This is a genomic window from Streptomyces sp. NPDC016459 (genome assembly GCF_040632845.1).
In the GTDB taxonomy this organism is placed as follows: domain Bacteria; phylum Actinomycetota; class Actinomycetes; order Streptomycetales; family Streptomycetaceae; genus Streptomyces.
In genome coordinates, this window is the sequence record NZ_JBEYCR010000013.1 from 78766 (window position 1) to 135247 (window position 56482).

Genomic DNA, 56482 nt, shown 5'->3' on the forward strand with positions numbered 1-56482 from the left:
CGGCCGTGCCGTCCTGGCCATGAGGCCGGCCACCATGGCTACGGACCAGCCGTCCTGGGCGTGCCGCCGGACACCGCGACTACAGGCCGTGCCGTCCTGGCCATGAGGCCGGCCACCATGGCTACGGACCAGCCGTCCTGGGCGTGCCGCCGGACACCGCGACTACAGGCCGTGCCGTCGTGGCCGCCAGGCCGGCCACCGCAACTACGAGCCCCGCCAGTCCTGACCGTGAGGCCGGCCCGGCGGGCCCGTCGGCCCGGTCGTCCGGGCTTTCGGATCGGCAGTCGGGCCTGTCGTACCCGCCTCCGGGTACGACTGAGCGCCGGACGGGTGGGGACACGTCCGGCGGTGGCGCAGTCGGAGTCGTACGGGCGACCGGGCGGCAGCGGGCGGGACCTCGGGGTGCGCGGCCCGGCACCCGACTCCTAGCGGCGCGTCCCGAAGAGGGAGCGGCGCAGTCGGCGGAGCGGGGCGAAGAGCGAGACCCGCGCACTGCGGCTGCGGTGACCGTGCACCGGCGCCTCGTGCGTACGCGTCGTCAGCTCCCGCATCAGCAGCGTCGCCTCGGCCGCCTCGCGCTGGGGCACGGCGGGACCGCCGAGCACCGCGAGATGACGGTCGAGCCGCGAACTCGTCGCGCCGCTCCCGCAGGTGATGGCAGGCACTCGCGGCCTGCTGCGCATTGCTATCTGTTCCATGTCACTCCCCACCCGTACAAGGGCACCCGACCCAGGGCAGGTTAACCCTATCGCCCCACTCTCACACCCGTGAATCCCGCCGACTGTCACCACGGCACTCGTACGAGGGTTGACGATCACTGTGCGAATACATCCGATTCCAGGGCGAGTTGGACAGCACTCGAACACCTGCCGAACCGTCACGAACCATCCTGCACTCCGGACCGCTCCCCGTCGGCATCCGGACCGGTGTGATCTCCGCCACCAAGATCGTCACACCGGTTCCGGTGACGGACCGGGGCCGGGACGACACCCCTCGGTTACCGTGGATCCATGACGGTGATCGCGGGTCGTTACCGGCTTCTGGACGTCCTCGCCGAGAGGGCGTCGGGCACCGTCTGGCGTGCCCTGGACGAGAAGGAGCGCCACGAGGTGGCCCTCAAGGAGTCCCGGGCCCCGGCGGGGCTCGGGGCCGACGAGGTGCCCCTCCTGCACGCGCGACGCGAGCGCGAGGCGCGGGCGGCCGCCCGGATCTCCCATCCCGCTGTCGTACGGGTCCTCGGAGTGGTCACCGAGGACGGCCGACCCTGGGTCGTGACGGAAATCGTCCGCGGCCTCACCCTCGCCGAGACGCTGGAGGCCGCCGGTCCGCTCCCCCCGCGCGAGGCCGCGCGCGTCGGCGCCGAGGTCCTCTCCGCGCTGCGGGCGGCACGGGAGGCGGGCGCCCCCCACCGGGGTGTGGAGCCGAGACACGTCCTGCTCGCGAACGACGGGCGCGTCCTGGTGACCGGCTTCGGTGCGGCGCCGGGGGACGACCCGGGGCAGGAGGCGGAGCTGAGGTCCCTGGGGGCGCTCCTCCACGCGGCGGCTTCGGCGCTGCCGTCGGCGGACGATCCGACCGGGGCGCTCCGCACCCTGATCGAGGGCCTTTGCCACCCGGACCCCGCCCACCCCCTGACGGTGACGCGGGCCGAGGAGGAGCTGCGGCGGTCGGCCGCGAGCGGGAGGCGACTCCCGCCGGCGGGGCTTTCCGTGCCGGCGGGCGGTGAGCCGGGCGGCGGAGGCGGGGAGGGAAGGGTGAGGGGAAAGGACGAGGAGGGCGGCGACGGGCGGAGCCGGGCGGGGCGTTCCGCCTCACCGCCGCGCGGGACCCACCTGCCGCACCGCACGGCAACGCCCTCCGGGGTACGTCCACCCCAGCCCACGGCGGCGACCCGGCGGCGCCACGTCATCCTCGCGGGGGCGGTCGGCGCCCTGCTGATCGCGGGAGCGCTGACGTATCACGCCGTACGGGACGACGGAGGAGGCACCGGGCCCGGTCCCGGCGGTGTCACGAGCACCGCTCCGACCGGTCCCGGCGCCACGGACGGCGCGGTGGGCGGCCGGGTTACACCGCGTTCCTGAAACTGGGCAGGTAACCGCCGGACTGGCCGGCCGCGGTCGGGTGGTAGGACTCCCCGATGTTGACCCAGTTGACGCTGTGCAGCCAGGCGGAGCCGGAGCAGATCTCGTGCCCGGTGAAGGCGGAGACGACGCTGGAGAACGAGTAGCCGTGGTCGGCGGCCCGCTTGGCGAGTGCGGCGTTGAGATGGTCGGAGGCTCCGTTGATGGCCCGGCGCTCGTTCTCGCTCAGGCCGGCGATGCAGTTGCCGCCGATCTGGTAGAAGCGCGGGTAGCCGAGGACGACGACGCGGGCGGCGGGGGCCTTGTTCCTGATGGCCGTGTAGACGGAGTCGAGCTTGCCGGGGAGGGTGGAGTCCACGTAGCTCTTGGCCTGATTCACGCGGTTGATGCAGGTGGCTTCGGACTGCAGCACACAGGTCGTCATGACGTCGGCGAAACCGGCGTCATTTCCCCCGATCGTGACGGAGACCAGGTCCGTGGCGGCGGAGAGGGGTCCGAGCTGATTGGCGGTCACATCACCCGTTCGGGCACCCGAGCAGGCGGTGAACGCGAAGGAGGACGGGGCGTTCGCGTTCTTCCACAGCACCGGATAGGCCTTCGTGGAGCGCTTGCAGTCGCCGCTCGCGCCGTCATAGCTCCCGGCGCCCACGCCGGAGGAGTACGAGTCCCCGAGCGCCACGTAGTCGAGTGCGGCGGTCTCGGCCGCCTGGGCCGCTCCCGCGCCGGTGAGAGCGAGTACGGCGCCGAGGAGGAGAGAGGACGAAAGGGCGGTGAATCGGGACAGTCTCATGGAACCTCCCTGTAGCAGGATCTCTGCGCTACCAGGTAGTAGCATCGGATCCGCCGCGCCGGAAGTGTTCATGTCAAAACTGGGGGTGAACATCATCCGATCCTCCGTCAGCGACCGTCGGGATTCAGCCAGGGTGGAACCGGAGCCTCCGGTCCCACCGAGCGAACACACGTGATCGAACGTGACCGCGACACGTTCACACAGCAATGCACAAAAGTGTGATCCTGTCTCAGGATTCCCTGCTTCCCCTTGGATTGATCGAATCCGATCGGGACGGTGGCGCTTCTGACCGGCGAAGCTTCGCCAAACTGCGGAAAAGCGGGCCGCAGATCCGGGACTTGCCATACAGTCCCATTCATCAATACCGTCGTACATCTCACCCGCACCGGTCCATCAAGCACAGCGGCTCAGGGGAGGGCTCTAGCGTCGCGACGGATCCGGAGTGGGGCGCGGTAGGGGGGTGCCGTGCTCGGTGTTCGAACGTGCGCCGAGTCGCGGGTACCGCGCGGCCAGACATGCCAACTCACCGATCTCGTACAGAGATCGTTTCTGTGCGGGCGAGGTGAGAACCCCCCTTTCGAACCGGACACACCATCGGACCGCCCAAGGGGTGGGCGGCCCACCGGACGAGAGGGAGACCAGAGCCATGAGCTCGTTCCTGCGCCCATCCATCACGGGCCACGAATTGACCGAGCCGCGTCGAATAGCCGCCGAGTACCGGGCCATCACCTCACATTTGGCGATCACTCCGCCGGTGAGTGTGGTCATTCCCGCGATGAACGAAGCCGAAAATCTTCCGTACGTCTTCAAGACGCTGCCGGAATGGATACACGAGGTCGTCCTCGTCGACGGAAACTCCACCGACAGAACGGTCGATGTCGCCCGTGAACTCTGGCCGGACGTCAAAGTCGTCAAGCAGGTCGGCAAGGGCAAGGGCGACGCCCTGATCAGCGGTTTCGCAGCCTGCACCGGCGACATCATCGTGATGGTCGACGCGGACGGCTCGGCCGACGGCCAGGAGATCGTCTCCTATGTCTCCGCCCTCGTCGGCGGCGCCGACTTCGCCAAGGGTTCCCGTTTCGCCAACGGCGGCGGCACGGACGACATGACGACCATTCGCAGACTCGGCAACTGGGCCCTCTGCAGCCTCGTCAACCGCAAGTTCGGCGCCCGGTACACCGACCTCTGCTACGGCTACAACGCCTTCTGGCGCCACTGCCTCGACAAGATCACCCTCGACTGCACCGGATTCGAGATCGAGACCCTGATCAACATCCGGGTCGTCAAGGCCGGTCTCAAGGTGCAGGAGGTGCCGAGTCACGAATACAACCGCATTCACGGCGTCAGCAACCTCAACGCCGTGCGCGACGGGATCCGCGTCCTGAAGGTCATCCTCAAGGAGAAGTCCCTCGCCAAGGCGGCCCGCCGCAGGCCCGCCCCCTTCTCGGTCAACATCCCCCGTGGAGAGGTGTCTTGAGCGACCGCACGTCCCCGCACGGCTTCTCGGTGGTGATCTGCGTCTACACGGAGGAGCGGTGGGAGGACATCCTCGCCGCCGTCGACTCCGTACGGAAGCAGTCGCAGCCGGCGCTGGAGACGCTGCTCGTGGTCGACCACAACGAGCGGCTCCTCTCCCGGCTGACCGAGGAGTACGCGGACCAGCGGCTCCACGAGGAAGTGCGGGTGCTCGCCAACGCGGGCCCCCGCGGCCTCTCCGCGGGCCGCAACACCGGAATCGCCGCCGCCAGGGGCGAGTTCGTGGCCTTTCTCGACGACGACGCGGTCGCCGAGCGGGACTGGCTCCACCACTTCGCCGCCGCCTACGACGACCCGCGCGTCATGGCCGTCGGCGGCCGGACCCTGCCCGCCTGGGCGTCCGGCCACCGCCCGGCCTGGTTCCCGGAGGAGTTCGACTGGGTCGTCGGCTGTACGTACCGGGGCCTGCCCCCGGGCCGGGTCCCCGTGCGCAACGTGCTCGGCGGCAACGCCTCCTTCCGCCGCACCGCCTTCGACGCGTCGGGCGGTTTCGCCACCGGTATCGGCCGCGACGGCGACCGCAGGCCCCTCGGGGGCGAGGAGACCGAGCTGTGCATCCGGCTCGCCAAGGCCCTGCCCGGGGCGATCCTCCTCATCGACGACCGGGCCGTCATCCACCACAAGGTGCCGGCCGTCCGCGAACGCTTCGCCTACTTCCGTACCCGGGTCTACGCCGAGGGGCTCTCCAAGGCACTCGTCGCGCGGAGCGTCGGTGCGCAGAAGGGCCTGGAGTCCGAGCGCCGTTACACGACGCGGGTGTTGCCCTCCGGGGTCCTGCGCGGACTGCGTGACGCGCTGTACGGCCGCTCCGGCGGCGCGGGCCGGGCCTGCGCGATCGTGACGGGCGTGGCCGTGGCGGCCGGGGGCTACGCCCTCGGCTCCCTCCGCGCGCGCAGGGGCGGGACGACCTTCTCGTGGGGACCGATCGAGGGGACCGGGGCTCCCGGCGCCGCACGCGCCGAGGCCGGCGCATCCGAAGGAGCGGCCTCGTGAACGACCCCACCGCCGTGCCGCACATCGGGAACGAATCCGCCGCCGTGCCGGTCGCCGTGAGCGGATCCGCCACCAGGCCGGACCTCGTGAACGACACCGCCGCCGTGCCGGTCCTCATGTACCACGCCGTCGACCCGGACCCCGCTCCCGCGACCCTGGGGCTCTCCGTCACCCCCGAGGCGTTCGCGGCGCAGATGGAGGTGGTCGCCGAGCGGGGGTTCACCCCGCTGACCACCGCCGGGCTCGCCACCGCCTGGCGCACCGGCGGTCCGCTGCCCGCCCGGCCGCTGCTCGTCACGTTCGACGACGGGTACGAGGGCGTGCACCGGTACGCATTGCCGGTGCTCGCCGAGCACTCCTTCGTGAGCACCGTCTTCGTCTCCACCGGCTGGCTGCCCGGCAGGCACACGACCGGGGGCGCGCTCGACGCCATGCTCGACTGGGCGCAGGTGCGGGAACTCGCCGACGCGGGAACGGAGATCGGCGGACACAGCCACACCCACCCGCAGCTGGACCAGCTCGACGCGCGGCGGCTCCGGTTCGAGACGCTGCGCTGCCGGGAGATCGTCGCCGAGGAACTCGGTTCCGCTCCGGTGTCGTTCGCCTACCCGTACGGCTACTCCAGCCGCCGGGTCCGCCGTACGGTCCGGGAGGCGGGTTTCACGCAGGCGCTCGCCGTCGGCAACGCCCTGGCACGGCGCCGGCAGGGGCCGTACGCGCTGGAGCGGGTCACCGTGCGCAGGTCGACGGACGTCGCGGAGTTCACCCGGCTCGTCGAGGGCCGGGCGATCGCCCGGAACTTCGCGGCCGACCGGGCCATGACGAAGGGGTACGCGCTGGCGCGGCGCGCCCGTGGCGCCGTGCGGGGCCACTGGATCTGACGTACCGCGGGCCGTCGCCCGGAGGGGTCGTCCTGGCCCGGATCGAGGTGGGGCCGCTGACCCGCGCGGAGTCGGTGGCCTGGCTCGGGCGCGAGGAGGACGTGCCGCGCGAGGGCGCGACGCTCGCGGAGCTGTTCGCCCTGCGCCGCGGCACGCCCCCGGCGGAGCTCCCGGAACCCCGCAACGCGGGGGCGGGCCTGTACCTGTAGGTCCTTCGTCTCGGTGTCAGCTGTCGTACGCGGCCCGGAGGGCCTCGCTCAGCGCCGCCTCCGCCGCCTCGCGGCTGAGGCCGAGGCGGCGCGCCTCCTCGGCGTACCGGGCGGCGGCGGTGGCGGCCAGGCGGGTCGCGGCGTCGCCCGCCGCGGCGACGAAGGTCCCGTGGCGACCGCGTGTCTCGATGACCCCGTCCGCCTCGAGCGCCTTGTACGCCTTGGCGACCGTGTTGGCGGCGAGGCCCAGCTGCTCCGCGAGCCCTCGTACCGTCGGCAGCTTGTATCCGACCGGCAGCCGGCCCGACCGGGCCCGTTCCGAGATCTGGGCACGCAGTTGTTCGTAGGGAGCGGTGGTGGATTCGTGGTCCACGACGATGGTGAGTGTCACGCCGCCGATTCTGCCCCCACCCCACCGGAAAAGGGGAGGCGGCGGTGAGCCCCCGACCCGTAGCGTGCGACCCCATGACAACGATCGTGCGTGATGTGCGGGCCGAGGACGCCGAGGGTTTCGCCCGGGTCCGGCGGGCCGCGCTCCCCTTCATGCTCGCGACCGCCGAGCAGCTCGTGTTCGACTGGGCGCGCGCCCACCCCGACAGCCACTACCGTCCGCTGGTCGCGGTGACCGAAGACGGCGGGATCGTCGGCACCGCGCAGGTGGGGATCGCCCACGAGGCGGCCGAGCCGGGCATCGGCTTCGTCAACGTGTACGTGGACCCGGCGCACCTCGGGCGCGGCGCGGGGACGCTGCTGCTGCGGGCCGCCGAGGAGCACCTGGCCGAGCGGGGCGCGCTCACCCTGTACAGCTGGGTCCTGGACGAGCCGGCGCACCGCGCGTGGGCCGTGCGGCGCGGCTACGCGCCGAGCCGTTCCGCGCACTTCCTGCGCCTCGACCTGGCCAGGGTCGAGCTGCCGCCGCTCCAGGCGCCGCCGGCCGGTGTCGAGCTGCTCACCGCCGAGGCCTTCGCGGCCGATCCGCGGCCGCTGTTCGAGCTGGACGCGGTGACGACGGCCGACGAACCGGGCGATGTGGGGACGCGGCTCGACGACTACGCGCACTGGCGGGCGACCACCTGGGAGCATCCTCTCTTCGACAGGGCGCTGACGACGGTCGCGGTGGTGGACGGCGTGCCGGCGGCGTTCAGCGCGGGCCAGACGGACGGTCTCGGCCGGTACGCCACGGGGATGACCGGTACGGCCCCGGCGTTTCGCGGGCGGGGGTTCGCCAAGCTCGCGAAGAACGCCTCGCTGCACCGGGCCCGCGCCGCCGGCTGCACGGAGGCGTTCACAGGGAACGACGCCGACAACGGGCCGATGCTGGCGATCAACAAGTGGTTCGGGTACGAGATCAGGGCGACGGAGGTACGGCATGTCCGGACGATCGGTTGAGGTCACCCTGACGAAGGCGGGCCGGACGAAGATCCGCTATCCGGCGGAGGTGCTCGCGGAGGACGGGGGCCGGCTCTCGGTGCGTGCTCCGTGGGCGGCGGAGGGCGTACGGGACTTCGGGTTCGTGCGGTTCGAGCCGGGCGATGTCTTCGTGGAGCACTACTGGCGGGACCGCTGGTTCACCGTCAAGGAGGTGTGGTCCGCCGACGGGGTCCTCAAGGGCTGGTACTGCGACATCACCCGGCCGGCCGTGATCGACGGTTCCGGGGTGGTGGTGGAGGACCTGGACCTGGACCTGTGGGTGTCGGCGGACGGCAGCGAGGTGCTGCGGCTCGACGAGGACGAGTTCGCGGCGAGCGGGCTCGCCGCCTCCGACCCGGAGGCGGCGGCGCGTGCCGTCGTCGCCCTGGACGAGCTGGAGGTGCTCGGCCGCGAGGGCCTGGTCGAGCTGCTGGGCCGGAGGTCTTCGTTCGGATCGGCCCGGCCGGATCCGCACGAGAGGTCCTAGTCACCCCTGGCGCATCACCGCAGTTCGACGGCCGATGTCGTGACGGCGAGGAAGTCGGGTGCGGGGAGGCCCGCCTTGCCGGTCGTCAGCTGCATGAGGGTGGCCTGTACCCGGGCCGCGCCGGGCCGGTAGGCGGGGTCCTTCACGACGGCGGTGTGGATCCACTCGTGGAGGTGCCCGTCACAGACGGCCCGGGTGCCGCCGATGCCGGCGGAGCTGTCGCCCTGGAAGAGGGTGGAGCCGACGAAGACGGGGCCGGCGGTGTCGTCGAGGCAGCGGTAGCTGCCGGAGAGGGTCACCGTGCTGTCGCCGCCGACGGTTCCGTAGCCGTGGACGGAGACGTCGTCGGTGCCTTCGGCGTGGGCGAGGGAGGCGGCGGCGGAGGCCAGCAGGACGCCTGTGGCGAGGGCGAGTCGGACGCGCATGAGCGGGGTCCTTTCGGGGTGGGGGGATGGTGCTGCCCGCCAGGGATACCCGATCCGGCCGCCGCCTGTCCGAAACTCACCCCATCGGCGGCGAGTTGAGGAGCTTTCGGCGGTGCATACGATCGTACGGTCCGCCCGCGCGGCGCTCCACGACGCCGCACCTCGGCCAAGCCGAGTTCCCCGGCGTTCCTGAGGCGGCTCTTTGCTCCGCCTTAATGCGGTCCTAAGAATCGTCCTCCTGCCTTCTCCACCGGCTTTTTCGCGGTCGGCGGCGGCTAGCTTGCTGGGCAACCCCCCACGCCCCACCCTCGTGAAGGAGCTGTCCCCCCATGACCTCTCGCCGCACCGCCGCAGCCGTCACCGCCGGCACCGTACTGGCCCTGTCCGGGCTCGCCGCCGGCCCCGCGTCCGCGCACGGGTCGATGACCGATCCGGTGAGCCGGGTCTCGGCCTGTTACGCGGAAGGGCCCGAGTCCCCGAGGTCGGAGGCGTGCAAGGCGGCGGTGGCGGCGAGCGGGGCGCAGGCGTTCTACGACTGGAACGCGGTGAACATCGCGAACGCCGCCGGGAAGCACCGGGAGCTGATCCCGGACGGCAAGCTGTGCAGCGCGGGCAACGACAAGTACCGGGGGCTCGACCTGGCGCGGGCCGACTGGCCGGCGAGCGGCATGAAGTCCGGTGCGCACAGCTTCCGTTACAAGGGCACCGCGCCGCACCGGGGCTCGTTCGAGCTGTACGTGACGAAGGACGGGTACGACCCGTCGAAGCCGCTGACGTGGTCGGACCTGGAGGAGCGGCCGTTCGCGACGGTGACGAACCCGCGGATGGAGAGCGGCGACTACGTCTTCGAGGGCACGGTGCCGAACAGGTCCGGCCGGCACCTGATCTACTCGATCTGGCAGCGCTCCGACTCCCCCGAGGCGTTCTACACCTGCTCGGACGTCGTGTTCGGGCAGGACAACGGGGGTACGGCCCCGGCGCCGACCGCCTCCGCGCCGAGTGACGAGCAGATCGAGGCGGGCCAGGACGAGTCCTCGGTCGAGCACGGCGGGCACGGGGACGCCGACCCCGCTACGGGCGCGGAGGAGACGGCGGCGGCACCGGCCGCGGGCGGCTCGGCCACGACGGCTCCCGCGCAGGGATCGGCGCAGGGATCCACGGAGGGGTCCACGGGCGGGGCGGCGCAGGAGTCCACGGAGGCGCCGGCGCAGGAGCCCGACGGGCCCGCCCCCGCCGCCGGTTCGGGCTCCGGTGAGCGGTTGGCCGAGACCGGTGGCGACGCCGCCACCCCGTATCTCGCGATCGGCGGCGCCGCCGTGCTCGCCGTGGGCGCGGCCGTCCTCTTCGGGACGACCCACCGTCGCCGGGCCTGAGGACCTGCCGGTCCGACGCGCGTCCGGAGCGGGCGCGCGTCCGCCCGGGCGGCACGAGGCTGCCCGGGCGGAGGTGCCTGCGGTGGGCCTCAGGTACTGTCCGCCGCGCCTGCCATCCTCGTATGACGGACCACCGCCGCGCCGGTCAGGAGGACCACGGCCACGGCGCTCAGCAGCGCCAGGGCCTTCGCCCAGGCGAAGGTGGTGCCGAGACTGCTGCTCAGCAGGTCGACGGTGCGGGCGCTCGCGACTCCGTGGAGCGCGATGACGACGATGGCGAGCCCCGCGACGGCGGCCCAGACGAGCAGGGTGTCCCGGGCGGCGAGCCACACCGCGCCCACCAGGCAGAGCACGGTGACGACCACGGACACGGTCTCCGCGTCGCCGCCGCCGGAGCGCAGACCCGCGAGGTCCGTCGGCACGTGGAGGAGGCCGCAGACGAACAGCGCGACCGCCGTCGGCCAGCGCAGCGCGGACCGCAGCGCCGGGGAGGTGCTGTGGCTGCCGGGCCCCGTGGCCAGCCCGCCGTCGAGGGTCGCCCTCGGCCGGTCGGCGGCGCCCTTGCCCCGCTTGGGGCCGGCGTCTCCACCGGTGTCGCCGTCCTGGCCCGGCCCGGCCTTCCGCTCTGCGGGCTGCCAGTCGCTGCTGTCGGTCCCGAGGATGCCGACGAGACGCACCACGTCCTCGATCGGCCGGCCGACCGCCGCGGCGCGGAGCGTGGTCTCGGCCTGGTGGAGGTCGTACCCCGAGGCGTTCAGGAGGGCGAGCAGCTGCCGTACCTCGTCCAGGGGGCGGGTGACGGCGGCCGCGCGGAGTGCCACGTCGGCGGGGCTGGACAGTTCGCCGGTCTCCTGGAGCCGGGCGACCAGTGCCGCGACCTCCGCCACGGGGCGCTCGGTCGCCGCGGTCCGCAGGAGCGTGTGAACGGCCTCGTCACCGGTCTCGTCCCTGCTCTGGGGCTCCTTGACCGGGGTCACCGGCTCGTCCTCGCCCTTCGACTCCCTGACCGGGACCACCGTCACGACCGGGACGGCCGGGGGCAGGGCCGGCCGGGTGGGGAGGGGTGGCGGGAAGAGCGTGGAGGCGGGGGGCGGAGTGGGAGTCAGGGTGGGGGGCGGAGTCGGGGTAGGGGTCGGGGTCGGGGTCGGGGTCGGGGTCGGGGAGACAGCCGAGTGGAGGGTCGGGCCGCGGGTGGGCCCTGCGGTCGGTTCTATCTCGTCTTCCGCCGGGTGGGCGGGGGGAAGGTCGGTGGTCATGTCACAGGCTCCGTTCGTGAACATTCCGCAGGCGTTCACTGAGGCTGTCTCGTGATGCGCCAGAAACGCACGCTTGACACCGATTAGCCCCCATCCGATGACGCTGCGCCATCAGTGGGCGGTCTTATGGAGCCGATGGGGTGACACAACTGCCGGGACGTGCCGTGACGGTGCGGCCGGGCCCCTCGCGGGGGTCCCGGCCGCACCGTCACGGTCAGCCGACCACCGAGAGGCAGGTGGTCGGGGTGGCGCGGGCCGGGTCGAGGGCGTTGGCTACCTCGTGGAAGGTGACCCGGTCCACCGTGCCGATCGCCACGTGCTCGGACAGATCGAGCGCGCACTTGTCCTGGATGAGGACGTTGGTGACGTTCGGGCCGGACAGGAACTGGGAGCGGTACGGGGTGACGACCTCGTCGTAGCGGGTCGCGATGACGTGGTAACGGACCCCGGGGACGGTGTCGCCGCCCTCGTTGAGCGCGGTGAGGAAGGGCGAGCCGGCGATCTGGTCGGCGAGGGCCGGGGTGGTGGCGCTGATCAGGTCCTCGGCGCCGGGGAAGTGCGGGAGCAATCTGGTGAGGCCGAGGAGGGTGGTGCCGTGGTTGTCGGGGGCGATCCCGACGAGCGCGTTCACCTCGTCGGCCCCGCCGAGGAACTTGAGGTACCAGCGGGGCATCATGCCGCCCTGGGAGTGTCCGACGAGGTCGACCTCGGGGGCGCCGGTGGCGGCGAGGACCCGGTCGACGTAGCTGTCGAGCTGTCCCGCGGACGTGGCGATGGGGCCGAGCCCGTGGAAGAACGGCACGTTCGGCAGTCGGCCGTAGTCCAGGGAGAAGACGCAGTACCCGCGGTTGACCAGGTACGGCGCGAGGACGAGCCAGTTGTCGACGGAGTTCCCGAAGGTGCCGTGGACGAGGACGACGGGGCGCGGGTGGGCGGCGGAGGGCTTGCAGGAGAAGTCGTTCCAGCCCCTGCTGGTGGTGGCGGTCTCGGCCTGGGCGGAGGCGGCGGTGGTCGGGGCGAGCGTGGCGGCGACGGTGAGGAGCAGGACGGACAGCGCTCTGGCGGCGTGCTTCCAGGGACTCCGGGGCAGCATCGGGCGATCTCCTTGCGGCTCAAGGGGAGAGTGGGGTGTGACGCCCTGCGGTCCGGACCACAAGTGGGGATGCGCTTCAGCCAAGCTACGCACGGGTAGCCTCGGCTGGGAAGTTACGCGTCGGTAAAAAGTGATCTGCCGTCAGAAAGACGTAGGTGTAGGGCAGTTAGGCCGCAAGGGAGCCCGGGAGGATCGCACGCGGGCCGAATCTCGCCCGTGCCCGGTCGGCCACCGCCTCGATCCGCCGGGCCTTCTCGTCCGTCGGGTCCAGGGACAGCTGGTGGGCGACCCCCTCGGCGTCCGTCAGCCCCTCGGCACGCAGGGCGATGCCCCGCACCCGGGCCCGCTGGAGACCGAAGGAGTCGTGGACGGCGTACGCGAGGGTGGCGAGGGCCGCCGAGTGGGCGCCGGGTTCGGGCAGGGTGCGGCTCCGGGTGGTGGTGGTCCGGTCGGCGTACCGCACGGTGACGGCGAGCGCGCGGCACACCTGCCCCTCGGTCCGCAGCCGGGTGCCCAGCTCCTCGGCGAGCGAGAGGAGGGCCCTGCGCTGTTCCGTCCGGTCGGTCTCGTCGCGCGGGAAGGCGCGTTCGGCCGCGACCGACCGGGAGGCCGCGTGCGGGACGACGGGGGTGCGGTCGATGCCCCGGGCCCGTTCCCACACCTCACGGCCGGCTTTCGCGCCGATGAGCCGCTGGAGCACGGGGAGCGGCGCGTCCGCGACGCGTCCGGCGGAGTCGAGCCCGTAGCCGCAGAGGGTACGCGCGGTGGTCCGGCCGACGCCGTCGAGCGCGACGACCGGCCGGTCGCGCAGGAAGGCGGCGGGGTCGTCGACGACGAGGGTGACACCGGGCCGGGCCTCACGGGCGGCCATCCGGGCCAGCATCGGGTTGGGCCCGGCGCCGATGACGCAGTCGACGCCGTACAGGGCGAGCGCCCTGACCCGGATCACGGAGGCGAGTTCGGCCGGGGTCCGGTCGAAGTAGCGCAGCGCGCCGCGCACGTCGGCGAGCGCCTCGCCGGGTGGGGTGGCCTCGACGGTCGGGGTGAACTCGCCCAGGAGGTCGATGAGTCGGGGGAAGAGGGCTTCCCCCGGTGGTTCGAGCCGGAACCGTACGCAGAGGATCATCCCGCGCTCCCCTGGCTGCTGTGCCACAGCTTCCTTCCGCTCGTGACGCCTTCGCCGGCCGGCTTGAGGTCGGCCCAGGGGTTCATCTCGTACCCGGTGGGCATCGTGATGCGGCGGCCGGAGTCGCCGCCCGCACCGGACGGCGCGGGTTCGGCGAGACGCTCCCCCACCGCGTGCAGACCGCCGGACGCCCGCAGTTCGACGAGTTCGGCGAGGTTCCAGGCGGCGGCGCCGACCACGCTGACGCTGCGGGGGCCGCGCCGCTGCACCACGCCCCGGACGAGGAGCAGCCAGGAGTGGAAGACGGTGTGGGCGCAGCGCTCGTGGGCGTCGTCGAAGAAGGCGAGGTCGACCAGGCCGGTGCCGTCGTCGAGGGTGGTGAAGATGATCCGCCGGCCGGAGCGGATCGGCGGGGTCTGGGTGGCGGCCTTGGCGCCCGCGACGAGGACGGTCCGGCCGTGCGGGGTCTCGCGGAGGCGCTGGGCGGAGACGACGCCGAGCTCTTCGAGGAAGGCGCGGTGGTCGCCCATGAGATGGCGGGAGGCGTCCATGCCGAGGATGCCGAGTTCGGCGCTGAGGCGTTCCGTCTCGTCGAGGTCGGGCAGGCCGACGGGGGCGGTCCTGCCGCCCTGGGCGAGGGGGAGCTGTCCGCCGTGGGAGGCGGCTCCCCGCTGGACGCGCCGGAGTTCGGTGAGGTGGAGGAGGAGGTCACGGCGGTTGGCGCCGAAGGCGTCGAGAGCGCCGACCTGGGCGAGTCGTTCGGCGACGGGGGTGCGGGGGCGGGCCCGTTCCCAGAAGTCGAGGAGGGAGGCGTAGGGCTGTCCGGCCTCGATGCGGGCGCTCTCGTTCTCTCCGATGCCGTGGACGTCGGTCAGGCCGAGCCGGAGTCCCCACCGCACCGGTGAATCAGACACCAGTTCGATACGATGAGCGACCGCCGACCGGTTCACGTCGAGCGGCAGCACCGGCACCCCGCGCCGCCGCGCGTCCGCGAGCAGCAGCCGCTTGGGATACATGCCGGGGTCATGGGTGAGCAGCCCGGCGTAGAAGGCGGCCGGGTGGTGCGCCTTGAGCCAGGCCGACTGGTACGTCGGCACGGCGAAGGCCACCGCGTGCGCCTTGCAGAAGCCGTACGAACCGAAGGCCTCCACGATCCCCCAGGTCCGGGCGACGACCTCGTCCGCGTATCCGCGCGCCGAGGCCTGCCGGGCGAACCAGAGCTTGATCCGGCCCTGCGACTCGGGGTCGGAGAGCCCGCGCCGCACCTGGTCGGCCTCGTCCCGGCGGCAGCCGGTCATGATCCGTACGATCTCGATGATCTGCTCGTGGAAGACGACCACGCCGTACGTGTCCTTCAGCGTCTCCTCCAGGTCGGGGTGCGGGTAGCGGGCGGGGGCGCGGCCGTGCCGGGCCTCCACGAAGGGGCGGACCATGTCGGCGGCGACGGGCCCCGGCCGGAAGAGCGAGATGTCGACGACGAGGTCGTGGAACGTGGCGGGCTGGAGCCGGCCGACCAGGTCGCGCTGGCCCGGCGACTCGATCTGGAAGCAGCCGAGGGTCTCGGTGGAGCGGATGAGCCGGTACGTCTCGGGGTCGCCCTCCGGGATCGCGTCGATGTCCGGCCGGGTGCCCGTGGCCCGCTCGACCTCGGCGACCGCGTGGGCCATCGCGGACTGCATCCGCACCCCGAGGACGTCCAGCTTGAGCAGCCCGAGGTCCTCCGCGTCCTCCTTGTCGAACTGGGACATGGGGAACCCTTCGCCGCTGGTGGGCACCACGGGGGTACGGGTGAGCAGCGAGGCGTCCGAGAGCAGCACCCCACAGGGGTGCATGGCGGTTCCGCGCGGCAGCGCGTCGAGCGCCTGGACCAGCTCCCAGAGCTTCCCGTACTTCCCCTTCTCCCCCGCGAGCGCGCGCAGCTCGGGCAGCTCGTCGAGGGCGACGAGCGCGTCCCGGGCGCGGATGTGCGGGAAGGCCTTGGCGATCCGGTCGATCTCGGCCGGATCCATGGAGAGGGCCGCGCCCACGTCCCGTACCGCGTGGCGGACCCGGTAGGTCTCGGGCATGGCGACGGTGGCGACGCGCGCGGTGCCGAAACGGTCGATGATCGCCCGGTACACCTCAAGACGGCGGGCGGACTCCACGTCGACGTCGATGTCGGGCAGGGCGGTGCGGCGCTTGGAGAGGAAGCGTTCCATCAGCAGGCCGTGCTCGACCGGGTCGGCGTGGGCGATGCCGAGGAGGTGGTTGACGAGGGAGCCGGCGCCGGAGCCGCGGGCGGCGACCCGGATGCCCATGCCCCGGACGTCGTCGACGACCTGGGCGACCGTCAGGAAGTAGGTGGCGAAGCCGTGGTGGGCGATGACGTCCAGCTCGCGGTGCATCCGGTCCCAGTAGTCGCGCCGCTTCTCGTACCCCTTCAGGACCATGCCGGCGGCGGCCCGGGAGGTGAGGACGCGCTGGGCGGTGCGGTGCTCCGCGCCGACGAGGTGCGGTTCGGGGAAGTGGGCGGAGCCCATGCCGAGGTCGTCCTCGGGGTCGACCAGGCAGGCGGCGGCGACCGCCGCGGTCCGGTCGAGGAGCCGGTCGGCGGTGTCCCTGCGGAAGCCGGCGGCCTCGACGATCCGCTCGGCGGCGGCCCGCATCCCGTCGGGTCCTTCGAGGCCCTTGAGCCACGCCTCGCCGCTGTCGAGTTCCTTGCGGGGGTCGATGGGGACCAGGCGGCGGGCGGAGTCGAGGACGTCGGCGACCTGGCCCTGGCCGGTGTCGGCGTAGCGGACGGCGTTGCCGATGACGGGCCGGACGCCCTGCTCGGCCGCGAAGCCGACGGTACGGGCGGCGAGCCGGAGGGAGCCGGAGCCCGCGCCGGTGCGGCCGTGGTCGACGGCCATGAGCCGCAGCGCGTCGCCGCACCGTTCGCGCCAGGGGGCGAGCAGCCGGGCGGCCCGGTCGGGGCGTCCGGCGGCGAGGGCGCGGCCGACGTCGGACGCGGGGCCGAGCAGGACGAACACGTCGTCGTCGCGCACGGCGGACCAGGGCAGCAGGGGCCGCTCCCCTCCGCCGGCGTGGGCGGCCGTGACCATCGCGCAGAGGGAGGCCCAGCCGGTGCGGGAGCGGGCGAGGAAGACGGCGCGGGGCGCGGACTCGTCGATGAAGGCCCCGCCCCGGACGGGCACCCGGCGGGCGGACGCGCGGTCGGCGGCGGGTCCGGGTCCGGGGGCGTCGGCGGACCCGGGGACGCCGGCCGCCTCGTACGCCAGGTCCACGCCGAACAGGGGGCGGATGCCCTCCTTCGCGCAGGCCTTGGCGAAGCGGACCGTGCCCGCGAGGGTGTCGCGGTCGGTCAGGGCGAGCGCGTCCATGCCGCGCTCGGCGGCGCGGGCGGCGAGCCGCTCGGGGTGCGAGGCGCCGTACCGGAGGGAGAAGCCCGACGCGGTGTGCAGATGCGTGAATCCCGGCATGGCGCACCTCCCGCACTCCCGCATTGATTCGTACGTACGTTCCCACCCCCTTGCTCTTCACCCTAACCCATTTCGAACGTCCGTACGATAAGCCGGGCGGGCCTGCCTCCCCTCAGCCATTCGGGCGCGGCCCACCTGCGGAAATATCCCCTGCCCCGGAGCGTGAGGGCATGAGCCTCGTCGACGAACTGAAAAGCGCCGTCACACCCCGAGCCGCCCTCCTGGTCGTCGGCGTCCTCGCCCTCCAGCTCCTGTTCATCGCCTCGTACGTCGGGGCGCTGCACCACCCCGAGCCGAGGGACGTGCCCTTCGGCGTCGTCGCGCCGCCCCAGGTCTCCGCCCAGCTCCTCGGCCGGCTGGAGAGCCTCCCCGGCGACCCGCTCGACCCCCGTACGGTCACCGACGAGGCCGAGGCACGGAAGCAGATCCTGGACCGGGACCTCGACGGCGCCCTGATCGTCGCCCCCCGCGGCCGCACCGACACCCTGCTCGTCGCATCCGGTGGCGGCACCGTGCTCTCCTCGGCCCTGGAGACGATCTTCACCCGGGTGGAGGGGGCCCAGCAGCGGACCGTGCGGACGGTCGACGTGGCCCCCGCCTCGCCGGGCGACTTCGACGGACTCTCCGCCTTCTACCTCGTCGTCGGCTGGTGCGTCGGCGGCTACATCTGCGCCGCGATCCTGGCGATCAGCGCGGGCTCCCGGCCCGCGAACCGCGAACGCGCGGTCATCCGGCTGGGCGTCCTCGCGCTCTACTCGGTCCTCGGCGGTCTCGGCGGCGCGGTCATCGTCGGCCCGATCCTGGACGCTCTGCCCGGCGGCGTCGCCGCCCTGTGGGGGCTCGGCACCCTGGTCGTCTTCGCCGTCGGCGCCGCCACCCTCGCCCTGCAGGCGGTCTTCGGGATCGTCGGCATCGGCCTGGCGATCCTGCTGATCGTGATCGCCGGCAACCCCAGCGCGGGCGGCGCCTTCCCGCTGCCGATGCTGCCCCCGTTCTGGAACGCGATCGGCCCCGCCCTGCCACCGGGCGCGGGCACCTGGGCGGCGCGCTCGATCGCGTACTTCAAGGGCAACGACATGACCGGCTCGATGCTGGTCCTGTCGGCCTGGGCGGTCGTCGGCGCGGCGATCACCCTGGTGATGTCCTCACTGAAGCGCGAACCCGAGTCGGAGCCGGTCTCCGCCGACGGCCCCGGGACGCCGGGGAGAGCCTGACCCGGTACCTGGCGAGGGCCTCGGGAACCGGCTGGGGGATCGTGGGGCGGACGGTTCGTCAGCAGTCGCAGCCACAGCCACAGTCGCCGCAGCAGCCCTCCCCCTCGCAGCAGGAGGAGCAGTTGCTGCAGCAGTCACAGCAGTCGCAGCAGTCGCCGGGGTCGCACTGCTTGCAGAGCCCGTCACGCCGCTGACGGCTCCAGGGGTCTTCGAAGCCCCCGCAGCACATCTGGCAGGTGCAGGCCAGACCCACCCAGAGGGCGCACCCGGCTATCAGCCCGCGCCGGTTCGGCGGTCCGGGCGGGAACGGCCCACCGGGCCCGCCCGGACCGCCGGGACCGGGGGCGTACGGCCCGCCCGGACCGCCCGGACCGCCGGGGCCAGGGGCGTACGGGTAACCGGGGCCGGGGCCGTCGGGGGCGTACGGGTTCCCCGGCACCGGTCCCTGGCCGTGGGCGGCTCCGTGGCCCTGCCCCGCCCCGGGGGTCACGTGCGAGCAGCTCGTCGTGCCGAAGGCGCGGTTCACCGAGGTGCGCAGTTCGTGGGCGAGGAGGACGTGGGCCAGCCTGCCGTCGGCGAACTCGGCGTCCCGCAGCGCGAGCCGGATGCCGTGGAGGGCGTCGTCGGCGAGCCTGCGGGCCTCCTCGCGGGAGGTGCCGGTCGCGGTGAGCGGGTTCCAGGCGCCGCTCGCCGCGTCGGCGGTCTGGTCCTCAACGGCGTCCAGGACGTGCGCGAGGCGGCCGAAGAGGCGGCCCGCCTCGGCGAGCGGCTTCGCGTTCCCCGGCCGTCCCGCGAGGACGGCGGTGTGGGCGAAGGCGGCCGCGGTCGCGGTCTCGGTCGGTTCGGTGACGGTGAGCAGGGAGGTGCCGGGGCCCGCGAGGTCCTCGATCCCGGTCTGGCGGTCGACGGCGTCGACGAGGACGGCCGTGTCGAAGCCGAGGGCATGGCCGGTCCTGGCGCCGGCCCTGTCCCAGGAGCGGGCGACCCGGCGGGCCGCGGCGGCGACGGGCCGCCGGGCCAACAGGCCGTCCCGGTCGGCGACGTGGTCCCGTACCTTCGCCGAGGCGAGAACGAGCGAGACGGCGGCGGCGAGGCGCGCGCCCTCACCCTGGGCGACGGGCGCGGTCCGCATCCCGCGCAGGGGGCAGGGGCCGGCGGTGCGCCGCCCGCCGGTCACGGCACCGGTCTGAGCCTCCGTCAGGACCGAGACGATGAGGCCGTCGTAGTTGGTGACGACCCGGGCGAACTGGCCGTGGTCGGCGCGAAGTGCCAGGCAGAGGCCGCAGAGATGGGCCATCCACTCGACTTTCAGGCCATCGGTGAGCCGATGGGCACAGGGCCTGACGATTCCGAACAAGTGACTCCCCCGAGAACGGTGCGCGGCCCGCCGAGCGGCCTCGCGGCATGGTGACGAGCGGGGGCGTTCACCCGTACGCGCCCATCGTCACCCTTCCGGCCAGACTTTCATATTTTCAGCTACATGGCCCTCCCTCACCCCCCGCATACCGCAAGATTCCTGACGAATCGCCAGCAAAGGCGCTCACGTTCTGCACCAGTACCGTCACGAATCCTCAGCGCGGCGCCCAACCGCTTGGCGCACGATCCGCATCATGGACGACGATAGGGATATGCGGAACCACAAGTGACCGCGCTGAAAGGAGGCGTCCATGGGATCGGTGCGCAAGGCAAGTGCCTGGCTGGGACTCGTCGAGGACAACGACGAGCGTTACTACGACGACGAGTACGCCGACGGTGCCGAGAACGGCGACGCCTGGGTGACGGACCCTCGGGTCCGGGTCGCCACGGACACCGCCGAGGACCGGGGCCGCCGGATCGCCACCGTCTCCCCGGACGGCTTCCGGGACGCCCGCGGCATCGGAGAGCTCTTCCGCGACGGGGTTCCGGTGATCGTGAACCTGACCGCGATGGAGCCGGGCGACGCCAAGCGCGTGGTCGACTTCGCCGCCGGCCTCGCCTTCGGTCTGCGCGGCTCGATCGAGCGCGTGGCGACGCGGGTCTTCCTGCTGACCCCGGCCGACACCCAGATCGTCACCGGTGACTCGGGCCGCCGCCGGCAGGACGGCTTCTTCAACCAGAGCTGAGCGGGTCCGCCGGCCCGGCCGGACACCACCCGGGCGACCGGGTCAGCGCGCCGGACGCCCCGATCCGGCGGGCTCGATCGCTTCCCGGGTCGCGGGCACCCGCGACACGGACGGCCGGGAGAGCCCGGAGGGCTCAGGACACGCGGCCACTTCCGGGGGCCCCGAGGACCCCACGGGGCCCGGACGCCCCGCCCGCTCCGGAAGAACCGGCACCGCCGCCGTCTCCGGAAGACCGAGCACCGACTGCTTCGCAAGACCCGGAACCGCCGTCTCCTCCGGATCGGCCGGGCAATCCATCACCCGGGGCAGGCGCCGCGCCATCGCCGCGCCGAGCAGCAGCAGCCCCGCGCTGACGAAGAGCGTGACGTGCAGCCCGTCCACGAAGGCGTGCCGGGCGGCCTGGTGCAGGGCGCCGCCGGCCGCGCCGCCCAGCTGGTCGGCGACCTGGTAGGCCTCCCCCAGCGAGTTCGCCGCGGCCGCGCTCGCCTCCGCGGGCACCCCGGGGACGGCGGCGAGCCCGGGGGCGTACGCCGCGTTCATCACACTGCCGAGCAGGGCGATGCCCATGCCCGCGCCGAGCTGGTACGAGGTCTCGCCGATCGCGGCCGCGCCGCCCGCGCTCCGCTGCGGCGCCTCGCTGAGCATCGACTCGTACGCCGAGAAGAGCGTGGTCTGCAGACCGAAGCCGAGCAGGACGAAGCCCGTCGTCAGCAGCAGCGGCCGGTCGTGCTGCCCCATGAAGGTGAGCAGCAGCACGGCGGCGGCGGTGAGCACGAAGCCCCATCCGACCATCCGGCGCGGCCCGACCCTGCGCAGGGTGTACGAGCCGGTGGCGCCCGCGGCCATGGCGGCGAAGGTGAGCGGAAGCAGCCGGAGCCCGGTCTCCAGGGGCGTGAGGCCGAGGACCAGCTGGAGGTACTGGACGGCGATCAGCTCGAGGCCGACCAGGGCCAGCATGGCGAGCACGATGCAGCCGACCGAGGCGGTGAAGGCCGCCCGGGAGAAGAGCCGCATGTCGATCAGGGGGTGCGGGCGCCGCTTCTGCCGCCGCACGAAGAGGACGAGGAGCGCTGCGCCGAGCAGCAGCGGCCCGGCTGTCGGCAGGGCGAGGAGCGGGTCGCCGGCCCCGGCGCGCTTGACGCCGAGGACGCAGCCGAGGACACCGGCGGCGGCCATGAGCGCGCCGAGGACGTCCCAGGGTCCGTCGGCGGCTCCCCGGGACTCGGGGAGGAGTCGTCGGCCGAGCGGCAGGATCAGTGCCATCAGCGGGATGTTGATGAGGAAGACGGAGCCCCACCAGTAGTGCTCGACGAGGAAGCCGCCGAGTACCGGTCCGGTGGCGGCGCCGACCGCGGCGACCGCGGTCCAGACGCCGATGGCGGTGGCGCGCTCCCGCCGGTCGGGGAAGACCGTCCGGAGAATGGAGAGCGTGGCGGGCATGATCATGGCGCCGCCGACGCCGAGCAGCGCGCGGGCCGCGATGAGGACCGAGGGTTCGGTGGCGAGCGCGGCGACCGCCGAGGCGATGCCGAACAGCGCGTAGCCGAGGAGGAGGACTCTCCGCCGTCCGACCCGGTCCCCGAGGGTGCCGAAGAGGATGAGGAGCGAGGCGCAGATCAGGGGATAGGCGTCGACGATCCAGAGGAGCGCCGTGGAGCTGGGGCGCAGGTCCTCGGTGAGCGAGGGGACGGCGACGTGGAGGATGGTCGCGTCGAGGGCGACCAGCAGGAGACTGATGCAGAGGACGAGGAGGACGACCCAGCGGTTGGCTCCGCCGCCGACGGCGGCACGCGGTGGTCCTTGGGCCGTGTTCGTCCGCGACATGTCCGTACCTCCCAGTGAAGCTCTCGCGCTCGGCGGGCCCCGACCAGGGCTTATGCCCCTGGAGCGGCCCGGCATCGACGGGCGAGTGAGCCGTCAGCGTACGCGAGTTCACGCCCCGAGCGCGTGGTGCAGCTCTCACACCGGCGGGCCCGCCGGTGTGGCGTACGCCACTCGGGGCGGCCCGTGCGTCGCATGCAATTCCGCACGGACGTCCGTTTGAAGCAATTCCCGCGCGTTCAAACACTCTTCCGGAATCACCCTTACGGCAATAGGGCGGAAGGTCATCTGATTTCCTGACGGACGACGGCAATAGGTCGGCCACTGAGACCTACTCCACATCACATCAACATCACGAAGGGAGCGGATCGACCGGGTCGGCTTCTCACTCCCTGTAACGTCGATTGGGTGCGTACCGACATCTTTGCCCGGCTGGACCGGGAGCCGGAACCGCCGAAGATAGAGGTCCCGCGGATGACCCGCACGCGTCTCGCCCTCTTCGGCGGGACGTCTGCGTTCTATCTCGCCATGGTCGTCGCCGTGCTGCTCTCGACGTGGCTGGTGACCCTCGACTGGAAGATCATGCTCTTCCGGCCCTACCAGCAGTGGCCGGAGATCCACGGCTTCCTCGACTACTACGTCGTCCTCGGCCAGCGCGGCCCCACGGCCGTCATGGTGGCGGCCTGGCTGGGCTGGCGCTCCTGGCGCCAGCACACCCTGCGGCCCCTGCTCTGCCTCGGCGCCGCCCTGCTGCTCCTCAACGTCTCGGTCGGCTCGGTCAAGCTGGGACTCGGCCGCCTCGGACCCCACTACGCGACCCAGGTCGGCTCCGCCGAGCTCTTCGCGGGGGGCGATATATTCCCCTCCGGTCACACCGCCAACGCGGTCGTGACCTGGGGCATCCTCGCCTATCTGGCGACCACCCCGCGGGCCAGACGCTATCTGTCGGCGCTCTCCGCGGTGGTCGCGCTCGGCGTCGGTCTCACCACCGTCTACCTGGGCACGCACTGGCTGAGCGACGTCCTCCTCGGCTGGGCGGCCGGGCTCCTCATCCTGCTCGCGCTCCCCTGGTGCGAGCCGGTCATCGCCGTGGCGGAGTCCTGGATCCTCGCCGTGCGTGACGGAGTACGGGAGCGGCTGCGGGACCGTCGCCGTCTGGTGCCCTCGCTGCCGGTGGCCTCCGGCGGCCCCCGCCCGGGGCTCTTCCCGGGAACCGAGGAACCGGTCAGGGAGACGGTGGGAGTGGCCGGCCACCGCACTCCCGCGACCGGCGGCTGACCCCCGCCCCTCCGGGCATGCGAAGGGCCCCGGCCGTCAGCGGCCGGGGCCCTTCGCATGTCTCTCAGCCGACCCAGCAGCGGGTGACCGTGCCGTCCTCGACCTCGAAGTTGAGGCGTCCGACCAGGTACTCCATCGTGATGATCGAGCCGGGCGGCAGAGACCTCACGGTGCTCCAGCCCCGCGTCTTCGCGAGCTGTGCGGCGCCTTCCGCGGCCAGGCCCACATAGGACTCGGGGGCGTCGCGGGGCGGTTCGGGAGTGCGCGATGTGGGTGCCATGCCCTCACGTTAGTCCCTTTGCGGTCACGCTTGTGTCACAAGTTCTCGACATATGTCCGCTGTACCCGCCACCGCGCGGAGGGATGCTTTCCAGCCGTTTCTCCAGCAATTCCGAAGAACTACCGGCAGTTCGCACGACGGACCCGGAAGCGGGAACGGAAGCATCGATAGCGGGGGCGCAATTCCCCCTTCCCCCGCGCCCGTCCGGAATTGCGCGGGCGACGCGCGGGCGGGGCGCTTCACTCATCCCTTACACAATGCTTACGGTCTCCGACCCTCGGTCTGCCGGTCGAGAGCGCGGGACAACAGGTCCCTGAGCGCCCGCACCCGGTCGACGAGCTCCGGCGGGTCCAGCACCTCGAACTCGAAGCCGATCATCGCCACGTGGATCACCATCACGTCGAGGCTGTGGGCGCCGGTCCGCAGCAGACAGGCGTGCTCCCCGTCCGCCGTGAGGACACCGTCCGCCGCGCCGACGACCGCGGCGGCCTCCGCGAGCGGCACATGCAGCCGGATCGTCGCCTCGGTCGCGTAGACGGCGGTGGACACGCCCTTCGCCACATAGGCGGCCAGGTCGTCGGCTGGCGGCTCGCGGGGAGGGAAGCGGGGCCCGTGCGGCGGTGTCGGCGTGATCCGGTCGGCCCGGAAGGTGCGCCAGTCGGCCCGGTCCACGTCCCAGCCGACCAGGTACCAGCGGCGCTCGCTGCACACCAGACGGTGCGGCTCGACGGTCCTGCGGGTGGCCGCCCCGCCGTGGTCGCGGTACTCGAAGCGCAGCCGCTCGGCGTCCCGGCAGGCGTTGGCGAGTTCGGTGAGCACCGCCGGGTCGATCCGCTCGCGCGGGGTGCGCAGCATCGGCACGGTGAAGTCGTTCAGGGCGCTCACCCGGCGTCGCAGCCGTCCGGGGAGCACCTGTTCCAGCTTGGCCAGAGCACGGACGGAGCTCTCGCCGATGCCCTCGACGCCCTGCCCGGCGGCGGCGCGCAGGCCGACCGCGACCGCCACGGCCTCCTCGTCGTCGAGGAGCAGCGGCGGCAGCTCGGCCCCGGCGCCCAGCTGGTAGCCGCCGCCGGTACCGGGGCTCGCGTTGACGGGGTATCCGAGTTCCCGCAGCCGGTCGACGTCCCTGCGTACGGTGCGGGGTGTGACCCCGAGCCGGTCGGCGAGGGCGGCGCCGGACCACTCGCGGTGGGCCTGGAGCAACGAGAGCAGACGCAAGAGCCGTGCGGAGGTCTCCAACATGGCGCCGAGTCTGCCAGCCCTCGCGGACGGCTTCTGTCCGCAAGGGCCGCCGGTCGTCAGCGGAAGCGGCGGACCAGCCGGCCGACCCGGGCCTTCAGCGTGTAGACCGCGTCGACGGCCCGGCCCACCCCGCGGTGGAGCGACGCCCTGCCCTCGGGGTGGGTCCGCCGGCTCGCGCCCCGCTCGACGAGTTCCGTCCAGAGCGTCTCGTGCCGGGCGGCGATGCGGGCCGGGTCGAAGCGCTCGGAGGCGGCGAGCGCCGCCCGTGCCGTCTTGGCGCGCAGCTCGTCGTCCTCGATCAGCCTGGACAGTGCCCGTGCGAACGCGGCCACGTCGTCGACCGGCACCAGGAACCCGTCGGTCCCGTCCTCGATGATCTCGCGGGGCCCGTGCGGGCAGTCGGTGGAGACGACCGGGAGCCCGCAGCGCATCGCCTCGACGATGGTCATGCCGAAGGACTCGCGCTGCGAGGTCACGGCGGCGATCGAGGCCTTGGCCAGCTCAGGTTCCAGCGGGGTCACCGAGCCCATGAGGAAGACCTGCTCGCCGAGCCCCCGGTCCTTGATCTGCCGGGTCAGCGGCCCCTTGAGGTCCTGGACCGCGTCGCCGGTGCCGTAGATCCGCAGCTTCCAGTCGGGGTGGTCGGCGGCCACCTCCGCGAAGGCGTCGATCAGCAGGTCGTACCGCTTGACGCGGGTCAGCCGGCCCGCGGCGACGACGGTCTTCGCCGCGGGGTCGGCAGGCGGCACGGACGGCGCGGGCACGCTGTTGGGCACGGCCTCGATCCGTACGCCGGGCAACCCCAGCTTCCGGTAGGCGCGGGCGTCCGCGTCGGTGACCGTCGTGACGGCGTCCAGGAGCGCGTACTCGTGGCCGATGTCCCGGCGCAGCCGGTAGCCGTGCCCGTCCAGGATCAGGTGCTCCTGGCCGACGAGGACCGGCCCCCGCCGGGCCTGCCGGGTGAGGTGCACGTTGAGTCCGGGGCGGGTGCCGACGAGGACGTCGGCCTCCACGCCCCGCAGGTGCTCCCCGATCCGGGCGTCGGTGAGGGCGCTGTACTGCTTCCAGCGTCCGTCGCCGCGCGGGAAGACCTCGGCGGGACGGTGCAGGTCGGGGTGGTCGCCGTCGTACCCGGGGCTGTCCTTGCGCAGGTCGACGAGGTGACGCAGGGTCACCCCCGACGGCAGTCCGAGAAGGGGTCGGTCACGGTGGCGGAACACCGAGACGATCTCGACCTCGTGACGTTCCGCCAGTTCCTCGGCGAGGGTGAACGTGGTCCGGATGGTGCCGCCGTAGTGGTAGCCGTTGTGGAGCAGAAAGGAAATACGCATCGCGCTGCCGGTTCCCCCCGGTCAGTTGATCGGTCGCTCGACTGTACTGCCGGTGACGGTCCGTCGTTCACGGGCGAGCTCTCTCCCGACCGGGGAGGGGCGGTGTCAGAGCGGATCGATCCGCAGCATGGTCCCGACGACGATCCGGTTCGGGTCGGCCCCGATCAGGCTCCGGTTCGCCGCGTACAGCGCCTGCCAGCCGCCCTTGATCCCGAAGCGGCGGGCGACGGCGCTGAGCGTGTCGCCGGCCTGGACGGTGTGGACGCGCCCGCTGAGTCCGTACCGCTTGGAGCAGACGGGCCAGGCTCCCCAGCCCTGGGTGCGCAGGACCTCCTCCGCGACGGTGATCTGCTCCGGGCGGGTCGCCAGGTCGGCGCGCGGGGCGTACTTCAGTCCGCCGTGCTCGACCCAGGTCGGATGCCAGAACTGGAGTCCGCCGTAGAAGCCGTTGCCCGTGTTGATGTGCCAGTCGCCGCTGCTCTCGCACTCGGCGACGCAGCCCCACGGCCACTGGTCCTTCGCGCAGGCGTAGGAGGGCACGGCCCCGTCCGCCCGCACCCCCGACACGTCCCGCAGCACGGCGGGCGCCTTCCGGGGCCCGCCCGCCACCTCCCGGGCCTGGGCGGGCGCGGGGGCCAGGGTCAGCAGCGCGGCCGCGGACGCCACCACGAGGGAACCGGTCGTCCAAAATCGGATCTTCGACATCGACGCAGGCTAGGCAGCGCTCCGGCGCTCCCGGTCCGTGCCGCGCGGAACACCGTTCACACCCCACCCGGTCGGAGTCACCCGCCCCACCGCACGCGCCACCGGCAAGTTGCCTCGCTTCCGCGCGTGACCCCGGCCGAGCCTGACCCGTTGAACTCGGCATGAGACGACCGGGGACGGCCCGGCGTCCGCCCGTACCGAGTCCAGGGAGCCCCCCGTGCCGCGCATGCTCGACGTCAGCGAGGACGTACGCGCCGAGATCGGCGACGAAGAAGCGGACCGGCTGCTCGCCGGCGACAACGCCCCGGGCAGCTACGACTGCACCTCCTGCCGCACCCCCGGGGACTCCGAGCAGGAGCGCACCAGCACGGTGCTGTTCGTCGGTGACGAGACCGCGGTCCTCGCGTTCGCCCACGCCACCTGCATCCCGTCGCAGGTCGTCCAGGTCGCCGAGGAGCAGCTGCAGGGCGCCGTCGCCTCCATCACGGCCGCCGACACCGCCGACGCGCTGTCCGTCGCCCACCCCGAACAGGCCGTGCTCGGTGTGACCAGCGGTCTCGTCCTGATCCAGGGCGAGCTGCACCCCGCGCTCGTCGTGGAGCCGACCGCCCCGGTGGCCCGTCCCGGTTCGGACGGTCTCACGGACGAGTTCCTGCCGCTCCTGGCCGAACAGGGCTTCCAGCAGGTCATGGACCTGAACGAGCGGCCCGCGGTGCTGCCGGGCTGGTCGGTCCTGGTCGCCATGGGCCAGCTGCACTCCGTCCTCCAGCCGGGACCCGGCGGCGCCGGTCAGGCCGCCTGGTGGCAGGCGCACCAGCCGCTCCAGGTCACCGAGGGCTGGCGCGCGGCGGCCAACAAGTCGCACACGGTGCTGGTCTTCGCCGCCCCCGTGGGTTCGATCGGCCAGCAGCCCCGCGAGGACCTGCTGCGGGACGCGCTGGAGAAGGCCGCGGCGAACGGGCGCCTGGTCGCCGCCGCGATGCCGCTGGCCGGTACCTGATGGACGACGGTCGCCCGGGCTTAGGGTGGACGCGGGTCCCCGGCGTACCGACGGGGCCGACGGGTTCCTCGGCGCGGGGAGTCCCCACCGTGCCCCGTCCCCGCCCGGCGCCCCATTCGGAGAGCCGCCCGCATCCGACGGGCGGCGGGGTCGTTGGCACCTACGTGCACCCATACGACCCCTTCCCCCAGCCGTATCCGAGTCAGATCCCCTCGATGCGCCCCGCGCAGGACGTCACGGCGGGCACTTCGCCCACACCGATCTACGACGCCCTGTACTCGGAGTACCGAAGGTCGTTCCGCACGCTGCCGGGCGACCGCAGCGGCGAGGAGGACGTGGCCTTCCGGGCCTTCGGCACGACGGTGAGCACGGGCGCCTACGGCCAGGGGCATCGCTACCCGGCGGCGTATCCGACGGCGTGGTCGGCGCAGCACCCCCCGACGCAGACACAGGTGGCGCTGCCGCCGGCGCCCCGCAGGGGCTTCTGAGAGTTTCCGAGGAGACGCAGCACCGGGGGACACGGCTGAGGGCCGGGGCGACCGCGCCCCGGCCCTCAGCCGTGTCCCGCCTCGCGGGTGCTACTTCTTGCGGCCGCGCTTCTCGCGCACCCGCACCGAGATGTGGATCGGCGTGCCCTCGAAGCCGAACTCCTCGCGGAGGCGGCGCTCGATGAAGCGGCGGTAGCCGGCCTCGAGGAAGCCCGACGCGAAGAGCACGAACCGGGGCGGCTTGGTGCCCGCCTGCGTACCGAAGAGGATGCGGGGCTGCTTGCCGCCGCGGATCGGGTGGGGATGGGCGGCGACGATCTCACCGAGGAAGGCGTTGAGCCGACCGGTGGGAACGCGGGTCTCCCAGCCGGCGAGGGCGGTCTCGATGGCCGGGACGAGCTTCTCCATGTGGCGGCCGGTCTTCGCGGAGACGTTGACCCGGGGCGCCCAGGCGACCTGCTGCATCTCGGTCTCGATCTCGCGCTCGAGGTAGTAGCGGCGCTCCTCGTCGAGCTCGTCCCACTTGTTGTAGGCGATGACGATGGCGCGGCCCGACTCGACCGCCATGGTGATGATGCGCTGGTCCTGGACCGAGATGTTGTCGGTGGTGTCGATGAGGATGACGGCCACCTCGGCCTTCTCGACGGCGGCGGCCGTCCGCAGCGAGGCGTAGTAGTCCGCGCCCTCCTGGAGGTGGACCTTCTTGCGGATACCGGCGGTGTCGACGAACTTCCACGTCACGCCGCCGAGCTCGATCAGCTCGTCGACCGGGTCACGGGTGGTGCCGGCCAGCTCGTTGACGACGACCCGGTCCTCGTTCGCCACCTTGTTGAGCAGCGAGGACTTGCCGACGTTCGGACGGCCGATGAGGGCGATGCGGCGCGGGCCGCCCACCGCGTTGCCGAAGCGCTGCTCGGGGGCCTCGGGCAGCTTCCGCAGGACCTCGTCGAGGAGGTCGCCGGTGCCGCGGCCGTGCAGCGAGGAGACGGGGAACGGCTCGCCGAGGCCCAGGGACCACAGCATCGTGGCGTCGGCCTCGCCGGACTGGCCGTCGACCTTGTTGGCGGCGAGGACGACCGGCTTGCCCGCGCGGCGGAGCAGCCGCACGACGGCCTCGTCGGTGTCCGTGGCGCCGACGGTGGCGTCCACGACGAAGAGACAGGCGTCGGCGGCCTCGATGGCGTACTCGGCCTGGGCGGCGACGGAGGCGTCGATGCCGAGGACGTCCTGCTCCCAGCCGCCGGTGTCGACGACCTTGAAGCGGCGCCCGGCCCATTCGGCCTCGTAGGTGACGCGGTCACGGGTGACGCCCGGCTTGTCCTCGACGACGGCCTCGCGGCGGCCGATGATGCGGTTCACCAGGGTCGACTTGCCGACGTTCGGCCGGCCGACGACGGCGAGGACGGGGAGCGGGCCGTGACCGGCCTCCTCGATCGCGCCCTCGATCTCTTCGGCGTCGAAGCCCTCTTCCGCGGCGAGCTCCATGAACTCCGCGTACTCGGCGTCGCCAAGTGCCCCGTGGTCGTGCTGGTCGTTCATGAAGTCCGTTCCTTGATCATTCGTGGTCGGTGGGTCCCCGGGCCGCGGGGCCCACTACTGAAAGTCTCGCTCAGCGCCCGGTGAGGCGCCTGGCGTTTTCCAGGTGCTCGGTGAGCTTCCCCTGGATCCGTACGGTTGCCTCGTCGAGCGCCTTGCGCGTGCGCGGGCCGGAGCCGCCCACCCGTCGCCCGTCGCCGCCCTTGTCCGAGCTTCGCGCCTCTTCCTGCGCCTCGAAGGCGTCGCCGAAGACGACGTCGACGCGGCCGCGCAGCGGAGGCAGTGCCTTGACCAGCCGGCCGCGGCGCTCGGTGCTTCCCAGGACGGCGACCGGGACGATCGGCGCGCCGCTGCGGACGGCGAAGTAGGCCAGGCCCGCGCGGAGCGAGGCGAAGTCGCCCTCGCCCCTGGTGCCCTCGGGGAAGATCCCGAGGACGCCGCCCTGCCGCAGGACGCCCAGGGCGTTGCCTATCGCGTGCCGGTCGGCGCCGTCGCGGTCGACCTTGACCTGCCCGATGCCCTCCAGGAAGGGCCCGAGGGGCCCGACGAAGGCTTCCTTCTTGATGAGGAAGTGCACGGGCCGCGGGGCGGTGCCCATGAGCATGGGGCCGTCGATGTTGTGCGCGTGGTTGACGGCGAGGATGACGGGGCCGGAGGCCGGTACCCGCCAGGCACCGAGGACGCGCGGCTTCCAGAAGCCGTACATCAGCCCGATGCCGATGCGCCGGCCGACGGCGGCGCCCCTCTCGGAGGGCGGGGTCACTCGACGGTCGCGCTCCGCCCCGACTCCGCCGCGGCCGAGCCCCCCTCGCTCGTTCCTCACTCGGGACCCTCGGCCTGCGCCGCGCCCCGGCTGCGCCGCTCGTCCACGAGGGTGACGACGCACTCGATGACCTGGTCGAGGGTGAGGTCCGTGGTGTCGACCTCGACGGCGTCGTCGGCCTTGGCGAGCGGGGAGGTCTTACGGCTGGAGTCGGCCGCGTCCCGCTTGATCAGGGCCTCCCTCGTGGCGTGCACGTCGACGCCCTTCAGCTCGCCGGAGCGGCGGGCCGCACGGGCCTCGGGCGAGGCGGTGAGGAAGATCTTCAGGTCCGCGTCCGGCAGGACGGTGGTGCCGATGTCCCGGCCCTCGACGACGATGCCGTGCTCGGCGCCCTTCGCGATGGTCCGCTGGAGCTCGGTGATGAGCGCCCGCACCTCGGGGACGGCGCTGACGGCGCTGACCTTGGAGGTGACCTCTTCGGTACGGATGGGGCCGGCGGCGTCCGCTCCGTCGACCGTGATGGTGGGGCGGCCCGGGTCGGTGCCGGAGACGATGACCGGCTTGGCGGCGGCGTTGGCGACCGCCTCCGCGTCGTGCACGTCGACGTCGTTGCTGATCATCCACCAGGTGATCGCCCGGTACTGGGCGCCGGTGTCCAGGTAGCTCAGCCCCAGCTTGGCGGCGACCGCCTTGGAGGTGCTGGACTTGCCCGTGCCGGAGGGCCCGTCAATGGCGACGATCACGGATTCCACGGTGGGAACACCTTCCTGGGTGAGGGGCGGGACCCGGCGGAGATGCGGGGGGCCATCACAAGGTTACCGAGTCCCCGGCACCCGTTCGGCCCAGCGCCCCGGCCCGAGCCCCGCACGGCAGCCGCCCCGGCGGGACGCACGCCCACGACGAGGCTTTCAGCCCGGCGGGACGCACGCCCACGGCGAAGCGCTCAGCCCGTGCGCAGGGACCAGCCCCGCTCCTGCAGCGCCCCGCCCAGAACCCCCGCCGCCGACGGTTCCACCATGAGCTGCACCAGTCCCGCCTGCTGCCCGGTCGCGTGCTCGATGCGCACGTCCTCGATGTTGACCCCGGCCCGTCCCGCGTCCGCGAAGATGCGGGCCAGCTCACCCGGCTTGTCGCTGATGAGGACGGCGACGGTCTCGTACACCGTGGGCGCGGCGCCGTGCTTACCGGGGACGCGGGAGCGCCCGGCGTTGCCCCGGCGCAGGACGTCCTCGACGCCCGAGGCCCCGTCCCGGCGCTCGTCCTCGTCGGCGGACTGCAGGGAGCGCAGGGCGCGCACGGTCTCGTCGAGGTCGGCGGCGACGCCGGAGAGGACGTCGGCGACGGGGCCGGGGTTGGCGGAGAGGATCTCGATCCACATGCGGGGGTCGGAGGCGGCGATCCGGGTCACGTCCCGGATGCCCTGCCCGCAGAGGCGTACGGCCGACTCGTCGGCCTCCTCAAGGCGCGCGGCGACCATGGAGGACACGAGCTGAGGGGTGTGGGAGACGAGGGCGACGGCCCGGTCGTGGGCGTCGGCGTCCATGACGACGGGGACGGCCCGGGAGAGCGCGACGAGTTCCAGGGCGAGGTTCAGGACCTCGGTGTCGGTGTCCCGGGTCGGGGTGAGGACCCAGGGCCGTCCCTCGAAGAGGTCGGCGGTCGCCGCGAGCGGGCCCGAGCGTTCCTTGCCGGACATCGGGTGCGTGCCGATGTACGTGGTGAGGTCGAGGCCCAGCGCCTCCAGCTCCCGCTTGGGGCCGCCCTTGACGCTGGCCACGTCCAGGTAGCCGCGGGCGAGACCGGCCGCCATCGCCTCGGCGAGGGTGCCGGCCACGTGCGCGGGGGGTACGGCGACGATCGCGAGGTCCACGGGGCCGTCGGGCGTCTCGTCGGTGCCGGCGCCGAGTGCGGCGGCCGTCCGGGCGCGCGCCGGGTCGTGGTCGCGCAGGTGGACGGTGACGCCCCGGGCCGCGAGGGCCAGCGCGGCGGAGGTGCCGATCAGTCCGGTTCCGATGACGAGCGCTGTTCTCACTGGGCGATGTCCTTGCGCAGGGCGGCCGCGGCGCCGAGGTAGACGTGGGCGATCCGGGACTTGGGCAGCTCGGTCTCGACGTGGGCGAGGAGCCGGACGACCCTCGGCATCGCCCCCTCGATGTCGAGCTCCTGGGCGCAGATCAGGGGGACGTCGACGATGCCGATGTCCCGGGCCGCGGCGGCCGGGAAGTCGCTGTGGAGGTCGGGCGTGGCCGTGAACCAGATGCTGATGAGGTCGTCGGCGGTGAGGTCGTTGCGCGCGAGGACGGCGGTGAGCAGTTCCTCGACCTGCTCGCGCATGTGTCCGGCCTCGTCCCGCTCCAGCTGGACGGCGCCTCGGACCGCTCGTACCGCCACGTCGTGCTCCTTCGCCTGCGTCAGTGCTCCGTTCAGCCTAGTCAGCGCCGGGGGCCGCGCGTCGCGGCGGCCCGCCCTCCGAGACGGGGGCCCGTCCCGGAACAGGCCCAATGTCACCCGGGCCGGGGTGTGCCGCCACTCGGCGCGGGGGTGGGGGCGGGGCCGCCGTGCGGGGGAGCCGGACGCCGGGTCCAGGCGTGTTGCGGGACCCGGGGGCGCCGCGCGGCCAAGCTGGCGGCATGACTTCACGCGCCACCCCTCGCCGTACCGTCCTGCTGGCCGCAGCGGCCCTGACGACGACGGGCTGCGGCTCGGACGACGGGGGTGACGGTGGTACGAGCACCAGCGCGCCGGCCACGCCGGGCGCCCCGGACACCACGTCTCCCCCGGCAGCGGCCTCCTCCTCCGCAGAGGCCTCCGCGACCGCCGCCGCCCCGCTGACCAGGACCGCCGAGATCCCGGTGGGCGGGGGCACGGTCTTCGCGAAGGAGAAGGTGGTCGTCACGCAGCCGGTGGCCGGGGAGTTCAAGGCGTTCTCCGCGGTCTGCACCCATCAGGGCTGCACGGTGAACAAGGTGGCGGACGGCACGATCGACTGCCCGTGCCACGGCTCGAAGTTCCGTGTCGCCGACGGCTCGGTGGCGAAGGGACCCGCCACCCGCCCGCTGCCGGCGGAACAGATCACCGTCTCGGGGGACGCGATCGTTCTCGCGTAGCCTGACGCGCATGACTCCGGACGAGCTGGTACGCGACCACACGATCTACTCCTGCGTCATGGGGTCGCGCGCGTTCGGTCTCGCGACCGAGGACAGCGACACGGACGTCCGGGGCGTCTATCTCGCCCCGACTCCGCTGTTCTGGCACTTCGAGAAGCCGCCCGCGCAGGTGGAGGGGCCTGCAGAGGAGCAGTTCAGCTGGGAGCTGGAACGATTCTGCGAGCTGGCCCTGCGCAACAATCCGAACGTCCTGGAGTGCCTCCACTCCCCCCTGGTCGAGCACGCCGACGACCTCGGCCGCGAGCTGCTCTCGCTGCGCGGGGCCTTCCTCTCCCGCCAGGCCCACCAGACCTTCGTGCGGTACGCGGACGGCCAGCGCCGCAAGCTCGACGCGGACGTCCGCCAGTACGGCCACCCGCGCTGGAAACACGCGATGCATCTGCTGCGCCTCCTGACCAGCTGCCGTGACCTGCTGCGCTCGGGCGAGCTGCGGATCGACGTCGGCGAGGACCGCGACCGGCTCCTCGCGGTCAAGCGCGGCGAGCTGACCTGGGCGGAGGTCGAGTCCTGGATGGACCGACTCCAGGGGGAGGCCGACCGCGCCCACGACACGACCCCGCTCCCGCCCGCACCGGACCACGCCCGCGTCCAGGACTTCCTGATCCGCGCCCGCCGCACCTCGGCTCTCACCACCGCCTGAGCACCTCGGCGCCCGGCGCCGAGGGAACTCCGGGGAGGGGTCGTCAGGGATCAGGCGTCCCAGAGCGCGCCGAGGGTCAGCAGGTCGCTCCGGTACTCGACGCGCTCCTCCCATTCCTTCGGCCAGGCGTCGGCGCCCAGGTGGGCTCCGGCGAAGGCGCCCGCGAGGGCGGCGATCGAGTCGGAGTCGCCTCGGGTGCAGGCGGCGCGGCGCAGGGCGGTGAGGGGCTCGCCGGGGAAGAGGAGGAAGCAGAGCAGCCCGGTCGCGAGGGCCTCCTCCGCGATCCAGCCGTCACCGGTGTACGTACAGGGGTCGAGCTCCGGGTCGGCGGTGCGCTGGACGGCGGCGAGGCGCTCCAGGATCGCCAGGCACTCGTCCCAGCCGCGCCGGATGAAGGAGAGGGCGGACGGGTCCTGGGAGCGGGTCCAGAGGTCGCCGAGCCAGTGCTCGTGGTAGCGGTCGCGGTTCTCGTACGCGTACGAGCGCAGCTGTCCGACCAGGCCGGCCGGGTCGACGCCCTGGGCGAGGAGGTACACCGCGCGGGCGGTGAGGTCGGAGGCGGCGAGCGCGGTGGGGTGACCGTGGGTCAGCCCCGACTGGAGCTGCGCGGCGCCCGCCCGCTGCTCCTCGCTGAGCCCGGGGACGAGCCCGACGGGGGCGACCCGCATGTTGGCGCCGCAGCCCTTGGAGTGGATCTGGCTGGCGTCCTGCCAGAGCCGGTCGCCGTCGAGGAGCCCGCAGGCGGTGAGGCAGGTGTTGCCGGGAGCACGGTTGTTCTCCGGGGAGTGGTACCAGTCGACGAACTCCTGCCGCACGGGCCCGGCGAGCCGCTCGGGTTCGAGCACTCCCCGGTCCATGGCGGTGCGGATGCCCCGGGCGAAGGCGAGGGCCATCTGGGTGTCGTCGGTGACGTACGCCGTGCCGCCGCTGACGGGCAGCGCCATCTCCCGCCAGGGTCCGGCCTTCGCGAGGATCGAGGGCACGTCGTTGAACTCGGTGGGGAAGCCCAGCGCGTCGCCGAGCGCCAGCCCGATCAGGGAGCCGGTGGCGGCCTGCTTGGTCGCGGTGCGTGCGAGGTTCACGCGGATCGTCCTTCCGGTCGCAGGAGGGGCGGGTGGAGGGCCGTGGCCTCGCCCGCCCGGTAGAGAGCGGCCGGTTTCCCCCGTCCGCCGGTGAGGCGCGGAGGTCCTTCCACGGCCTGGACGAAGCCGGGCGTGGTGAGGACCTTGCGCCGGAAGTTGGGGCGGTCGAGCTCGACGCCCCAGACCGTCTCGTAGACCTGCCGCAGCTCGCCGAGGGTGAACTCGGGCGGGCAGAAAGCGGTCGCGAGGCAGGTGTACTCCAGCTTGGCGCCGACCCGTTCCTGGGCGTCGGCGAGGATCCGGTCGTGGTCGAAGGCGAGACCCCCGACCGTGTCGTACGGCAGCCACCGCGCCTGGGCCGCGTCCCCGCCGCCACGGGGTTCGGGCGGGTCGGGTACGAGCGCGGTGAAGGCGACGGAGACGACCCGCATCCTCGGGTCGCGGTCCGGCTCGCTGTAGGTGCGGAGCTGTTCGAGGTGGAGCCCGGCGACGGTGGCCCCGGAGAGGCCGGTCTCCTCGACGAGTTCGCGGCGGGCGGCCCGCTCGGCGGACTCGGACGGGAGGACGAATCCGCCGGGGAGGGCCCAGGAGCCGGCGTACGGCTCCTGGCCGCGCTCGACGAGCAGGACGTGGAGCCGCCCCTCGCGGAGGGTGAGGACGGCGAGGTCGACGGTGACGGCGAACGGCTCGAAGGCGTACGGGTCGTACCCCACGGGCACCCGGCGGCCGGTCATCGGCGTTCCGGCAGGGGGTCGGCCAGGTGCCAGCCCTCCGCGAGCAGCGCGTCCACGGCGGCGACGGCGGCCGCGAGCCGCTCCTCGTGGGGTCCGCTGAGGACGGCGGTGCGGCGGCCGCTGTGGGCGAGCTGGGTGAGGAACCGGGCGGTCATCCAAGGCCGCAGGTGTTCCCCGTCGCGCAGTCCGTCGTCCTCGAAGTCGACACCCCGGTGGTCGGTGAGCAGCCAGAGGTGCTGCCGGCCGAGGGCGGCGATCTCGCCGGTGGCGGGGCTGGCGGTGCCCATGTACCGCTCGTGCCAGATGGTGGTGGCGAAGGCGTCGGTGTCGCAGAAGAGAACGGGCGAGCCGTCATGGGCCGCCTCCTCCTCCAGTTCGGCCTGGCGCTGGGCGATGACGGGGAAGTCGGCGGAGTGGAATTCGACGTCGGCCCAGGTCGCGTCCGGGCGTTCGGCGCGGAGTTCGGCGAGCTTGAGTTCGCTGTACTCGCGGCCGTACTCCGGTACGTACCGGGTGCGGGCCCAGACCCCGCCGCGCCGCCGGTAGTGGTCGGCCAGGGCGAGGGCCATGGTGGTGGTGCCGGTGGACTCGGCGCCGAGGACGACGACCCGCCGGGTGAGGGCCGCCCGTACCGGCGCTTCCAGGAAGTCCCAGCAGCCGGCGGGGTCCGCGCGGACGGCGGTGCCGGAGACGGGGAAGCGGGTGCGCCCGGGGTCGACGCAGACGGACTCGGCCCCGAAGCGGCGGGCGAGTTCCTCCCCGTACGGCTCCGAGGTGAAGACGGCGTCGACGGGCTCGCGCACGGCGTCCCGGAAGACCGCCATGTGGGCCTCCCACACCTCGGGGTCGTGGAGGTCGACGGGGATGTCGTCGACGGCGCCCACGACGAGGGCGTCGGGGTGGATCTCGCGCATCCAGGCGACCCGCTCGTCGAGGGGCACGGACTCGACGGAGGAGGCGCAGACGAGGACGGTGAGGCGCTCGCAGCGGTCCAGGGCGGTGCGGACGAGGTGGTGATGGCCCGCGTGCGGCGGATAGAACTTGCCGAGGACCAGGCCGTGTCCGTAGCGCTTCATGCCGTCGCCCCCGCCGGGACGCGGTCGCGCCGGTCGGTGAGGTCCCTGGTCCAGCCGCGCAGGCCGAGGACGCAGAGCGTCATGAAGCCGAGGTAGAGCAGGGAGGTCAGGTACAGCTCCTTGTGGGCGTACAGCGGTACGTAGACCACGTCGGCGGCGATCCACAGCCACCAGGACTCCAGGCGCTTGCGGCACTGGCCGTAGGTCGCCATGAGGGACAGCGCGGTCGTGACGGCGTCCCAGAAGGGGACGGTCGAGTCGGTGGCGCGGTCGAGCAGGAGGGTGAGGGCGAGGGTCCCCACCACCCCCGCCGTGAGCAGCCACGCCCTCCCGGTGCGCGTGGTGCGGCGCACCGGGAGGGCGTCGGAGCCTGGTCCACCCCCGTGGGTCCAGGTCCACCAGCCGTACACGGCGAGGGTGATGAAGACGATCTGGAGGCCGGCGTCGGCGTAGAGCCCCGCCTGCGTGAAGAGCAGGACGAAGAACAGGTTGTTGGCGATGCCGATGGGCCAGTTGGCGAGGTGCTGGCGGGCGACGAGCCAGACGCAGAGCGCTCCGCTGCCGAATCCGAGGACCTCGGTCCAGCTGACCGGGGTGTCGAGGACGGTGAAGAGCGGTTGCTGCAGGGGTTCGAGAATGCTTGCGAGGCTCACGCCCGCCTCCTTAAGAGTCATCTTGACTATAAAGGGGGTCGGGCCCCGGCCACAAGGCCGGTCCCGGAAGACGCAGACGCCCGTGACCGGCCCGGAACACGGAGAAGCCCGTGACCGCCGGGCGGTCACGGGCTTCTCCGACTGTGGGCGGGGCCCCTACATGCCGACTTCCTTCATCAGCATGCCGACCTCCGTGTTGGTGAGGCGGCGCAGCCAGCCCGACTTCTGGTCGCCCAGGGCGATCGGACCGAACGCGGTCCGGACCAGCTTCTCGACCGGGAAGCCCGCCTCGGCCAGCATGCGGCGCACGATGTGCTTGCGGCCCTCGTGCAGCGTGACCTCGACCAGGTAGTTCTTGCCGGTCTGCTCGACCACGCGGAAGTGGTCGGCCTTGGCGTAGCCGTCCTCCAGCTGGATGCCGTCCTTGAGCCGCTTGCCGACCTCGCGGGGCAGCGGGCCGGTGATGGCGGCCAGGTAGGTCTTCTTGACGCCGTACTTGGGGTGCGTGAGGCGGTGGGCCAGCTCACCGTGGTTGGTGAGCAGGATGATGCCCTCGGTCTCCGTGTCGAGCCGGCCGACGTGGAAGAGCCGGGTCTCACGGTTGTTGACGTAGTCGCCGAGGCACTGACGGCCGTCCGGGTCCTCCATGGTGGAGACGACGCCGGCGGGCTTGTTCAGCGCGAAGAACAGGTGCGACTGGGTGGCGACGGTCAGGCCGTCCACCTTGATCTCGTCCTTCTCCGGGTCGACGCGCTTGCCCTGCTCCAGGACGATCTCGCCGTTGACCTCGACGCGGGCCTGCTCGATGAGCTCCTCGCAGGCGCGCCGCGAGCCCATGCCGGCACGGGCGAGGACCTTCTGCAGCCGCTCGCCCTCCTGCTCGGCGCCGGGGAAGGTCTTCGGGGTCTTGATCTCCGGCCGGCCCTCGTACCGCTCCCGGTTGCGCTGCTCGATCTTGGCCTCGAGCTCGCGCGAACGGGCCGGGGCCTGCCGCTGCCCGTGCGGGCCGCGACGGGGCGGAGTGCCCTGGGGGGCCTTGGGGCCGCCCTTGGCGCCTCCGCGGGCCGCGGAGCCGCGGCCCTTCTTCGGAGCCTCGGCGGGCGGGCTCACGTCGTACGCGCGCTCCTCGGGGCGAGGCCTGCGCGGGCGCTGGTCGTCACGGCCACCGCCGCCACCGGCACCGCGGTAGCCACCGCCACCGCTGGAGCCACTGCCGCCGCTGGAGCCACTGCCGCCCCGGTAGGCACCACCGCCGCCGGAGCCGGAACCACTGCCGCCCCGGTAACCACCGCCACCGCTGCCGCCACTGGAGCCACTCCCGCCTCGGTAGCCACCGCCACCGCCGGAGCCGCCACCGCCCTGGTAGCCACCGCCACCGGAGCCGCTGCCGCCACCGGAGCTCCGGTAGCCGCCACCGGAGCCACTGCCGCCGCCGCTGCCACCGGAGCCGCGGTAGCCTCCGCCACCGCCGGCACCGCTGCCACCGCGGCCGCCACCGCTGCTGCCGCCGCGGCCGCCGCTGTTGCCACCACGGCTCCCGCCGTTGTTTCCGCTGCTGTTCCTGCCGCTGCTGCTTCGCATCAAACTTCCGTCTTGTCGTCGTCCTCACGACCCGGTGCATCCGGATCGAACGACGGAACACCCTCCAGAGAGTCCGGCTCGACCGCCTCCGCCTCGGGGAGGAAGGGCGCCAGCTCGGGGAGCTCGTCCAGGCCGCGCAGGCCCATCCGCTCCAGAAAGTAGTTCGTCGTCCTGTACAGGATCGCACCTGTTTCGGGTTCCGCGCCCGTCTCCTCCACCAGACCCCGCTGCAGGAGGGTCCGCATCACGCCGTCACAGTTCACTCCGCGGACCGCGGAGACCCGGGAACGGCTGACCGGCTGGCGGTACGCGACGACCGCGAGCGTCTCCAACGCGGCCTGGGTGAGCCGGGCCTGCTGCCCCTCCAGGACGAAGGCCTCGACGGCCGGGGCGTGCTCCGCGCGGGTGTAGTACCGCCAGCCCCCGGCCACCAGGCGCAGCTCGAAACCGCGGCCCTGGGCGGTGTACTCGTCGGCCAGCTCGCGCAGGGCGTCGGCCACCTCGCGGGGGGTGCGCTCCAGGACCTTGGCGAGGTGGGCCTCGGTGGCGGGCTCGTCGACGACCATGAGGACGGCTTCGAGGGCGGGCTTGAGGTCGCTCACGCGGCGGTCTCCTGGTCGAATTCGTCTGTCACGGCCCCGGACGGGTCCGCCTCCCCACCGGTCCAGGAGACCGTGAGGTCCTCGAGGGCGGTCTCCTGGTCGAGGGCGACGGCCTTCTCCCGGTAGAGCTCCAGGAGGGCCAGGAAGCGGGCGACGACGGTGAGGGTGTCGTCCCCCGCGTCCTCGATCAGCTCCCGGAAGAGCGCCGTCCCCCGCTCCCGCAGCAGCGCGACGACCACGGCGGCCTGCTCGCGGACGCTGACGAGCGGGGTGTGGATGTGGTCGACGTACACCTGGGGCTCGGCCTTCGGCTGCATGGCCTTGACGGCCAGCCTGGCGAAGCCCTCGGCGCCGATGGAGATGACGACCTCGGGAAGCAGCTCGGCGTGGTGCGGTTCGAGTCCGACGGTACGGGGGTGGCGGTGGCCCTCGGCCTCCCAGCGCTCCTCGAAGATCGCCGCGATGCGCTTGTACGCCCGGTACTGGAGGAGCCGGGCGAAGAGCAGGTCGCGGGCCTCCAGGAGCGCGAGGTCCGCCTCGTCCTCCACCTCGGCGGCGGGCAGCAGCCGGGCGGCCTTGAGGTCGAGCAGGGTGGCGGCGACGACGAGGAACTCGGTGGTCTGGTCGAGGTCCCCGTCGGGCCCGAGGGCCCGCAGGTGCGCCATGAACTCGTCGGTGACCCGGGAGAGGGCGACCTCGGTGACGTCGAGCTTGTGCCGGGTGATCAGTTGGAGCAGCAGATCGAAGGGCCCCTCGAAGTTCGAGAGCCGCACGGTGAACCGCCCGTCCCCGACCTCACCGCCCCCACCGGACTCCAAGGCCTCACCCGGATCCGCAGCCTCGCCCGGCTCCGCAGCCGGTACGGGCTCCGGCCCGCCCCCTCCGCGCCCCAGGACGCGGCGGCGGGGTGGGCGGGACGTTTCGTCGGAGACGTGGTGCATGGAGGTCCAGGGGGAGCGGGGAGCGTGGCAGCCCGCAGGCTACCGTCAGCGGCCCCGCAGGCGGCGGACGAGGATGCTCGCGTCGCCGCGGGACTCCAGGTCCGCCAGGACGACCGCGACGGCCTCCCGGACGATCCGGCCCCGGTCGACGGCGAGCCCGTGCTCGCCGCGCAGCACGAGCCGGGCGTGCTCCAGGTCCATCAGCTCCTCGGCGGAGACGTAGACCGTGATCTTCTCGTCGTGGCGCTCACGACCGCTGGGCCGCCGGTTCGGGGTGCGGCCGCCGCGCCGCCGCGCCGCCGGGGCGGGTACGGCGGCGGTCGGCGCGCCCTGGGAAGCGGCGCTCCCGGGCTCCGCCGTCCGGGCCCGCGGTTCCGCCGTCTCGGAGGCCGCCGCCGTGTGCTCGGCCGAGGCGGACCCGTCGGCGGCCGGGGCGCTCTCGCCGGCCGGTGCCGGGACGGCCCGGCGGGGTGCGGACGCCTGGAGCGCCGTCCCCCCGGTCGTACGGAAGAGTTCGTCGGCGCCGGGCAGGCTCACTCGGCGTGACACCGGGCGAGCACCTCCCTGGCGAGCTGGCGGTAGGCGGCGGCGCCCACGGAGTTGGAGGCGTACGTGGTGATGGGCTCACCGGCGACGGTGGTCTCCGGGAAGCGCACGGTCCGCCCGATGACCGTGTGGTAGACGTGGTCGTCGAAGGCCTCGACGACGCGCGCGAGGACCTCACGGCTGTGCACGGTCCGCGAGTCGTACATCGTGGCGAGGATGCCGTCGAGCTCGAGCTCGGGGTTGAGCCGCTCCTGGACCTTCTCGATGGTCTCGGTGAGCAGCGCCACTCCGCGCAGGGCGAAGAACTCGCACTCCAGCGGCACGATGACCTTGTGAGCCGCCGTCAGGGCGTTCACGGTCAGCAGGCCGAGCGAGGGCTGACAGTCGATCACGATGTAGTCGTAGTCGTTCATCAGCGGCTTCAGGGCGCGCTGGAGCGTGGACTCGCGCGCGACCTCGCTGACGAGCTGGACTTCGGCGGCCGAGAGGTCGATGTTGCTCGGCAGCAGGTCCATGTTGGGCACGGCGGTCTTGAGGAGCACCTCGTCCGCCGACATGCCCCGCTCCATGAGCAGGTTGTAGACGGTGAGGTCGAGCTCCATCGGGTTCACGCCGAGACCGACCGACAGGGCTCCCTGCGGGTCGAAGTCGACGAGCAGCACCCGTCGTCCGTACTCCGCGAGCGCGGCACCCAGGTTGATGGTCGACGTGGTCTTGCCGACGCCGCCCTTCTGGTTGCACATCGCGATGATCTTCGCGGGTCCGTGGTCGGTCAGCGGACCCGGGATCGGGAAGTACGGGAGCGGGCGTCCGGTGGGGCCGATCCGCTCGCGGCGCTGGCGGGCAGCGTCGGGTGCGAGGGTGGCCGCGTACTCCGGGTCGGGCTCGTACTCGGCGTCGGGGTCGTAGAAGTGCCCCTCGGGCACCTCGTCGTAGGCGGCGAAGTGGGTGGACTCTCGGCCCATCTCGTTGCCGGCCGTGGCGTTCACGTGTAGGCCGTCCATCGTCTTCATCGTGTGGGCTGTCGTCATGGGCTGGTGCGTCGCGAAGGTCCGCACCGCGACGGAGCCGATCGGAGCACCTGGCGCACCGCTCCCGGGAGTAATTGTCGACTCATTCACAAGTCGTCTTACCTCCTTGGATGTCACCAGGAACATTTATCGATAGGTCAGCGTGGCACCATGCCGACGGTTGGCGACTCTATGGCGTGTCACCGGTCCGCAGCAACACAATCCGCCGGACCCGGCCCGATGTGTCGGCAACCGAACACCTCTCTGTCAAGGGTGCGCAGGCATGCATCCACACGTTTCAGGGGTGTGCGAAACGGTTAAAGCATTACGTTCGCGGCGAGTTGACCGAACGTTTCGCCGGGTCCGGACACGCGTCCGGCCGGACCTTGTCGAACAAGGTCCGGCCGGTGCGCGGATTGACGGCACGCGTTGACGGGGGTGCCGAGGGGGTCAGCCCAGGAGGCTGCTCAGCTCGACGTGCTCGAGACCGTGAGCCTCGGCGACCTCCTTGTAAACCACCTTGCCGTCATGGGTGTTGAGACCCAGTCCCAGCGCGGCGTCGCGGCGCAGCGCCTCGACCCAGCCGTTGTTCGCCAGCGACACGATGTAGGGCAGCGTGGCGTTGGTGAGGGCGTAGGTGGAGGTGTTCGGGACGGCACCCGGCATGTTGGCGACGCAGTAGAAGACCGAGTTGTGGACCTGGAAGGTCGGCTCGGCGTGTGTGGTCGGGTGCGAGTCCTCGAAGCAGCCGCCCTGGTCGATCGCGATGTCGACAAGGACACTTCCGGGCTTCATCTTGGCGACGAGCTCGTTGGTGACCAGCTTCGGGGCCTTGGCGCCCGGGATGAGGACGGCGCCGATGACGAGGTCGGCCTCGACGACGGCCTTCTCCAGCTCGTAGGCGTTGGAGACGATCGTCTGCACCTGGGTGCCGAAGATCCTGTCGGCCTCGCGGAGCTTGTTGATGTCCTTGTCGAGCAGGGTCACGTGGAAGCCCATGCCGACGGCGATCTGGGTGGCGTTCCAGCCGGAGACGCCGCCGCCGATGACGACGGCCTTGCCGGCGTGGGTGCCGGGGACGCCGCCGGGGAGGACACCGCGGCCGCCGGCCGAGCGCATCAGGTGGTAGGCGCCGACCTGCGGGGCCAGGCGGCCCGCGACCTCGGACATCGGGGCGAGCAGCGGGAGCGCGCGGCCGGCGGTCTCGACGGTCTCGTACGCGATGGCGGTGGTGCCGGACGCCAGGAGCGCGTCCGTGCACTCCCGGGAAGCGGCGAGGTGCAGGTAGGTGAAGAGCGTCTGGTCCTTGCGGAGACGGTGGTACTCCTCCGCGATCGGCTCCTTGACCTTGAGCAGCAGGTCGGCGGTGGCCCAGACCTCGTCGGCGGTGGGGAGGATCCCGGCGCCGGCGGCGACGTACTCCTCGTCCGTGATCGAGGAGCCGACACCGGCGTTCTGCTCGATGAAGACCTGGTGGCCGTGGCGGACGAGCTCGTGGACACCGGCGGGGGTGATGGCCACGCGGAACTCGTTGTTCTTGACCTCGCGGGGGATGCCGACCTTCATCGTCGATCACGGTCCTTGAATCAGGGGGATATCTGGGGCACTGCGATACATACCCGGATGCACTGCGGCGCAGCGGGGCAGACCACGTTCGAACGCGGCGCACCCAGTCTAATGAAGGAGTTCTCCCTGTCTAGCCTTTCAAAGTACTAATCTTCGACGGACTCGCTGCGGATTTCGTAGGCGGATCTTGCTGTTTCCAGCAGTCTGTCGGAGGCGGCCCGGTGCAGCCTGGCCGCCGCCGGGTCCCCGAGCCGGTCGAGGGTGTCGGCGAGCCGCAGCTGCAGCGCGGCCTGGAGCCGGGTGTCCTGGGCGCGCCGGGCCCACTCCACCGCCTCCTCGCACGTCCGCAGGGACTCCTCGGGCCGTCCGGCGTACTCCTGGACCCGGGCCGCCTCGCTCAACGCCCGCGCGTATCCGGGGAGATCGGCGAGCCGTCGGTAGCCCGCGGCGGCGGCTCGCCAGTTCCGCAGGGCCTCGCCGTACCGGCCCGCGTAGGTCTGTACGGCGCCGAGGCGGCCGTAGAGCCGGGCCTGGTCGGCGCGCTCGTCCCGGGCGAGCCGCTGGGCGAGAGCCCGTCCGTACCAGTCACCGGCCCGCTGCCAGTCCCCGAGCTCCTGATACGAGCCACCTACGGATTCCATCGCGCGACCGGTCGCGTACGGATCATTTGCTGCGCGTCCGGCATCCAAAGCCAACCGATATCGCAGAAGTGCGTCCTTCGTCCTGCCGGTCTTGGCATCGAGATCGGCCAGGTTGAGCAGGGCGGCGGCCCGCTCCCGGTGCAGGCCGCGCCGCTCGGCCACGTCCAGGACGAGCTGGTGGAGGCCGTACAGCTCGGGCGCGGCCGTCTCGGCGCCCCGGTGCGCGGTGAGCGCCCTCACCAACGACGCGACGAGCCGCCGTGCCAGGGTGTCCAGCTCCCCGTCGGCGACGGCGAGCCGGGCGGAGGCGAGCAGGACGGGCTGCCGGGAGCGCAGCCAGAGGGCCGCGGCGGCCTCGTTCGGGAAGCGCAGGGCGCGCGGCAGGCCGGCCAGCTTCCGGCGCGCGGACGAGCCCTCGGGTTCGGTGACCGCACGGCAGGACTGGAGGAGCCGTACGGTCCGCTCCAGCATCCGGGCCCGCGCGAGCTGCACCTCGGCGGGCCGGTCGCCCTCCTCCAGGCGGGCGCGCAGCAGGGGCACGAGGTGGCCGGGAACCTCGTACTGCCCGTCCTCGCCGGCGGAGACGAGCCCCAGGGCGGCGAGGTCGGCGAGGGTGGTGGCGGCGGCCGAGACCGAGCAGCCGGCCAGCGCGGAGGCGGTGTGGGCGTCGGCCCGGCCCAGCGGAGCCAGGGACAGGTAGCGCAGTATCCGGGCGGCGGTAGCGGGCAGCGCCTCGTGGGCGAGCAGGAAGCTCCGGGTGATCGGGTCGCCGCCGAGCCCGCGCAGCCGCTTGGCGAGGTCGGCGACGGACGTCTCGGGGTGGGTGGAGAGCCAGGCGCCGACGAGGACGACCGCGCCGGGGAGTCCGCCGCACTCCTCGACGAGGGCCTCGGCGGCCTGGGGGTCGACGGTGACGCGTACGGAGCCGGTGAAGGCGGTGAGCAGGTCGATGGCCGACTTGGGGTCGAGCCCGCCGAGCGTGCAGGGCCGTACGTCGGCGATGCCGGTGAGCGGTCCCCTCGCGACGCCCACCACCAGGACGTCCGGGTTGTCGGGGATCAGCGGGTCCGCCTGTGCGGCGTCCACGGCGTCGTCGAGGAGCAGGACGGCCCGGCGGTCGCCGAGGGCGCCGCGGACGAGTTCGGTCAGCTCGTCCTCGGCCGCGCCGGGGGGTTCGGGGACAGCGAGTTCGGCGAGGAGTTCCTGGGCGACGCGGGCGGTGGGGACGGGTGCTCCGTCGGGCTCGGTGAGCCGGGCCCGGAAGATCCCGTCGGGGTAGCGGTCGGCGAGCCCGGCGGCCAGTTCCTCGGCGAGCGCGGTGCGTCCTGAGCCGGGCTTGCCCGCGATGAGCAGGACCCGGGCGCGGGGCGCCTTGCGGCCGGTGAGGGTGTCGAGGCCGGTCCGCTCGATGTCGGCGCGCAGCGCCTTCAACTCCCGCTGCCGGCCGAAGAACTGTCGGCTTCCGGCCGTCGCCACCGCCTGATCCGTCACGGGCCACGCTCCCGTCCACCTGCGCACGAGCCGATCCCGTGGGGGGCTCCGCACGGGCGATTCCGAGCGTAGTTCAGGGCACGGCACGGACCTGGTGGAGCAGGGCGGGCACGTCCCCCGATCGGATCAACAGATGGTCACATCAGTGCGCCCTTTGTGGCATGGGGCGCCGCCGAGGGCGGGCCGGGAGGTCCGGACGAGGGGCCGGGCCCGCCGGGCGGGGCTACGCCTCGAACGGGCGGGCCGGCCAGGGCGCTTCGGCCGGGCGGAGCGCGTCGAGACCCTCCCCCGCGCGGGCGGCCGCGAGCGACAGCACCCCCACCACCAGGCAGTTGTTGTGCAACTCGCCCGCGAGGACTCCGCGGACGAGGTCCGCGACCGGCACCCGCGCCAGTTCCATGTCGGCCTCCTCCTCCGCGACCTCGAAGCGCGCGCCCTCCGCCTCCGACAGGTCCCGCGCCAGGAAGATCCGTACCGCCTCGTCGCAGCCGCCGGGCGTCGTGTAGACGTCGGTCAGGACCCGCCAGTCCTCGGCCTTGACGTGCGCCTCCTCGTACAGCTCGCGCTGGGCCGCGTGCAGCGGGTTCTCGCCGGGCACGTCGAGGAGTCCCGCCGGGATCTCCCAGAGCTTCTGCCGCACCGGGTGCCGGTACTGCTTGAGCAGCAGGACCCGGTCCTCCTCGTCCAGGGCCAGGACGGCCACCGAGCCGGGATGGACCTGGTAGTCGCGGCGCGCGACCGTGCCGCCGGGCATGACCACGTCGTCCGTGCGGACACTCGTCTTGTTTCCCTGGAACGGGGTCGTCGTGGCGACGACCCGCCACTCCTCCGGGGTGTCCTGCAACTCCATGTGCGTCCTCCCACATACGAAAGCCGGGGCACGCGCCCCGATGAGGGACCCGTACCCCGGCAACGTTAACGCGCCGTACTACTTGGCCGTCTTGCGCTCCACGGCCGCCTTGACCAGGCCCGCGAACAGCGGGTGCGGCCGGGTCGGGCGGGAGCGGAGCTCCGGGTGCGCCTGGGTGGCGACCAGGTAGGGGTGGATCTCGCGCGGGTACTCGACGTACTCGACGAGCTTGTTGTCCGGGGAGGTGCCGGAGAAGACCAGACCGGCCTTCTTCTCCAGCTCCGCGCGGTAGGCGTTGTTCACCTCGTAGCGGTGACGGTGACGCTCGTCCACGTACGGCTGGTCGTCGTAGACCTCGCGGACGATCGAGCCCTCGGCGAGCTTCGCCGGGTACAGGCCCAGGCGCATCGTTCCGCCGAGGTCTCCGGCGCCCTCGACGTACGCGAGCTGCTCCTCCATCGTCGAGACGACGGGGTGCGCGGTGGCGGGGTCGAACTCGGTGGAGTTGGCCTCGGGGATGCCGGCCAGGTTCCGGGCCGCCTCGATGACGATGCACTGCAGGCCGAGGCAGATGCCGAGCAGCGGCACCTTGTTCTCGCGGGCGTACTGGATCGCGCCGACCTTGCCGCTCACACCGCGGTCGCCGAAGCCGCCGGGGATCAGGACCGCGTCGACGTCGCCGAGCTGCTTCTCGGCGCCGGCCGGGGTCTTGCACTCGTCGGAGGTGACCCACTTGACCTTGACGCGGGCCTTGTTGGCGAAGCCGCCGGCGCGCATGGCCTCGGTGACCGAGAGGTAGGCGTCGGGCAGGTCGATGTACTTGCCGACGAGCGCGACGGTGACCTCGTGCTCCGGGTTGTGGACGCGGTCCAGGAGGTCCTCCCAGACGGTCCAGTCCACGTCGCGGAAGGGCAGGTCGAGCTTGCGGACGACGTAGGCGTCCAGGCCCTCGGTGTGCAGCACCTTCGGGATGTCGTAGATCGACTTGGCGTCGATGGCCGCGACCACGGCGGCCTCGTCGACGTCGCACATCAGCGAGATCTTGCGCTTGATGGCGGTCGGGACGTCCCGGTCGGCGCGCAGCACGATCGCGTCCGGCTGGATACCGATGTTTCGCAGGGCGGCGACGGAGTGCTGGGTCGGCTTGGTCTTCAGCTCGCCGGAGGGGCCGATGTAGGGCAGCAGCGAGATGTGCACGACGAAGACGTTGTCGCGGCCGACCTCGTGGCGGACCTGGCGGACGGTCTCCAGGAACGGCAGGGACTCGATGTCGCCGACCGTGCCGCCGACCTCGGTGATGACGACGTCCACGTCGTCGGTCGCCATCCGGCGGATCCGGGACTTGATCTCGTTGGTGATGTGCGGGATGACCTGCACGGTGTCACCCAGGTACTCGCCGCGCCGCTCCTTGGCGATGACCTGCGAGTAGACCTGGCCGGTGGTGACGTTGGCCGAGCCGTCGAGGTCGACGTCGAGGAAGCGCTCGTAGTGGCCGATGTCCAGGTCGGTCTCGGCGCCGTCGTTGGTGACGAACACCTCACCGTGCTGGAACGGGTTCATCGTGCCGGGGTCGACGTTCAGGTACGGGTCGAGCTTCTGCATCGTGACCCGCAGGCCCCGGGCCTTGAGGAGCGCACCCAGGCTGGAGGCGGTCAGGCCCTTGCCGAGGGAGGACGCGACACCCCCGGTGACGAAGATGTGCTTGGTCGTCGTGGTTTTGGGCGGCATCGCCAAGAGGGGGCTCCCGTGGTCGCGTTCTGGAGGTGCGTACCGGCGTGCCCTCCGGAAGAATCGGGGGGTGCCGTCGCTGCGGTTTCGGGGTCCTCGGCTGTCGCCGTTTCCCACCGGTCCACGGGGTACCAGGGTATCAGCGACATCGGGAGACCGCTTCCGGCCACACGCGGCAGTCGGGTGCACACGGACGGCGACGCGCGGGCGGGACGAACCCTCCCGACGGAAAGGGGGACCCCTCTGATCAGGGACAAGTCGGACCACGCACGGCAGCAGGGCACGGGGAGCAGCGCGCATTCACCCGTTCGGAGTAGCGTCATCACCGGGGTGATCACCGGGTCACTAGGGTGCGACGTATCCTGCTCGGACATTGCCCGCCGAGCCGGCCGGCCAGCGGCACCACCCCGCCCGTCACCCGGACCAAGAGCTCGTCGAAGACCCCTTGACCGCTGACACACGCAGACCCGGCTGAAACACGGCCGGAGCATCTGAGCAAGCGCCCCGCGGGGCGAACGTGGCCGTTCGACTGGAGATAAGCACGTGGCCGGGCGCATCGAGGATTACGCACTCATCGGAGACATGCAGACCGCCGCGCTGGTCTGCCGCGACGGCAGCGTCGACTGGCTCTGTCTCCCCCGCTTCGACTCGCACGCGATCTTCGCCGGACTGCTCGGCACCGAGGAACACGGATTCTGGCGGGTGGGCCCCGCCGGGCCCGCCGACGCCGAACCGCCCGCGGCCGACCGGCGTCGCTACCTCGGCGACTCGCTCATCCTGGAGTCCGAGTGGGACACCCCGCGCGGAACGGTCCGGGTGACGGACTTCATGCCCCCGCGTGACGGCGCGCCGCAGCTCATCCGGATCGTGGAGGGCGTCTCCGGCCGGGTGCGGATGCGGTCGGCGCTGCGGATGCGGTTCAGCTACGGCCGGATCGTGCCGTGGGTCCACAAGGTCGGCGACCGCACCGTCGCCGTCGCGGGACCCGACTCGGTGTGGCTGGACGCGGACGCCGAGACCCACGGCAAGGACCTGACGACGTACTCCGAGTTCACCGTCAATCCCGGCGACCGGATCACGTTCACGATCTCCTGGCAGCCCTCCCACCGCGAGCCGCCGGCGCTGCCCGACCCCGAGGGCTCCCTGGAGGCGACCGCCGACTTCTGGCGCGAGTGGGTCGATCACTGCACGTACCACGGTCCCTACCGGGAGGCGGTGATCCGCTCCCTGATCACCCTGAAGGCGCTGACGTACGCGCCGACGGGCGGGATCGTGGCCGCGCCGACCACCTCGCTGCCCGAGGAGATCGGCGGCGTCCGCAACTGGGACTACCGCTACACCTGGCTGCGGGACGCGGCGATCACCCTCTCGTCGATGCTGCGCACCGGCTACCGCGAGGAGGCCCGTGCCTGGCGGGACTGGCTGCTCCGGGCGGTCGCCGGCGACCCGGAGAACCTCCAGATCATGTACGGCATCGCGGGCGAGCGCGAGCTCGGCGAGGCGGAGCTCGACTGGCTGCCGGGGTACGAGAACTCCGGCCCGGTCCGCGTCGGCAACGGCGCCGCCAACCAGCTCCAGCTGGACGTCTACGGCGAGGTCACCGAGGCCCTGCACCTCGCGCACATGACGGGGCTCTCCCGCAACGACTACGCCTCGCTCCTCCAGATCAAGCTGATCAACTACCTGGAGAAGCACTGGAACCAGCCCGACGAGGGCATCTGGGAGGTGCGCGGCCCGCGCCGCCACTTCGTCCACTCGAAGGTGATGGCCTGGGTGGCCGTCGACCGCACGATCAAGCTCATCGAGTCCGGTGACGCCGACGGACCCCTGGAGCGCTGGCACGCGCTGCGCGACGAGATCCACCGGGACGTCTGCGAGAAGGGCTACGACCAGGAGCGGAACACCTTCACGCAGTCGTACGGCTCCAAGGAGCTGGACGCCTCGCTGCTGCTGATCCCGCAGATGGGCTTCCTCCCGCCGGACGACAAGCGGGTCATCGGCACGATCGAGGCGATCCAGCGGGAGCTGTCCACCGAGGACGGGTTCGTCCTGCGCTACCCCACGGCCGGCGAGGAGGCCGGGGTCGACGGCCTGGAGGGCGACGAGGGCGCGTTCCTCGCGTGCTCCTTCTGGCTGGCGGACGACCTGGCGATGATCGGCAGGGTGGACGAGGCCCGCACCCTCTTCGAGAAGCTGCTCGGGCTCCGCAACGACCTGGGGCTGCTCGCCGAGGAGTGGGACCCGAGGCTCCAGCGGCAGGTCGGCAACTTCCCGCAGGCCTTCAGCCACGTGCCGCTGATCGACACGGCGCTGCGGCTGACGGCGAGCGGGGCGTACGGAGGCTGAGACTGACGGTGCGTCAGGTCCTTTGGGCCCGCAACCCGCAGGACGCCCGACCGCCGGGAGAGGGACTCGTGAGGGCCCCTCCCCCGGCGAGCGGGCGCACCGCCCGCCCGAGGATCACCTCAGCGCGTCGATCACCTCCCGCGCGGCCCGCTCGCCCTCGGTCGCCCCGCCTTCCATGAAGCCCTGGAAGTCGTACGAGCAGTGCTCGCCGCCGATGTGGACGTTGCCCTGGGCGGTGCCCTCGTAGCCCGCGTACCGGTGGAGGTAGCCGACGGGCCAGCAGGAGTACGCGCCGAGGGCGTACGGGTTCTTGTGCCAGGCCGACAGCTGGGCGCGGCCGGTGTACGCCCGGGAGGTGCCGGGGAAGAAGGCGTCGATGCCCGCCAGGTAGCGGGTGACGAGGTTCCGCACGTACGGGTCGGCCTCGGTGGAGAACGGCCCGGCCGGGTTCAGTGCCCGGGCCCGGCTGCCGCCGCCGTACTGGATGAGGATGCCGCCGGTGCCGCCTTGGATCTTGGTGGTGTCCCAGGTCTGCTGGACCTCCGTGTCGGTGAAGCAGTCGCCGGCGGAGACTCCGGGCCAGGCGCCCGTGCCCCGCCAGGGCCGGGTGCCGAACTGCATGTTGAGCTTGGTGCAGTGCCCCATCCGCGCGTCCCTCAGCAGGTTCCGCATGAGCGGGTCGAAGCCGGCGAGGGACAGGTCGAGTTGCTTGAGGATCGGCAGCGGGAGGCAGAGGACCGTGTGGTCGGCGGTGACGGTCCTGGTGGCACCGGCCTCGGTGAAGGTCAGCGTCTGGGTGCCGTCCGCGTTGGCCCGTACGGCGGTCAGGTACCAGCCCCGGCGCAGGGTGCCGGGGGCGAGCGCCCCGGCGATGGCGTTCGGGAGCCGGTCGTTGCCGCCGACGATGTGGTAGCGCTCGTTGGACAGGCCCCAGACGTTGAAGTTGCCGGGATTGGTCTGGTAGCCCATGAGCAGGACGAGGGCGAGCGAGGACTGTTCGGTGGTGTCGGCGCCGTACTCGACGTTGTAGGCGACGTCGATGAACTGGCCGAGCGGGGAGGCGTGGCCGCCGGGGACCCGGGTCTCGATCCACTCGTATATCGACATGTTGTCGAGTGCGGTGCCGGTGGGGGTGGTCTGGTTCCAGAGGACCTCCCCCGCCTCGGAGAGGTCGCGGCGCAGGGCCTGGTAGACCGCCTTGAAGTCCTCGTCGGCCTGGTGGCGCGGGTAGTAGGCGCCGTCGAACCAGAGGACCTCCTCGGCCCCGTTGGGGCCGCCGCCGAGGAAGTCCTCGACGTCGAGGCCGAAGCGGCGGCAGAGTTCCAGGATCTTCTTGTGGCTGGTGTCGATCAGCTCGCCGCCGATCTCTGAGGTCTGCCCGTACGCCCAGTGGGCGCGCTGCGTCCACATGCGGCCGCCGACCCTGGACGGTTCGGCCTCGTAGAGCACGGGGCTCAGTCCGGCGTCCTGGAGGGTGAGGGCGGCCGTGAGGCCGGAGATCCCGGCGCCGACGACGGCGACCCGGGCGGTGCTCCGGACGGGCGGGTCGGGCACGGCCGCGCGGGCGGGGACGGTGGTGCCCGCGCCGACGCCGACGGCGACACCGGCCGCGGCGGCGTACTTGAGGAGGGTCCGGCGCCCGGGGGCGTCGGCTCTCAGGCCTCTGAGCTCGTCGACGGGGACCTTCAGCCGTCGGGCGTCGGCGTGCTCGGCGGCGAGGTGCTGCAGGAGGTGCATCGGGTTGGTGCGGGCCATGGGGCGCTCCTGGAGGAAGAGGGGGATTCAGCGCGGGGAGAGGGGGGCGGGGGCGGATTCCGTACGGGGTTCGTCGGCGCGCTCGGTGGCGTCCTCCAGGACGATCCGGCCGATGATCTCGTACCGCTCGGGCCGCTTGGCCTTGAGGTAGAAACCGAGGCCGAGGCCGCCGAAGAAGACCAGACCGACGATCCAGGGGATCGCCTCGAAGAAGAGGGAGTCGGCCGCGAGACCGGCCGCGGTCTCCAGGTTGACGATCAGCAGGACGACGACGGCGATCATGCCGATGCCACCGAGGAGGGGGGCGGTCAGCGTCGTGAACCAGTGCCGGTCCTCGGGGTGGTTCTTGCGGAAGTAGCCGATGACCGCGAAGGAGCAGAGGGTCTGGACGATGAGGATCGCCATCGTGCCGAGGATCGCGAGCAGGGTGTAGAGGTGGATGTACGGGTCCTGGCCGGTGAGCCAGAAGGCGGCGACGAGGCCCACGGCGATCGCGCTCTGCACGTACGAGGCGATGTACGGCGAACCGTGCCTGGCGTGCGTCCGGCCGAGCGCCGGGTGGAGGAAGCCCTCGCGGCCGATGGCGTACAGATAGCGCGAGGCGCACTGGTGGAAGGCCATCCCGCAGGCGAAGGAGCCGGTGAGCAGCAGCCATTGGAAGGCGTCGACGGCCCAGGCGCCGATGAAGCTCTGGGTGGGAGCGAAGAACAGGTCGAGGGGCGAGGCGGAGGCGGACAGCTTCACCGATTCGGCGAGACCGTTGCCGGCGATCGTCATCCACGACACGTAGATGTAGAAGAGGCCGACGCCGATGACGGAGATCAGGGTGGCCCGCGGGATGACCTTCTTGGGGTTGCGCGACTCCTCTCCGTACATGGCGGTCGACTCGAAGCCGACCCAGGACCAGAAGGCGAAGAAGAGTCCGAGGCCGGCGGAGGAGCCGGTGAAGGCGTTCACCGGGTTGATCGGCTCGACCGGTATGCCCTCGGGGCCGCCGCCCGCGATCAGGACGGCGGTGGCGACCGCGAAGAGGACCGCGATCTCGGCCACGAGCATCACCCCGAGCGCCTTGGCGGTCAGGTTGATGTCGAAGTACGACAGGACGGCCGTCACGGCGAGCATGACGGCCGCGTACAGGATCCACGGCACGTCGACGCCGAGCTGGTCGGCGACCGTCGTCTTGGCGAAGTAGGCGAAGACGCCGACGATGGAGGCCTCGAAGACGACGTACGCGAGGACCGCGAGCATGCCGGACGCCATGCCGGCGATCCGGCCGAGGCCGTGCGAGATGTAGCCGTAGAAGGCGCCGGCGGCCGTGATCCGCTTGGCCATGGCGACGTAGCCGACCGAGAAGACGGTCAGGACGAGCGTCGCGAAGAGATAGCCGGCGGGTGCGCCGGTGCCGTTGCCGAAACCGACGGCGATGGGGAGGTTGCCGGTCATCGCGGTGATCGGGGCCGCGGTGGCCACGGCCATGAAGACGACGCCGACGAGCCCGACCGAATCGGCCTTCAGCCGGTGGACCTCTGGGGTGGAGTTCTCTGCCATGGCGCGAGAGCATCCTCGCGAGTGACGCAGGCCACAATCGACAGGGGGTCGCACAATTCAGGCCAGCGCACGACGAGTTGTCGCCCCGGTGTACGAAGTGTCCGCTCCCGTGACCGTGGGGTGATGTCGCGGAAACACCGACGCGGGTAGCGTCCGGCCCCATGGACAATCAGGGCGGGATCACCGTGCAGCGGGCGCTCGAGCTCCCTGGGCTGCGCGGCGGGCTCCCGGAGGTCGTCGCCGGCGCCGACCGGCTGCATCGCACGGTGCGCTGGGTGCACGCGGGCGAAGTGCCGAACATGGCGTCGCTGCTCAAGGGCGGCGAGCTGCTGCTCACGACGGGCCTCGGCCTGGGCACCCGCCCGGCCGAGCAACGCGCTTTCGTCCGCCGGCTCGCGGACCGGGGCATCGCGGCGCTCGTCGTCGAACTGGGCCCGCGCTTCGCACGCCTCCCGGCGACGATAGTGGAGACCGCGCGAGCTGCCGGGCTGCCGCTGGTGCAACTGCACCGCGAGGTGCCGTTCGTGGCCGTCACGGAGGAGATCCACACCGAGATCGTCAACGGCCACTACGCGCTCCAGCGACAGGCCGAGGAGGTCCACCGGCAGTGCACGGAGGCGCTGCTCGGCGGCGGCGGGGTCCCGCAGGTGCTGCGCATCCTCTCCGACTTCGCCGCCAACCCGGTCTTCCTGGAGACCGCCGACGGACAACTGCTCTACGCGGCGGGCACCGAGTCGGCGCCCGCCGACCCGCTCCAGGTGTGGGACGGGCTGCGCGGCCAGCGGGCCGCCCGCGAGTCCGGCCCGCCCACCGGCACGGTCCTGGTCGACGTGCCCGGCGGCGGGCCCGGCACGGGCTCGGTACGGGCCCGCCTCGTCCTCCTGTCGGTCTCCGGCCCCCTCTCCCCCGTGCACCGGATGGCGGCCGAGCGCGCGGCCGGCCTCCTCGCGGTCGTCCTCATGCAGGCGCGGCAGGAGGAGGAACTGGCCGCGCGCGGACGGGGCGACTTCCTCACCGACCTGGCCGAGGGCCGGATCACGGCCGAGGACGCCCCGGCGCAGGCCCGGGTCCTCGGCTTCAAGCCGGGCGACGGCCCGCTGCTGCCGGTGGTGATGCGGCTGGCCGCGGAACTCTCCCCCTCGGGCAACTGGGCGCTCCTGGCCCGCGCGGTCCTGGAGGAACTGGCCGCGGTCGGCGTCCCGGTCCTCCTGGGCGTCCGCCCGGTGGAGGGCCGGGTGCCGCTGCTCCTCGGCCTGCGCTCGGAGTCGGAGCGTACGGCTGTGGCGGACCGGGTCGCGGCGGCGCTGCGCGCGGGCGTGGAGCGGGCCGGCCTGGAACGCGCCGGGGTGCACCCGCCGGTCGTCGTGGTGGGCGTCGCGGGCAGCTGGGCGGCGGCGTCGGCGGGCCTGAGGCACGCCGCGGAGACGGCGACGGCGGCGCAGGGCCTGTCGGACCGCCCCTGGTACGACGCCCGGCGTCTGGACATCGACCTCCTCCTGTGGCGGCTGCACTTCCACGGGGACACGGTCCTCGCGGCGTTCGTGGACCGCGCGATCGGGCCCCTGCGGGACCACGACCGCACGTCCCGGCCCCCGCTGCTGCCGACGCTGGAGACGTATCTGGCGCACGCGGGCCGCAAGGCGG

At 72.5% G+C, this 56482-nt stretch carries 49 protein-coding genes and 2 pseudogenes (1 of these 51 cut by a window edge); 17 read left to right on the forward strand and 34 right to left on the reverse strand.

What is annotated here, in order from left to right:
- Nucleotides 1–425 precede the first annotated feature (425 nt).
- Entirely contained in the window at nucleotides 426–698 is a 273-nt protein-coding gene (locus tag ABZ567_RS26030; RefSeq protein ID WP_360793996.1) for a hypothetical protein, read from the reverse strand.
- A gap of 312 nt (nucleotides 699–1010) precedes the next feature.
- On the opposite strand from ABZ567_RS26030, the gene ABZ567_RS26035 reads away from it, so the two are divergent.
- Entirely contained in the window at nucleotides 1011–2081 is a 1071-nt protein-coding gene (locus ABZ567_RS26035; protein ID WP_360793998.1) for a protein kinase, read from the forward strand.
- Here ABZ567_RS26035 and ABZ567_RS26040 read toward each other — a convergent pair.
- Nucleotides 2065–2871 carry an SGNH/GDSL hydrolase family protein gene (locus ABZ567_RS26040; RefSeq protein ID WP_360794000.1) on the reverse strand — a complete coding sequence of 269 codons (807 nt, stop codon included), beginning with the start codon at nucleotides 2869–2871 and terminating at the stop codon, nucleotides 2065–2067. The two genes, ABZ567_RS26035 and ABZ567_RS26040, sit on opposite strands and share 17 nt — an antisense overlap.
- Before the next feature lie 646 nt (nucleotides 2872–3517).
- Between ABZ567_RS26040 and ABZ567_RS26045 the strand changes: the two genes are divergently transcribed.
- The 4 genes and pseudogenes from ABZ567_RS26045 to ABZ567_RS26060 form a co-directional block, all read left to right on the forward strand.
- Nucleotides 3518–4348, forward strand: a complete 831-nt coding sequence (locus ABZ567_RS26045) for a glycosyltransferase family 2 protein (RefSeq protein ID WP_360794002.1) — start codon at nucleotides 3518–3520, stop codon at nucleotides 4346–4348.
- Entirely contained in the window at nucleotides 4345–5400 is a 1056-nt protein-coding gene (locus ABZ567_RS26050; RefSeq protein WP_360794004.1) for a glycosyltransferase family 2 protein, read from the forward strand. The genes ABZ567_RS26045 and ABZ567_RS26050 overlap by 4 nt, the downstream gene beginning before the upstream one ends.
- 116 nt (nucleotides 5401–5516) lie before the next feature.
- Nucleotides 5517–6281, forward strand: coding sequence for a polysaccharide deacetylase family protein (locus tag ABZ567_RS26055; protein ID WP_360794108.1), 765 nt, complete (start codon nucleotides 5517–5519; stop codon nucleotides 6279–6281).
- Nucleotides 6282–6313: 32 nt separating this feature from the next.
- Nucleotides 6314–6490, forward strand: a pseudogene (locus ABZ567_RS26060) (ATP-binding protein); the annotation flags it as partial.
- 16 nt (nucleotides 6491–6506) lie between these two features.
- Here the strand turns inward: ABZ567_RS26060 and ABZ567_RS26065 are convergent.
- Nucleotides 6507–6881, reverse strand: a complete 375-nt coding sequence (locus tag ABZ567_RS26065; protein WP_360794006.1) for a GntR family transcriptional regulator — start codon at nucleotides 6879–6881, stop codon at nucleotides 6507–6509.
- Nucleotides 6882–6955: 74 nt separating this feature from the next.
- Here ABZ567_RS26065 and ABZ567_RS26070 point away from each other — a divergent pair, with 74 nt between their 5' ends.
- Both ABZ567_RS26070 and ABZ567_RS26075 read left to right on the forward strand, forming a co-directional pair.
- Entirely contained in the window at nucleotides 6956–7879 is a 924-nt protein-coding gene (locus ABZ567_RS26070; protein ID WP_360794008.1) for a GNAT family N-acetyltransferase, read from the forward strand.
- Nucleotides 7860–8387: a DUF402 domain-containing protein gene (locus ABZ567_RS26075; protein WP_360794010.1), complete on the forward strand. Its 528-nt coding sequence runs from the start codon at nucleotides 7860–7862 to the stop codon at nucleotides 8385–8387. The genes ABZ567_RS26070 and ABZ567_RS26075 overlap by 20 nt, the downstream gene beginning before the upstream one ends.
- Before the next feature lie 14 nt (nucleotides 8388–8401).
- Here ABZ567_RS26075 and ABZ567_RS26080 read toward each other — a convergent pair whose 3' ends face one another.
- Complete coding sequence (locus ABZ567_RS26080) at nucleotides 8402–8812, reverse strand: DUF6299 family protein (protein ID WP_360794012.1); 411 nt, start codon at nucleotides 8810–8812, stop codon at nucleotides 8402–8404.
- Nucleotides 8813–9141: 329 nt separating this feature from the next.
- Between ABZ567_RS26080 and ABZ567_RS26085 the strand changes: the two genes are divergently transcribed.
- Nucleotides 9142–10185: a lytic polysaccharide monooxygenase gene (locus ABZ567_RS26085; protein WP_360794014.1), complete on the forward strand. Its 1044-nt coding sequence runs from the start codon at nucleotides 9142–9144 to the stop codon at nucleotides 10183–10185.
- Between the two features lie 89 nt (nucleotides 10186–10274).
- Here ABZ567_RS26085 and ABZ567_RS26090 read toward each other — a convergent pair whose 3' ends face one another.
- The 4 genes from ABZ567_RS26090 to ABZ567_RS26105 form a co-directional block, all read right to left on the reverse strand.
- Nucleotides 10275–11441, reverse strand: a complete 1167-nt coding sequence (locus tag ABZ567_RS26090) for a hypothetical protein (RefSeq protein ID WP_360794016.1) — start codon at nucleotides 11439–11441, stop codon at nucleotides 10275–10277.
- 214 nt (nucleotides 11442–11655) lie between these two features.
- The gene (locus tag ABZ567_RS26095; protein ID WP_360794018.1) at nucleotides 11656–12534 is read right to left on the reverse strand and encodes an alpha/beta fold hydrolase; all 879 of its coding nucleotides are present in this window, start codon (nucleotides 12532–12534) and stop codon (nucleotides 11656–11658) included.
- Between the two features lie 166 nt (nucleotides 12535–12700).
- Nucleotides 12701–13660, reverse strand: coding sequence for a hypothetical protein (locus ABZ567_RS26100; protein ID WP_360794110.1), 960 nt, complete (start codon nucleotides 13658–13660; stop codon nucleotides 12701–12703).
- On the reverse strand, nucleotides 13657–17121 hold the full coding sequence (locus ABZ567_RS26105) for a DNA polymerase III subunit alpha (RefSeq protein ID WP_360794020.1): 3465 nt from the start codon (nucleotides 17119–17121) through the stop codon (nucleotides 13657–13659). Before ABZ567_RS26105 ends, ABZ567_RS26100 begins: the two co-directional genes overlap by 4 nt.
- A gap of 170 nt (nucleotides 17122–17291) precedes the next feature.
- Between ABZ567_RS26105 and ABZ567_RS26110 the strand changes: the two genes are divergently transcribed.
- Nucleotides 17292–18335, forward strand: coding sequence for a DUF3533 domain-containing protein (locus ABZ567_RS26110; RefSeq protein WP_360794022.1), 1044 nt, complete (start codon nucleotides 17292–17294; stop codon nucleotides 18333–18335).
- Between the two features lie 58 nt (nucleotides 18336–18393).
- On the opposite strand, the gene ABZ567_RS26115 is transcribed toward ABZ567_RS26110, so the two are convergent.
- A complete protein-coding gene (locus ABZ567_RS26115) occupies nucleotides 18394–19692 on the reverse strand; it encodes a DUF5685 family protein (RefSeq protein WP_360794024.1) in 1299 nt (432 codons plus the stop codon).
- Nucleotides 19693–20002: 310 nt separating this feature from the next.
- On the opposite strand from ABZ567_RS26115, the gene ABZ567_RS26120 reads away from it, so the two are divergent.
- Nucleotides 20003–20437 carry a cell division protein SepF gene (locus tag ABZ567_RS26120; protein WP_360794026.1) on the forward strand — a complete coding sequence of 145 codons (435 nt, stop codon included), beginning with the start codon at nucleotides 20003–20005 and terminating at the stop codon, nucleotides 20435–20437.
- A gap of 42 nt (nucleotides 20438–20479) precedes the next feature.
- Here the strand turns inward: ABZ567_RS26120 and ABZ567_RS26125 are convergent, their stop codons facing one another.
- Nucleotides 20480–22261, reverse strand: coding sequence for an MFS transporter (locus ABZ567_RS26125; protein ID WP_360794028.1), 1782 nt, complete (start codon nucleotides 22259–22261; stop codon nucleotides 20480–20482).
- 405 nt (nucleotides 22262–22666) lie between these two features.
- Between ABZ567_RS26125 and ABZ567_RS26130 the strand changes: the two genes are divergently transcribed.
- Nucleotides 22667–23536 (forward strand): phosphatase PAP2 family protein, encoded by an 870-nt coding sequence (locus ABZ567_RS26130; protein WP_360794030.1) that lies wholly within the window; start codon nucleotides 22667–22669, stop codon nucleotides 23534–23536.
- Nucleotides 23537–23600: 64 nt separating this feature from the next.
- On the opposite strand, the gene ABZ567_RS26135 is transcribed toward ABZ567_RS26130, so the two are convergent.
- The 4 genes from ABZ567_RS26135 to ABZ567_RS26150 all read right to left on the reverse strand — a co-directional run bounded on the left by ABZ567_RS26135 (nucleotide 23601) and on the right by ABZ567_RS26150 (nucleotide 27094).
- Nucleotides 23601–23816, reverse strand: coding sequence for an I78 family peptidase inhibitor (locus ABZ567_RS26135; protein ID WP_360794032.1), 216 nt, complete (start codon nucleotides 23814–23816; stop codon nucleotides 23601–23603).
- A 261-nt stretch (nucleotides 23817–24077) separates the two neighbouring features.
- Nucleotides 24078–25058, reverse strand: coding sequence for a YafY family protein (locus tag ABZ567_RS26140; RefSeq protein WP_360794035.1), 981 nt, complete (start codon nucleotides 25056–25058; stop codon nucleotides 24078–24080).
- A 56-nt stretch (nucleotides 25059–25114) separates the two neighbouring features.
- Nucleotides 25115–26389, reverse strand: a complete 1275-nt coding sequence (locus ABZ567_RS26145; protein WP_360794037.1) for a glycosyltransferase family 4 protein — start codon at nucleotides 26387–26389, stop codon at nucleotides 25115–25117.
- A gap of 105 nt (nucleotides 26390–26494) precedes the next feature.
- Nucleotides 26495–27094 (reverse strand): transglycosylase family protein, encoded by a 600-nt coding sequence (locus tag ABZ567_RS26150; RefSeq protein ID WP_360794039.1) that lies wholly within the window; start codon nucleotides 27092–27094, stop codon nucleotides 26495–26497.
- Between the two features lie 217 nt (nucleotides 27095–27311).
- Between ABZ567_RS26150 and ABZ567_RS26155 the strand changes: the two genes are divergently transcribed.
- Together ABZ567_RS26155 and ABZ567_RS26160 are read left to right on the forward strand one after the other, a co-directional pair.
- Nucleotides 27312–28094: a hypothetical protein gene (locus ABZ567_RS26155; RefSeq protein ID WP_360794041.1), complete on the forward strand. Its 783-nt coding sequence runs from the start codon at nucleotides 27312–27314 to the stop codon at nucleotides 28092–28094.
- 164 nt (nucleotides 28095–28258) lie between these two features.
- Nucleotides 28259–28450 (forward strand): annotated as a pseudogene (locus ABZ567_RS26160) (hypothetical protein); the annotation flags it as partial.
- A gap of 222 nt (nucleotides 28451–28672) precedes the next feature.
- Here the strand turns inward: ABZ567_RS26160 and der are convergent.
- The 5 genes from der to aroH form a co-directional block, all read right to left on the reverse strand.
- Nucleotides 28673–30121, reverse strand: a complete 1449-nt coding sequence (der, locus tag ABZ567_RS26165) for a ribosome biogenesis GTPase Der (protein WP_360794043.1) — start codon at nucleotides 30119–30121, stop codon at nucleotides 28673–28675.
- A 70-nt stretch (nucleotides 30122–30191) separates the two neighbouring features.
- The gene (locus ABZ567_RS26170; RefSeq protein ID WP_360794112.1) at nucleotides 30192–30824 is read right to left on the reverse strand and encodes a lysophospholipid acyltransferase family protein; all 633 of its coding nucleotides are present in this window, start codon (nucleotides 30822–30824) and stop codon (nucleotides 30192–30194) included.
- A gap of 113 nt (nucleotides 30825–30937) precedes the next feature.
- A complete protein-coding gene (gene cmk / locus ABZ567_RS26175; protein ID WP_360794045.1) occupies nucleotides 30938–31633 on the reverse strand; it encodes a (d)CMP kinase in 696 nt (231 codons plus the stop codon).
- 191 nt (nucleotides 31634–31824) lie between these two features.
- Nucleotides 31825–32913 carry a prephenate dehydrogenase gene (locus ABZ567_RS26180; protein WP_360794047.1) on the reverse strand — a complete coding sequence of 363 codons (1089 nt, stop codon included), beginning with the start codon at nucleotides 32911–32913 and terminating at the stop codon, nucleotides 31825–31827.
- Complete coding sequence (aroH, locus tag ABZ567_RS26185) at nucleotides 32910–33272, reverse strand: chorismate mutase (protein WP_360794049.1); 363 nt, start codon at nucleotides 33270–33272, stop codon at nucleotides 32910–32912. The genes ABZ567_RS26180 and aroH overlap by 4 nt, the downstream gene beginning before the upstream one ends.
- Before the next feature lie 239 nt (nucleotides 33273–33511).
- On the opposite strand from aroH, the gene ABZ567_RS26190 reads away from it, so the two are divergent.
- Together ABZ567_RS26190 and ABZ567_RS26195 are read left to right on the forward strand one after the other, a co-directional pair.
- Nucleotides 33512–33988 carry a Rieske (2Fe-2S) protein gene (locus ABZ567_RS26190; RefSeq protein ID WP_360794051.1) on the forward strand — a complete coding sequence of 159 codons (477 nt, stop codon included), beginning with the start codon at nucleotides 33512–33514 and terminating at the stop codon, nucleotides 33986–33988.
- Between the two features lie 10 nt (nucleotides 33989–33998).
- Nucleotides 33999–34688: a nucleotidyltransferase domain-containing protein gene (locus ABZ567_RS26195; protein ID WP_360794053.1), complete on the forward strand. Its 690-nt coding sequence runs from the start codon at nucleotides 33999–34001 to the stop codon at nucleotides 34686–34688.
- 50 nt (nucleotides 34689–34738) lie between these two features.
- On the opposite strand, the gene ABZ567_RS26200 is transcribed toward ABZ567_RS26195, so the two are convergent.
- From ABZ567_RS26200 to ABZ567_RS26260, 13 genes are all read right to left on the reverse strand, one after another.
- Nucleotides 34739–35770 carry an ADP-ribosylglycohydrolase family protein gene (locus ABZ567_RS26200; RefSeq protein ID WP_360794055.1) on the reverse strand — a complete coding sequence of 344 codons (1032 nt, stop codon included), beginning with the start codon at nucleotides 35768–35770 and terminating at the stop codon, nucleotides 34739–34741.
- On the reverse strand, nucleotides 35767–36504 hold the full coding sequence (locus ABZ567_RS26205) for an NUDIX domain-containing protein (protein WP_360794057.1): 738 nt from the start codon (nucleotides 36502–36504) through the stop codon (nucleotides 35767–35769). The genes ABZ567_RS26200 and ABZ567_RS26205 overlap by 4 nt, the downstream gene beginning before the upstream one ends.
- Nucleotides 36501–37580: an AAA family ATPase gene (locus ABZ567_RS26210; RefSeq protein ID WP_360794059.1), complete on the reverse strand. Its 1080-nt coding sequence runs from the start codon at nucleotides 37578–37580 to the stop codon at nucleotides 36501–36503. The genes ABZ567_RS26205 and ABZ567_RS26210 overlap by 4 nt, the downstream gene beginning before the upstream one ends.
- Complete coding sequence (gene pnuC / locus ABZ567_RS26215; RefSeq protein WP_360794061.1) at nucleotides 37577–38233, reverse strand: nicotinamide riboside transporter PnuC; 657 nt, start codon at nucleotides 38231–38233, stop codon at nucleotides 37577–37579. Before pnuC ends, ABZ567_RS26210 begins: the two co-directional genes overlap by 4 nt.
- A gap of 156 nt (nucleotides 38234–38389) precedes the next feature.
- Nucleotides 38390–39814 carry a pseudouridine synthase gene (locus ABZ567_RS26220; protein WP_360794063.1) on the reverse strand — a complete coding sequence of 475 codons (1425 nt, stop codon included), beginning with the start codon at nucleotides 39812–39814 and terminating at the stop codon, nucleotides 38390–38392.
- A complete protein-coding gene (scpB, locus tag ABZ567_RS26225; RefSeq protein WP_360794065.1) occupies nucleotides 39814–40416 on the reverse strand; it encodes an SMC-Scp complex subunit ScpB in 603 nt (200 codons plus the stop codon). The genes ABZ567_RS26220 and scpB overlap by 1 nt, the downstream gene beginning before the upstream one ends.
- A complete protein-coding gene (locus tag ABZ567_RS26230; protein WP_360794067.1) occupies nucleotides 40413–41357 on the reverse strand; it encodes a segregation/condensation protein A in 945 nt (314 codons plus the stop codon). The genes scpB and ABZ567_RS26230 overlap by 4 nt, the downstream gene beginning before the upstream one ends.
- A 45-nt stretch (nucleotides 41358–41402) precedes the next feature.
- On the reverse strand, nucleotides 41403–41894 hold the full coding sequence (locus tag ABZ567_RS26235; protein WP_360794114.1) for a hypothetical protein: 492 nt from the start codon (nucleotides 41892–41894) through the stop codon (nucleotides 41403–41405).
- A complete protein-coding gene (locus tag ABZ567_RS26240) occupies nucleotides 41891–42916 on the reverse strand; it encodes a ParA family protein (RefSeq protein ID WP_030212665.1) in 1026 nt (341 codons plus the stop codon). The genes ABZ567_RS26235 and ABZ567_RS26240 overlap by 4 nt, the downstream gene beginning before the upstream one ends.
- 447 nt (nucleotides 42917–43363) lie before the next feature.
- On the reverse strand, nucleotides 43364–44479 hold the full coding sequence (gene ald, locus ABZ567_RS26245; RefSeq protein ID WP_360794068.1) for an alanine dehydrogenase: 1116 nt from the start codon (nucleotides 44477–44479) through the stop codon (nucleotides 43364–43366).
- Between the two features lie 146 nt (nucleotides 44480–44625).
- Complete coding sequence (locus ABZ567_RS26250; protein WP_360794070.1) at nucleotides 44626–46611, reverse strand: tetratricopeptide repeat protein; 1986 nt, start codon at nucleotides 46609–46611, stop codon at nucleotides 44626–44628.
- A 223-nt stretch (nucleotides 46612–46834) separates the two neighbouring features.
- Nucleotides 46835–47461, reverse strand: coding sequence for an NUDIX hydrolase (locus tag ABZ567_RS26255; RefSeq protein WP_360794072.1), 627 nt, complete (start codon nucleotides 47459–47461; stop codon nucleotides 46835–46837).
- A gap of 78 nt (nucleotides 47462–47539) precedes the next feature.
- Nucleotides 47540–49189, reverse strand: a complete 1650-nt coding sequence (locus tag ABZ567_RS26260) for a CTP synthase (RefSeq protein ID WP_360794074.1) — start codon at nucleotides 49187–49189, stop codon at nucleotides 47540–47542.
- Nucleotides 49190–49732: 543 nt separating this feature from the next.
- Here ABZ567_RS26260 and ABZ567_RS26265 point away from each other — a divergent pair.
- A complete protein-coding gene (locus ABZ567_RS26265; RefSeq protein ID WP_360794076.1) occupies nucleotides 49733–51535 on the forward strand; it encodes a glycoside hydrolase family 15 protein in 1803 nt (600 codons plus the stop codon).
- A 114-nt stretch (nucleotides 51536–51649) separates the two neighbouring features.
- On the opposite strand, the gene ABZ567_RS26270 is transcribed toward ABZ567_RS26265, so the two are convergent.
- Nucleotides 51650–53290 carry an FAD-dependent oxidoreductase gene (locus ABZ567_RS26270; protein ID WP_360794078.1) on the reverse strand — a complete coding sequence of 547 codons (1641 nt, stop codon included), beginning with the start codon at nucleotides 53288–53290 and terminating at the stop codon, nucleotides 51650–51652.
- 27 nt (nucleotides 53291–53317) lie between these two features.
- On the reverse strand, nucleotides 53318–54838 hold the full coding sequence (locus tag ABZ567_RS26275) for an APC family permease (RefSeq protein WP_360794080.1): 1521 nt from the start codon (nucleotides 54836–54838) through the stop codon (nucleotides 53318–53320).
- Nucleotides 54839–54999: 161 nt separating this feature from the next.
- Here ABZ567_RS26275 and ABZ567_RS26280 point away from each other — a divergent pair, with 161 nt between their 5' ends.
- Nucleotides 55000–56482, forward strand: partial view of a PucR family transcriptional regulator gene (locus ABZ567_RS26280; protein ID WP_360794082.1) — the 5' portion only. 146 nt of this gene lie beyond the right edge of the window; 1483 of the gene's 1629 nt are visible here — the first part of the coding sequence; its start codon is at nucleotides 55000–55002; its stop codon lies off the right edge, out of view.

Excerpts from the sequence above, each read along its gene's own strand:
- ABZ567_RS26095 (WP_360794018.1), bottom strand. The coding sequence starts at position 12,534 with ATGCTGCCCCGGAGTCCCTGGAAGCACGCCGCCAGAGCGCTGTCCGTC.
- ABZ567_RS26145 (WP_360794037.1), bottom strand. The coding sequence starts at position 26,389 with ATGCGTATTTCCTTTCTGCTCCACAACGGCTACCACTACGGCGGCACC.
- ABZ567_RS26040 (WP_360794000.1), bottom strand. The coding sequence starts at position 2,871 with ATGAGACTGTCCCGATTCACCGCCCTTTCGTCCTCTCTCCTCCTCGGC.
- ABZ567_RS26205 (WP_360794057.1), bottom strand. The coding sequence starts at position 36,504 with ATGACCGGCCGCCGGGTGCCCGTGGGGTACGACCCGTACGCCTTCGAG.
- ABZ567_RS26105 (WP_360794020.1), bottom strand. The coding sequence starts at position 17,121 with ATGCCGGGATTCACGCATCTGCACACCGCGTCGGGCTTCTCCCTCCGG.
- ABZ567_RS26255 (WP_360794072.1), bottom strand. The coding sequence starts at position 47,461 with ATGGAGTTGCAGGACACCCCGGAGGAGTGGCGGGTCGTCGCCACGACG.
- ABZ567_RS26125 (WP_360794028.1), bottom strand. The coding sequence starts at position 22,261 with ATGTCGCGGACGAACACGGCCCAAGGACCACCGCGTGCCGCCGTCGGC.
- ABZ567_RS26085 (WP_360794014.1), top strand. The coding sequence starts at position 9,142 with ATGACCTCTCGCCGCACCGCCGCAGCCGTCACCGCCGGCACCGTACTG.
- ABZ567_RS26210 (WP_360794059.1), bottom strand. The coding sequence starts at position 37,580 with ATGAAGCGCTACGGACACGGCCTGGTCCTCGGCAAGTTCTATCCGCCG.
- ABZ567_RS26135 (WP_360794032.1), bottom strand. The coding sequence starts at position 23,816 with ATGGCACCCACATCGCGCACTCCCGAACCGCCCCGCGACGCCCCCGAG.
- ABZ567_RS26195 (WP_360794053.1), top strand. The coding sequence starts at position 33,999 with ATGACTCCGGACGAGCTGGTACGCGACCACACGATCTACTCCTGCGTC.
- ABZ567_RS26035 (WP_360793998.1), top strand. The coding sequence starts at position 1,011 with ATGACGGTGATCGCGGGTCGTTACCGGCTTCTGGACGTCCTCGCCGAG.
- ABZ567_RS26140 (WP_360794035.1), bottom strand. The coding sequence starts at position 25,058 with ATGTTGGAGACCTCCGCACGGCTCTTGCGTCTGCTCTCGTTGCTCCAG.
- ABZ567_RS26080 (WP_360794012.1), bottom strand. The coding sequence starts at position 8,812 with ATGCGCGTCCGACTCGCCCTCGCCACAGGCGTCCTGCTGGCCTCCGCC.
- der (WP_360794043.1), bottom strand. The coding sequence starts at position 30,121 with ATGAACGACCAGCACGACCACGGGGCACTTGGCGACGCCGAGTACGCG.
- ABZ567_RS26240 (WP_030212665.1), bottom strand. The coding sequence starts at position 42,916 with ATGAAGACGATGGACGGCCTACACGTGAACGCCACGGCCGGCAACGAG.
- ABZ567_RS26120 (WP_360794026.1), top strand. The coding sequence starts at position 20,003 with ATGGGATCGGTGCGCAAGGCAAGTGCCTGGCTGGGACTCGTCGAGGAC.
- ABZ567_RS26110 (WP_360794022.1), top strand. The coding sequence starts at position 17,292 with ATGAGCCTCGTCGACGAACTGAAAAGCGCCGTCACACCCCGAGCCGCC.
- ABZ567_RS26230 (WP_360794067.1), bottom strand. The coding sequence starts at position 41,357 with ATGCACCACGTCTCCGACGAAACGTCCCGCCCACCCCGCCGCCGCGTC.
- ABZ567_RS26170 (WP_360794112.1), bottom strand. The coding sequence starts at position 30,824 with ATGTACGGCTTCTGGAAGCCGCGCGTCCTCGGTGCCTGGCGGGTACCG.
- ABZ567_RS26260 (WP_360794074.1), bottom strand. The coding sequence starts at position 49,189 with ATGCCGCCCAAAACCACGACGACCAAGCACATCTTCGTCACCGGGGGT.
- ABZ567_RS26150 (WP_360794039.1), bottom strand. The coding sequence starts at position 27,094 with ATGTCGAAGATCCGATTTTGGACGACCGGTTCCCTCGTGGTGGCGTCC.
- ABZ567_RS26100 (WP_360794110.1), bottom strand. The coding sequence starts at position 13,660 with ATGATCCTCTGCGTACGGTTCCGGCTCGAACCACCGGGGGAAGCCCTC.
- ABZ567_RS26030 (WP_360793996.1), bottom strand. The coding sequence starts at position 698 with ATGGAACAGATAGCAATGCGCAGCAGGCCGCGAGTGCCTGCCATCACC.
- ald (WP_360794068.1), bottom strand. The coding sequence starts at position 44,479 with ATGAAGGTCGGCATCCCCCGCGAGGTCAAGAACAACGAGTTCCGCGTG.
- ABZ567_RS26045 (WP_360794002.1), top strand. The coding sequence starts at position 3,518 with ATGAGCTCGTTCCTGCGCCCATCCATCACGGGCCACGAATTGACCGAG.
- ABZ567_RS26275 (WP_360794080.1), bottom strand. The coding sequence starts at position 54,838 with ATGGCAGAGAACTCCACCCCAGAGGTCCACCGGCTGAAGGCCGATTCG.
- ABZ567_RS26190 (WP_360794051.1), top strand. The coding sequence starts at position 33,512 with ATGACTTCACGCGCCACCCCTCGCCGTACCGTCCTGCTGGCCGCAGCG.
- ABZ567_RS26055 (WP_360794108.1), top strand. The coding sequence starts at position 5,517 with ATGTACCACGCCGTCGACCCGGACCCCGCTCCCGCGACCCTGGGGCTC.
- ABZ567_RS26090 (WP_360794016.1), bottom strand. The coding sequence starts at position 11,441 with ATGACCACCGACCTTCCCCCCGCCCACCCGGCGGAAGACGAGATAGAA.
- ABZ567_RS26075 (WP_360794010.1), top strand. The coding sequence starts at position 7,860 with ATGTCCGGACGATCGGTTGAGGTCACCCTGACGAAGGCGGGCCGGACG.
- ABZ567_RS26220 (WP_360794063.1), bottom strand. The coding sequence starts at position 39,814 with ATGCGAAGCAGCAGCGGCAGGAACAGCAGCGGAAACAACGGCGGGAGC.
- ABZ567_RS26270 (WP_360794078.1), bottom strand. The coding sequence starts at position 53,290 with ATGGCCCGCACCAACCCGATGCACCTCCTGCAGCACCTCGCCGCCGAG.
- ABZ567_RS26070 (WP_360794008.1), top strand. The coding sequence starts at position 6,956 with ATGACAACGATCGTGCGTGATGTGCGGGCCGAGGACGCCGAGGGTTTC.